We start from the raw sequence: 42,381 nt of genomic DNA, 5'->3' as shown, positions 1-42,381 counted from the left end.
AATTGTACAAATCCTTTATGGTGACTGGACTCTAATGCTTATAGACTTGTGGAAAAGATAGTTGGATATGTGGAGAGATGGCGCTCTTTCCACATTTTAATCAATTGGGGAAAAGGCTGAGGTTTTTAAATGGTTGGGTTTTGCGGCCTTTTCCCCAGTTTTAATAATAATTCGAGCATGATTTCCACAGTCAGATTTTAGATGGTCTATTCGAGATGCTGGTGTTTGCTTGCTCCTTAAAAACCCATGACATGAGCCACAGTGGTTAGATCTGGATTTAGATCTGCATGAAATATTGCATCGTTGTTATTGATGGCACAATCTGGATCTTTTAAACCGTTGCCAGTAAGGACACATACAACTGTTGCCCCTGAAGGGACTTCAGACGCACGTTTTAATAATCCTGCTACAGAAGCAGCACTTGCAGGTTCACAGAAAATGCCTTCCTCGCGACCAAGCAATTTGTAAGCTTCTAGAATTTTTTCATCTGAAACATCAAGAAAGGCTCCATTACTGCTTGACTTTGCGGCAATGGCCTTTTCTTTGTTGACTGGGTTGCCTATTCTAATTGCTGTTGCAATTGTATTTGGATTGTTTACGGTCTTGTTGAAAACTAATGGAGCAGACCCACTTGCTTGGAATCCCATCATTTGTGGTAGAAGTTGACATTTTCCGGCTTGTTTGTATTCTTGAAAACCCATCCAATAAGCAGTGATGTTACCTGCATTACCCATTGGGATGCACAGCCATTCTGGCGCTTCTCCGAGAGCATCAACAATTTCAAAGGCTGCAGTTTTTTGACCTTGAAGCCGGTAGGGGTTAACGGAATTCACCAGAGTTACTGGGTATTTCAAGGCCATTTCTTGAACAATGTCGAGAGCACGATCAAAATTGCCTCGAATTGCTAGCACTTCAGCGCCATAAACTAAAGCTTGAGCTAATTTTCCTTGCGCTACATAACCGTCTGGAATTAATACAAAAGCACGCATACCAGCGCGTTTTGCATATGCAGCAGCAGCAGCAGATGTGTTGCCTGTACTGGCACATATGACTCCTTCACAATTAGCTTCTTTGGCCTTGCTGATCGCCATAGTCATGCCTCTGTCCTTAAAGGACCCTGTGGGGTTGAGGCCGTCGTATTTCACGTAGACCTTGACTCCCCTGCCAATCTGTTCAGCTATGGAGCTGACAGGGATCAATGGCGTCGCTCCTTCTTTGAGGGTCACTACAGGTGTGGTTTCGCTTACCGGTAACCAGGATCTATACGCTTCTATTAGGCCAGGCCAATCCTGCATCACAGGCGTTGTGGAGATAGCTTGAGGGAGGTTTTGGCTGAGGGACACCAATAGAGAGCAAGAGAGCAGTTTTTAGTTGGAATCTAAGCCTTAAGGCTTAGATCCCTTAAGGCCGTCTAGTGGCGAATCGGAAAAGAATTTCACTAGACCAGCGATTGACTCAGCTTTTTGCATGATTCCAAACAGAGCCGGTAGGTTTATTGTCATTGTTTCGTTCGGATAGGCTTTTAGAAAGTGGATGGCATTAAGACCGCCTTTCCCTATTTGCATGCCATTGATGACTCCAGCTCTGAATGCCGGAACGCTTACTGAAGGGTTTGGCACGTTGAGAGGGTAGATGATTTTGGATATGCGGTTGATGATTACGTTGCCAATGCGGGTGGTCATTAATCGACTGGTAAGCCCTATAGGAAGTTCTAGCTTTTTATTGAGGAGCTTGGAAACAGTTTCTGGGTTTTGTCGACCGAATTTCAGGGCATCTTTTAACAGGCCTCTGGCTTTTCCTGTTTTTGCTAGATATTCCAAATCTGACACTGAGATTGAGCGGCGGAAGGCACCACTCACTAAGGCCACTTCTTTGGCTGCTTCTGCTTTCGGCATCGTTGAAAACAGACTTAATCCCAAACCTAGGCAGAGAGCCATCAGAGATCGATAAGAATGTTTTTTTGATTGATTCATTAGTGAACCCTTTAGTCACAGAATTTAGGGTGAAATTCCTGCTGCTACCTTGACAAGACGGACAACACCACGTTCGGCGAGACCCTGCGCAACTTTTATACCCATTTTGTGGGTATCAGGTTCGCGGATCAGTCTTGGTAGGCGGCTGAGGACTAGTTCAGGAGTGAAGTCTGGCAGGTTTTGCAAGATAACGATCAGTTGTCGAATTGGTTCTAAATCAAGCAGTGAGCCATCGTCAGAATTTTCAGACTCCGAACCAATGGCTATAAGTGGAGGTTGCAAGGATCGCGGTAGGTTACGACCCAGACGTTGAAATGTTTGCCAGCCAAAGGCGTCAAGGCGGTTGATTAGTGCTTCAACAAGTTGTTCTCTCAAGAGACCACCGTTGATTGAGAAGAGGAAATCGATGACCTGATCAATTAAGCTTTCCAAGTCGAGCTGGGCTTGGCTTGCAGCACTTGCTACAAGGTTTTCTAGTCGAGTCCAGCGGAAGATTTCTCCGTCAAAAAGCATTTCTTTGAGGCTTTGGCGTAATTGAGGGTCGGGATCTTCCATGAGTCGCCGAGCGAAGTAAGGATAAGCGGCACCAAGAATTTTGAATTCTGAATCTACGCTTAATGCGATGCCTTCAAGGGTTATCAGTGAACGAATAATTAATGCGTAGTATGGAGGTACCTTGAAAGGGAACCTGTACATTACGCCAGATAGGTCATCAGTTACGCTTTTGAAATCAAGGCGACTTACACCCATCTCTAGAGCTTGGCTGAAGACACTTTCAAACGCAGGTACAATTGGTTCGAGATTGACATCTTCTGCTAGAAAACCGAGTTTTACAAAGTCTCGTGAAAGGTTCTTGAAATTACGGTTTACCAGATGTACTACTGCTTCAATTAAGCCTGTACGTGATTCTCGGCTTACCTCACTCATCATTCCGAAATCGAGGTAGCAGAGCCGCCCATCGGCCATAGCCAGAAGGTTTCCAGGATGTGGATCAGCGTGGAAAAACCCGTGTTCCAACAACTGTTGCAAGCTGCAGTTAACTCCGACTTCAACCATATTATTGGGATCGATTCCTAGCTCTCTCACTGCCTTTAGATTAGTGAGTTTTACTCCATCAATCCATTCCATTGTAAGCACTCTACGGCTAGTAGCTTGTCGATAGATTATTGGTACAGCGATGCGTTGATTATGGCTGTGAAGCGTGCGGAAACGCTCTGCATTGGCAGCTTCATTAAGGTAATCCATCTCTTCAAATACTCTTCGGCCTAGCTCATCAATCAGCGCCACAAGATCACTACGTATCAACCTCACATTGCTTTTGAGCCATGCGGCAATGTTCCGTACGATGTAGAGATCAAGGGTGATTTGTTCCCGAAGTCCTGGTCGTTGTACCTTGACGGCCACCTGTTGACCTCCTTTGAGTACGCCTCGGTGGACCTGTCCTAGAGAGGCGGCAGAGATGGGTTCTTTGTCGAGTTGTTCGTAGATCTCTTCGATTGGTGTTTCAAGGTCTTCTTCTATGCAGGCCATAGCCATGACACTGTCGAAGCCTGGTAATTGGTCTTGTAGTTGTGAAAGTTCTTCCAGTAGAACTGGTGGTACTAGGTCTGGTCGACTGGAAAGAGCTTGTCCAGCCTTAATGAAAGCAGGGCCAAGCTCTACTAAGAGTTCCGCGAATTCTCGTGCTCGGGAACGAGCACGATTTGCATCGTTCAGTAAGCCAAAAACTTTGTCCCCTGCTAAGCCAACCAGGAAGAGACCAATTGGTAGAAGTGTTTGCCAGAGTCGGCGCAAAAGGCGCTGTGGATGGCCGGCATAAATTCTGGTAATTGCAGCAGGGTCGTATTCAAGTAGGCCTGCCGCCTCGATGAAATCCCCGAGTTCTGTTTCCATCCTGAGTGGGGTCTTGATCATTCACCCCTTCTAAACGAACCGTGCTGCCGCTACGGTCGGAATCATCACAGGGCTGGACGTGCTCACCGGTCTGCTGCTGCAGAACATAGCTCTGATCGAGAGTCTTGAACTGGAGTTCAGCTCCGGCTTTACGGTGCTCACCGGCGAGACCGGCGCAGGCAAGTCGATTCTTCTCGATGCCCTCGATGCGGTGCTGGGTGGAGCGCAGGGGGCCAGCGGCGTTCGTTTGCTACGCGCTGGTTCTGATCGAGCCAGGATCGAAGCTGCGTTTCAACTCAGCCCTGCGCTTGAACAGTGGTTGATCGGGGCGGAGTTTGACCCTGAAGAGGAGCTCTTGATCAGCCGTGAATGGAAACGGCAGGAGGGTGATCGCTTTTCTAGTCGCTGCCGGCTGAACGGCAGCACGGTGAATCGTCAGCAGTTGCTTGAGCTCAGACCGCTGCTGATTGATCTCACTGTTCAGGGCCAGATCCAGCTGTTGTCGCGTGTGGGGCAGCAACGGTTATGGCTGGACCGTCTCGGTGGTTCTTCGCTGGCAGAGGTCAAGGCACAGGTGGCTGATGCCTGGACGGACTGGCGCGTTGCTGCAGATGCCCTGATGGCTCTCGAGCAGGAACAGCAGCGTTTCGAACAGGAGCGGGCTGAACAGGAGCAGCAGTTGGAGCAGCTTCAAGCTGCTGATCTCGAGGATCCAGACGAGCAGCAGCGGCTGGAGCAGGATCAGGATCGCCTCGTTCATGGCGTGAGGCTTCTCGAGGGTCTGGCCTTGTTGTTTGGGCGTCTCCGCGATGGTGCGGATCAGGGGCCCTCTCTGCAGGATCACTTCTCGGCGTCTATCCAGGAGCTGCAGGCCATGGCCCAGTTGGATGGTTCCCTGGAGCCGCTGCGGGATCAGGCTCTGGATCTCGGGGCCGGTATTGACGCCTTGCTGCGCTCCCTCGATCAATACGGTCTGGCGCTCGAGAGCGATCCAGATCATCTGGAGCGGATCCAAGACCGCCTGTCGGTACTAAAACGCCTGCAGCGCCGCTATGGCCTTGATCTGGCCGGTTTGATTCTGCGTCGCGATGACCTGCTTCACCGTCTGGGTGCTGAAGGATTCGCGGCTGATCTCGCCCGCCTGCATCAGGACGAGAACGATCGACGCCAGAGCCGTGATCAAGCCAATGCGGCGTTGCATCGCGAGCGTTCCAATGCAGCGGAGGCTCTGGAGGCGTCGTTGCTTGAGCTGTTGCCCCCTATGGGCCTTGCCAACATGCGTTTCAAGGTGGATCTCACTCCCTGTGATCCCGCTGACCATGGTGCGGATGCTGTGCAATTCCTGTTTTCCGCCAATCCTGGCCAACCGATGGCACCGTTGACGGAGGTGGCGTCCGGTGGTGAGATGTCCCGTTTTCTGCTGGCGCTTAAGACCACTCTTGCCGCGGTGGATGGGTCTAGCACGCTGTTGTTTGACGAGATTGATGCCGGCGTCAGTGGACGCGTTAGTGGAGCGATGGCGGATCTTCTTCAGACCCTGGCGCGTCAACGCCAGGTGTTTTGCGTCACCCACCAGCCGCTCGTGGCGGCCGTGGCCGATCACCATTTCCGGGTAAGTAAGCATGTGGAGGACGGCGTGACCCATTCGCGAGTGTCCCGACTGCGGGACACTCAGGAACGCCGCCAGGAGCTAGCTGACCTCGCTGGTGGTAATCAGGCTGATGCCTATGCAGCGAGCCTGCTGGACCAGCGCACAGCTTGAAGGCTTCGGTTCTTCCTAAGCTCTTGAGCTTTCCAACGGGTCCTGATGGCGCGAGCTGCTGCCAAGATCGCTGATTCAGCTGGCTCGCTGGCGACTCAGGACGACGTGATTCGCGTGAGGGGTGCCAGGCAGCACAACCTCAATAACGTCGACGTCACCATCCCCCGCAACAAGCTGGTGGTGTTCACCGGAGTCAGTGGCAGCGGCAAGAGTTCGCTGGCCTTCGACACGATCTTTGCGGAGGGACAACGCCGCTATGTCGAAAGTCTGTCGGCCTATGCCAGGCAGTTCTTGGGGCAGGTGGACAAGCCCGATGTCGATGCGATCGAGGGTCTCTCGCCGGCGATCTCGATCGACCAGAAATCCACCAGTCACAACCCGCGGTCGACGGTGGGCACCGTCACGGAGATTCAGGATTACCTTCGTTTGTTGTTCGGTCGCGCTGGCGAACCCCACTGCCCCAAATGTGGCCGCTCGATTAAGCCGCAGAGCATCGACGAGATGGTCGATCAGATCCTTCTTTTGCCGGAGGGGACCCGCTATCAGTTGTTGGCGCCGGTGGTGCGCGGCAAGAAGGGCACCCACACCAAGCTGATCAGTGGCCTGGCAGCAGAGGGTTTCGCCCGGGTTCGCATCAACGGTGAGGTGCGCGAGCTGGCCGACAACATTGAGCTGGACAAGAACCACAGCCACAACATCGAAGTGGTGGTCGATCGTCTTGTTGCCCGTGAGGGGATCCAGGAACGGCTGACCGATTCCCTCCGCACGGCTCTCAAACGCGGCGATGGTTTGGCGTTGGTGGAGGTGGTGCCCAAGAAGGGTGAGGAACTTCCCGACGGCGTTGAGCGGGAGCGTCTCTATTCCGAGAACTTCGCCTGCCCGGTGCACGGCGCTGTGATGGAGGAACTGTCGCCACGGCTGTTTTCCTTCAACAGTCCCTATGGCGCCTGTGAGGCTTGCCATGGCATTGGCCATCTGCGCAAATTCACCGTGGACCGGGTGATTCCGGATCCATCCCAGCCGGTGTACGCCGCTGTTGCTCCCTGGGCGGAAAAAGACAACAGCTATTACTTCTCTCTGCTCTATTCAGTGGGTGAAGCCTTTGGCTTTGAGATCAAGACCCCATGGAATGAGCTCACGGACGAACAGTGGGATGTGTTGCTCAATGGAAGCCGCGAACCGATTCTGATTCAGGCCGATAGCCGGTATCGCAAGGGCAAAGGGGGGTACACCCGCCCGTTTGAGGGCATTCTTCCAATCCTTGAGCGGCAGCTCCGTGATGCCAGCGGAGAAGCCCAGCGCCAGAAGTTGGAGAAGTACCTCGAGCTGGTTCCTTGTGAAGCCTGTGGCGGTCAGCGGCTCCGACCCGAAGCCCTGGCGGTGAAGGTGGGTCCTTATCGGATTACTGAACTCACTTCTATCAGCGTGGCGCTGACTCTTGAACGCATCGAAAAGCTGATGGGCGTTGGAGCAGCTAATGGATCTGAGCCTTTGCTCAATTCACGTCAGATCCAGATCGGTGATTTGGTCTTGCGTGAGATTCATATGCGTCTTCGCTTTCTTCTTGATGTTGGGCTCGAATATCTCAGTTTGGATCGACCCGCGATGACCTTATCTGGCGGTGAGGCTCAGAGGATTCGTTTGGCGACACAGATCGGTGCTGGTCTTACGGGTGTGCTTTATGTGCTTGATGAACCAAGCATTGGTTTGCATCAGCGGGACAATGATCGTCTGTTAGCCACGCTCAGACGTTTAAGGGATCTGGGTAACACTTTATTGGTGGTAGAACACGATGAGGACACCATTCGTGCCGCTGACCATCTTGTCGATATTGGTCCAGGGGCAGGGGTGCATGGGGGTCATATTGTTGTTGAAGGATCTTTGGATCATCTGTTGATGGCTGAAGAATCTTTGACAGGTGCATATCTCAGTGGCCGCCGCTCTATTCCTACACCTAGACAGAGGAGAGAAGGAAGCAGTCGCAGGCTTCGTTTGATTGATTGTGATCGCAATAATCTTAAAAATCTCACCGTAGATTTTCCTTTAGGGCGCCTTGTTGCGGTCACAGGAGTCAGTGGTAGTGGTAAGAGCACTTTGGTGAATGAGTTACTTCATCCTGCCTTAGATCACAGTTTGGGTTTGAAGGTGCCTTTCCCTCAAGGCTTGGGCGAGTTGCGAGGTGTCAATGCGATCGACAAGGTGATCGTGATTGACCAGTCTCCAATCGGCCGTACACCGCGCTCTAATCCAGCCACCTACACCGGTGCGTTTGATCCGATTCGTCAGGTATTTGCTGCTTCCGTTGAGGCAAAGGCTCGTGGTTATCAAGTTGGTCAGTTTAGTTTCAATGTGAAAGGTGGTCGCTGTGAGGCTTGTCGTGGTCAAGGGGTGAATGTGATTGAAATGAACTTTTTGCCAGATGTTTATGTTCAGTGCGATGTCTGCAAAGGTGCTCGATTTAATCGGGAGACCTTACAGGTCACTTACAAGGGCCACACCATTGCAGATGTTTTGCAGATGACGGTTGAGCAGGCTGCAGAGGTTTTTTCTGCTATTCCCCAGGCGGCTGATCGATTGCGCACGTTGGTTGATGTGGGACTGGGATATGTGAAGTTAGGTCAGCCTGCGCCCACGCTTTCAGGTGGTGAAGCTCAACGTGTGAAGCTTGCTACCGAGCTCTCAAAGCGCGCTACTGGCAAAACCCTTTATTTGATTGATGAACCAACCACTGGCCTCAGTTTTTACGACGTGCATAAGTTGATGGATGTTATGCAGCGTCTTGTTGATAAAGGCAATTCAATTATCGTGATAGAACACAACTTGGATGTAATTCGTTGTTCTGATTGGATTATTGATCTTGGCCCTGAAGGAGGAGATTGTGGTGGCGATCTTCTGGTCACGGGGACTCCAGAACAGGTTGCATCCCATCCCACTAGCCATACGGGCCATTATCTCAAGAAGGTGTTAGCGAAGCATCCTCCTGAGACTGTGTCTGTTGCAGCTTGATGATGTTTTTTCGTTCCCGTCTTTGGCTGTTTGCAATCAGTTTTGGAGCGGGGCTTGGACTTTTTCCAAGCTCTGCTCCTGCACTTGAACGCTTGGTGTTTGATCTGCCTGTACTGGAAAGTCAGATTGATTTTGAGCTTGGCGCTGCTCAGAGCGCAGGCGATCTAATTGATGCCAATCCCGATTTTGTGGAGTTGGATCGGGCTACGGATGGTGCTTTTGTGCGACTTCTCAATCAGGTCTTTAACGCTCCCCTGCCAGCGCAGATTGAGAAGGTGATTGAGAAGTCTGTCGGGCAGCCTCTTTTGGAGCAGGCTTTGATCGTAGTAACCAAGTTGGTTCAAGTTGAGGGGTTGCCCCAAGACACCAGTGGAAGGATGTTGCTTGAGGCGCTTTCGCGTGCTTCCAAGAGTGGTCAGCCAACTGTGCTTGGTTTGTTGCGACAAATCCCTGGTCAAGCTGCATCCATCAACTTGTCGAAATTGGCCAGCTATGTCTCACGGCTTCAACGTAATCAGCTAGCAGCAAATCTGCTTGTGGAGAAAGAGGCTCCTGTTCAGATTAAAACTGGATTACGCATGCCGCTTACCGGGTTGTGGTTAAGTCAGCAAGTTGATGTTCAGGCTTCCCATCGCTCGAAACCGATACGGGTGGTGGTGATACAACCGAAGTCTCGTGCAAATGGTCGCTTGGTGGTCATTTCACATGGGCTTTGGGAGTCTCCGAGAGATCTTCAGGGTTGGGCTGAATATCTTTCTGCTAACGGTTATACGGTGTTGCTCCCGGAGCATCAGGGCAGTGATGCTGATCAGCAGAAGGCGATGTTGGCGGGTGATCAACCTCCGCCGGGACCTCAAGAGTTGCGTCTTCGTGCGATGGATGTGACTGCGATGCTTTCTGCTGTGGAGTCAGGTGGTTTGTTGTCAAGACTTTCCCTCAATACAGATGAGGTCGCTGTTGTTGGTCATTCATGGGGGGCGACTACGGCGATTCAATTGGCTGGAGCACGCTCAACGGATGTGAAGCTCGCTGCTCGTTGTCATAACCAGGATGACCCTGAGCGCAATATCAGCTGGATACTGCAGTGCAGTTGGCTTTCCAAAATGAATGAGTCTTCTGTTGAAGACTCACGGGTCAAGGCTGTTGTGGCGGTGAGTCCGCCGTTACGTCTTCTATTTGATCCAAGTAGAACTTCGGTTTTGACAGCCAAGGTTTTGTTGGTTAGTGGCACTCGTGATTGGGTCGTGCCTCCGGTGCCTGAGGCTCTGGTGCCCATGCGTGATAGTGGTGCTTTGGAGTTTGGCCATCGCTTGGTGCTTGCCCAAGATGGTGGTCACTTCAACTTGATGGCACCTGCAAATCAGCTTCAGCCGGCCACTTTGGCGCCCCTCATTCTTGCTTGGATTAATGAACAGCTTGCAAATCCTGGTGTTGTCACCTTTAGTGGCGGCGGTTGGGGTGATGCTGTGCATCCTTTAGTGGATGTGACTGATGCGGCTCTGAACCTGTATCGCTGAGGCTTTTTGGCCTGGCTTGTTGCGAGCAAGAGGCTTCATTATTCTGTTTTTGAGGTTTGTATTTCTCAACGATTCGTTCTAGGATTTTTCTTTTTAAAAGAGAAAACACATAGAGGGAATATATTGTTGTCGTTTCTAGTGAGCTGGGAGGTTTGGTTCTCATCCTTTCTTTAGGCTTATGAGGATGGAAGTTCCTTGATTATTTCTTGATGGCCATCCGCATCTGGATGGTTTCGTTGATCGCCTTGGAGGCATCAGATGGGTTTGAGATTGCTTCATCTGCATCTTCATGGACTGTTTCGATCTCACGACTTGGAATTGGGTCGCGATGCTGATACAGGAGGCCAGGCTCTTTATGTGCTCGAGCTTGTCAGGGGCCTGGCAGCGCGTTCGGAAATTGAGCAGGTTGAGGTGGTTACCCGCTTAATTCATGATCGTCGTGTTTCTACTGACTATGCCAATCCCATTGAGGATATTGCTCCTGGGGCCAAGATCATCAGGCTGCCTTTTGGACCAAGACGATATTTGCGCAAGGAGTTGTTTTGGCCCTATTTGGATGATTTAGCGGATCAGACCGTTAGCCATCTCCAGCAGCAAGAACATCTTCCTGATTGGATTCATGCTCATTACGCCGATGCAGGCTATGTGGGAGCCCTTGTGAGTCGCAGGCTGGGTGTTCCCTTGGTGTTTACAGGTCATTCCTTGGGTAGGGAAAAGTTGCGGCGTCTGTTGGGAGTTGGTGGAGACCATGAACAGATCGAGCAAACATATGCCATTGGTCAACGTATTGATGCTGAAGAGTTCACTCTTGCTCATTGTAGTTTGGTGATTACGAGTACTCGCCAGGAAATTGATCATCAATACGCTCGCTATGGGCGTTTTGTTCCGGAGCAAGCGGAGGTGGTGCCTCCCGGCGTTGATTCCATTCGCTTCCATCCACTCCAATCTTCTAGTGAAACGGATGTTGTTGATGGATTGCTCGCGCCCTTTTTGAGGAAACCTTCTTTACCTCCTCTTTTGGCTATTTCCAGAGCTGTGCGTCGTAAGAATATTCCTTTTTTGGTGGAGGCTTACGGCCGCTCGCCTGTGTTGCGTCAACGGCATAATCTTGTGCTTGTACTCGGCTGTCGGGATGATCCTCGTCAGTTGGAGAAGCAACAGCGGGAGGTGTTCCAGCAGGTTTTTGATCTCGTGGATCGTTACGACCTCTATGGCCGGGTGGCTTATCCCAAACAGCACCGTCGTGATCAGATCCCAGCGATTTACCGATGGGCAGCCTTGCATCGTGGTTTGTTTGTGAATCCAGCGCTTACCGAGCCCTTTGGGCTCACTTTGCTTGAAGCGGCGGCCTGTGGTTTGCCGATGGTGGCGACTGATGACGGTGGTCCACGCGACATCCTTGCTCGTTGTGACAACGGCTTGTTGGTTGACGTTACTGATCTGGAGGCACTTCAGGATGTAATGGAGCAGGCTGGTTCAGACGCAGATCAGTGGCGTCTTTGGAGTGATAACGGGATTGTGGCGGTCAGTCGGCATTTCAGTTGGGATGCTCATGTTTGCCATTACTTGGCATTGATGAAGCAACGTCTTGAATTGTCTCAGCCACGAATCTGGGCCACAGATAAAGAGTGTCTGGGCAGTCCACTGGGGCAGAGTTTGTTGTTGCTTGATCTTGATAGTTCTCTCGAAGAACCCGAGGCAGAGGGTTTGGCTTCGCTGCGGGAGGGATTGGAATCCATTGGCTCTGGCGATGCGCATGGTCTGGGAGTATTGACGGGTCGTTCTGTGCAGGCTGCAAAAAAGCGTTATGCAGAGCTGAATCTTCCTTCTCCTCGGGTTTGGATTAGTCGCGCGGGTACTGAAATCCATTACGGATTGGAGGATCAGTCGGATCGCTTTTGGCAGGCCCATATCGACGTTGATTGGCGGCGACAGGCAGTGGTGTCTGCTTTAGCTGATCTCAAGGACCATTTGACGCTTCAGGACGATCAGGAGCAGGGTCCTCACAAGGTGAGTTATCTATTGAAAGAGCATGGTGAGGCGATTTTGCCACTCGTCCGTCAGCGTTTAAGGCAAAGGAGTCAGGCGGCACGTCCTCATTTGCGTTGTCATTGGTTTTTGGATGTGGTGCCTTTGCGAGCTTCCCGAAGCGAAGCCATTCGCTATCTCTCTCTTCGTTGGGGATTACCTCTTGAGCAGATTTTGGTTGTTGCCAGTCAACAAGGTGATGCTGAATTGGTAAGGGGATTGACTGCTTCAGTAGTCCTTGCAGAGCATGATCCTTGTCTGGAGGGTTTGCGACATCAGCAACGAGTGTTTTTTGCTAACAACCCGCATTTGTTTGGACTTTTAGATGGCTTAAATCACTATCGATTTTTCTTAAAGTCTTAACTGACACCCTTACCCTTTTATTACCTGGATGGATGCGGCGGCTCGATCAGCTTTAGAGCGAACTGCTTCCATAGACTTGCCTTTTGCTAAAGCAACCCCCATGCGACGCCCTGGTCGAGCATTGGGTTTGCCGAACAGCAATATCTGGGTGTCAATTTCTGAGAGGGCTTTCTCCACTCCTTTGTAGGAAATGGATGAGAGATTGTCTTTTGCCAGGATTACCCTGCTTGCTGCTGCATCTGCAGTTTGAATAGTAGGAATAGGTAAGTTCAGCACTGCGCGCAGGTGTAGTTCGAATTCACTAAGGTTTTGGCTGATAAGGGTGACAAGTCCGGTGTCATGTGGTCTTGGTGATAGTTCCGAGAAAATCACTTCATTGCCACAAAGAAAGAACTCCACCCCGAACAATCCCACACCACCAAGATTTTTGGTAATAGTCAGAGCCATTGATTGGGCTTGCTTGAGTTGTTCAGTAGAGAGTTCTGCTGGTTGCCAGCTGCATTGATAATCTCCTCCAATTTGTTCATGGCCGATTGGTTCGCAGAAGAGGGTGGAGCCATCCTCTTGGCGAATTGTGAGCAAGGTAATTTCGAGATCAAAGTGAAGGAACTCTTCCACGATGACTCGCGGTGAGTTACCCCGGGACCCTGCCATAGCGGCTTGCCAGGCTTGCCGTAGGCCTTCAGGATTGCTAACCACACTTTGGCCTTTGCCGGAGGAGCTCATGACTGGTTTGACCACCACTGGCCAGCCCAGGGGCTCAGCTGCATGTTTGAGTTCTTCGGCACTGCCGGCATAAGCAAATTTTGGGGTCAGTAGAGCCAATTCAGCGCTGGCGAGATCTCTGATTCGATCGCGATTCATCGTTATGGCTGTGGCTCGGGCCGTAGGGATCACTGTGATTCCTTCGTTTTCAAGCTCTGCTAGTGCATTGACTGCCAATGCTTCGATCTCTGGGATGACTACATCCGGTTGGTGATGCCTGATGATGGCTGTGAGGGCTTCTGAATTGTTCATGTCCAGAACCTCTGCTTGGTCTGCTACTTGCATGGCCGGGGCCCCGGAGTATCGATCACAGGCGATGACATGGCAGCCCAACCGTTGAGCGGCGATTGTTATTTCTTTGCCGAGTTCTCCGCTGCCAAGTAACAGCAAGGTTTTTGGTAAGACAGTCATCATGAAGGTGTTGATGATGAGTTGATCTTCGCGCTCGGCTGGTTAGGGGAATTGCCTTAAAAGTGGTATTTGAGATCCCTTTACACTTTGAGATCAGGGATCAGCGTGAGCTGTCGAAAGGCTGGTTCTTCGCTGATGAACCCCCAGGCTTCGAATACACCGGGATCAGGATGAGTGATGCGTTGTTTTTTCATGTTCTGTTCCAGCCGAAAGCCTTCTTGGGCCATGCGTCGCATCAGACTTGCAGCCTCTTCGAAACGGGAAGCCATGGCTTCAAGGCTTGCGCAGTCGCTTGTGAGACCAGCCTCTTTCCAAGTGAAGTAACTCATTTTTTAATACACCAGATTGATGGTGATAACGACTGGGTGTGTGAAGCTTCGAGGTTCCATAGACCACATTTGCTATTGGGTTGGTATGGATCTTTCTCGTTGGCAGTTGCTCTGTGTTAACAGTTCAACCATTATCGGCGGACAAAACTGCCCGACGGAGAGAGGCTGTTCTTAATAAGTACGACACAATTGAGAGTTTCTGGCCTTTGTCCCCATTGGCTTTGTTTCCACCAGCAAAACGCTCACTTTGCTTGATAAGACTTGGAGTTTAGTGATTTCAGGGTGCTGCACCATGAGCTGCCTTCGTGGGTGTGTGCTTGATAAGTCTCAAAGGAAGCAAGGCCAATGTGTATACCAGGAACGGGATGTAGAACTTTGGGTCTTCACGAGTGTGTTCAACGTAGGTGAGCAGAAAGACGGTCCAAAGCCAGTGGCTGCCAATCAAATGAAGTCTCTTCCAATGTTTCATACCCATCCATTGCTGGGCTCGATCAGTGGAAGTTAAGGCCATCAGGAAAACAAAAATATAACCAAGACCACCGAAAATCCACTGGCCCATTGATTGATCTTCGAGAAAAGGTTCTGGGAAGAGAAACGAGATCAACACAATCAGGCTGAGGTGAATGAAGTGTGAAGCTGCAAAGCTCAGTCCGATGTAGCGCCTGTTGCGAAGAGTCCAGGTCGTAAAAGGTGTTTTCCAGAGGGAATAGACACTTGATGCGGTAAAGGCAATGGAGAAGAGAAATAGAGAGCTTCTACCGGTGTAATCAATGCCTGCTTTGATCGTTTCGGCACTCCATCCGCTCAAAAAGAAAAAGATGGTAAGCATCAGAAGGATCATGCCAGCGACCCAAGTAGTGATATTCCAGCCCTGCAGTTTCATGACCTTCATTTCGGTATTGATATTCTGGAACTGATACGAGTTGCTTGCAAGAAGTGAGTTTAAAAGTGCATCTTTATTTCTTATAGAAGTAACTCATGCCAGCACTTATGCAGTGGGGCGTAATAGCAGACCCAGCAGCACTAAGCCTCCAGTGCTTAACCAAAATCTTCGCACCACCATTTGCTCGTCGGTACCTCCGATTTCATAGTGGTGGTGAAGCGGGGCCATGCGGAACACGCGTCGTCCAACTCCGTCAGGTCCTTTGGTGGCTTTGAAAACCCATACCTGAATAATCACAGAAAGGGATTCAGCCAAGAACACACCACCCATGACCAATAGCGGCCAGAGGCTGTTGGAGAGGATTGCAACTCCACTCAAGGCGGCCCCCATTGCTAGTGAGCCTGTGTCGCCCATGAACACCTGGGCTGGGTTGCGGTTGTGCATCAGGAAACCGAGCCAGGCCCCTGCCATTGCCATGCAGAAGCCTGCAAGTACAGGATTGCCATCATTACCTCTGAGCATCAGTTGCACCGCTAGTCCAGTGAAGACAAGCGCCCCGCAGCCACTGGCTAGCCCATCGAGTCCGTCGGTGAGATTGGTGGCGTTGCTTTCCGCTAGGAACACGAACAGTGCTAGTGGCCAGATCATGAATCCCATCTGGATGGAGATGCCAAGGGGCAGGGCGATGCTGGAGTCGATCCAGTGTTGCCAGCCCGCCCAAGCGAGAAAGATCAGGCTGGCTGCGGTTTGAAGTAGAAGTTTTCCCCGAGGGGTAAGACCAGTGTTGGTTCCGCGCGTGAGACTGCGCCAGTCGTCGAAGCCACCGATCAACATGTAAGCCAGGGTGATCCATGACAGAGCTAGTAGTTGCTCGCTGCTTTCGCCATTCACACTGACGAAACTTCCGATGATGAGCCCCACTGGCACGACTAGCAGCCCACCCATGGTTGGTGTGCCAGATTTGCGCTGATGAGTCTGTGGTCCGTCTTCTCGAATCACTTGCCCCATTTTTAGGGCCCTTAACTTTGGGATGCCCCAGCTCGCGATCAGCACTGAAATCAGTGTTGAAATCATCAACGGCAAGCTGAGCAGACTGTTGGCTATGAAGCGGTCCGATGTGAAGCTTGCAGCAAAGATAACGATCCCGAGCAAGCTTGCGGACGTTGACCCTTTAGTCCACCAGCTTTGTGTATCCGTATCAGCCAATGGCTTCGGAGAGTTGCTCACGTCAGGGCTTGATTGGCGGTGCGTAATGAAGTGAGCAGGCTTCTTCGGTTTGAGAAAATGGCTATTCTTCCCAGTTTTCTTCTGTTTGCTCGTCGTCGGCTTTGTAATCTTCTTTCTCTCCCATCAAGGCCGAAAGCTCCTCTTCCTCTACTGTGCTGACCTCTGGTGAGGTGGATTCTTCATCGGCGACTAGCCTTCCACTTGTTTCGAGCCAACTCAGCAGGTCTGGTTCTTCCCGTAGGGGCAAAACGGGGGCAGGTTCTGTTCTTCTATAGCGCGTAAGAGCAGGGTTGATGCCGTCGAGTGCGCTCAGGTTGATCGTATCGAGGGCGCTCATTTGTGAAGACATAGACCAATCAGCCAACATAGTTCATTGACTTCCTTTTATAAGGTGTTTTTTTCTTCCAAGCTGATCTTGATGGTTCTTGCCTGGGGCTTGGCCTTACTACTCAGCCTTGGCTTGCGGTTTTGGGGTCTGTTGCATCCTGAGCCTTTTGTAATTCGGCCCTTCCTGGTGGCTTTGTTGCTCTTTGCTCCTGCGGCTGGCCTCGGTATTTGGGTCATGCGGGTGGGATTTTCTACGGCTGATTCCGGGTCTTTGGTCAACGGGAAGGGAGAATCTTTGAATTGTGATTCGGAGTCCAGTTGATGGGGCGTGCGAAGAAGGTAGTGCTTGCTTATTCCGGTGGTGTTGATACCAGCGTTTGCATCCCATACCTCAAGCATGAATGGGGGGTAGAGGAGGTGATCACCTTTGCTGCCGATTTAGGTCAGGGCGATGAGCTTGATCCCATCCGCCTTAAGGCTCTTGATGCTGGTGCTAGTCAGTCTCTGGTGGGAGATTTGATAGAGCCTTTTGTAGAACAGTTTGCTTTGCCGGCGATTCGTGCCAATGCTCTTTACGAAGGTCGTTATCCACTGTCTACGGCTTTAGCTCGCCCCCTGATTGCTCGTCAGTTGGTAGAGGTTGCCAGGGAGGTCGGGGCCGATGCGGTGGCTCATGGCTGTACGGGTAAAGGCAACGATCAGGTGCGTTTTGATTTAGCCATTGCAGCACTAGCACCTGATCTCAAGGTGCTAACTCCCGCTCGGGAATGGAGCATGAGCAGAGAGGAGGCGATCGCCTATGGCGAACGCTGTGGGATCCCTGCCCCCGTGAGTAAGAAATCGCCTTATTCGATAGATCTGAATCTGTTGGGTCGGAGTATTGAAGCCGGTCCTCTTGAAGATCTGATGGTGGCTCCGCCCGAGGAGGTCTTTGCCATGACCTCCTCGATTGACGCTGCACCCTCTCAGGCTCAGGACATTGAGATCAGTTTTGAAGCTGGTAATCCTGTGGCTATTGATGGGGTGCGACTTGATTCGGTGGGTTTGATCAAGGAGGCGAATCGTCTTGCTGGACGGCATGGTTTCGGTCGCCTTGACATCATTGAGAATCGGGTGGTTGGTATCAAGAGTCGGGAGATTTATGAAACTCCAGGGTTACTTTTATTGATTCGTGCTCATCAGGAATTGGAGAGTTTGACACTTGCTGCGGATGTGTTGCGCATGAAGCGTCAATTGGAGATGCAATGGGCTGAGCTGGTCTATCAGGGTCTTTGGTTTTCCCCTTTGAAGGATGCTCTGGATGGATTTATGGATCGCACTCAGACTTATGTGAATGGCTTGGTGCGGATTCGTCTCCAAAAAGGCAATGCCATGGTGATTGGCCGGAGCTCTGACACCAACAGCTTGTATATATCTGAGATGGCTACCTATGGCAGCGAGGATAACTTTGACCACAGGGCTGCTGAAGGATTTATCTACATCTGGGGACTTCCAAGTCGCCTTTGGGCAGCAGCTCGGCGAGGTTAAGTTGTGATCTTTTGATTAGTTTTATTGTGGAGATTGCCCTCTGCCTCCAAGCCATCTTGAGCGAAGCAGGGAAGGTACTTTTAATGGGTGAGGCTCCTCAAGCATGATTGACTCAGTTTGAATAGCAGCGTTTTGAGTATGCGTGATTAGGCGATAGCGCTCTAGTAGGGGGATGAGTCGTTGTTGAAATTTTCGTTCGAAAATGTCAGGTAGTTCTTTTAGGAGTGCTTCGTATTCCTGGACTTGTTCCTTAAGGTCTTTGATTTGACTTTTAAGTAGATCTTGTTGGTCATAAGGATTTTCTTTGCAGTTAGATCTGATCTCAGCCTTGGTTAGCAGCAACTTGCCTGTTGATTGCCGCCATTTTTTGATGGCATCACGTCTGGTTATTGTTTTATTTTCTTGTTGTGTTTCCTGTTTCTTCCAAATTGGAAGAGGGGTCTGATGGTCCTGATGGGCAGTGCGCATGGCAGAAAGCTAACGCCAAGCAGCTTTTTCAACAATGGTGTTGATCAGGCTTCTACTGCTGCGGCTTCCTGCTGTTGTACTGGTTCAGGCTCACTCCCAGGGACGATTCTGGGCGCGGGTAGAGGGCCTTCTTGCTTCACAGTTAGGTAGCGAATCACGTCTTCACTGAGACGCATGGCTTTTTCCAGCACGGCCACTTGTTGTCCATTGCCGTTGTGGCTTAGCTGCACATAGATGCCTTCCTTGTGATTTGAGATTGGATAGGCCAGGCGACGCTTGCCACGCATTTGATTGTCGAGGACCTCTGCCCCAGCTTCAGTCACCATCTCGCGGTACTTGGTGACATGGGTTTCGACTTCCTCTTCCGGGATGTCCGGCCGGAGGATGTACATGGTTTCGTAATAAGGTTGTTGACTCATCAGGTGTTCCGACAGGGACTTAAAGGCTCACGGCAGTGAGCGACGGAACGACCAGCCTATCTCTTTGTGGTCAGTGTTTAGGAGAGTTGCATGCGAACGGCTTGGCTGATACCTGGCAGGTCTGGTTCACGTCCTCTTAGGCATTCGATGAGGGCGAAAATCACGATGGCAAGCATTGCCACGAGCACAGTGCTGGTTAGCGTTCGCAGCATGAAAGCACCACTAAGAGGTTGTAGAAGGATTTGGAAGGCATAGCCCAGCAGTACGACAACAATGTCTACGAGTAGTGCTTGCAGTGTGTTGAAGCGAAGAAAATAGGGAACTTTAGGGTTCCTTACAACGGCAAGAAATAGCAAGAAAAATATTAGAAGACTTCCGAACGGGATCCCTTGTTCCAGGATTATTAAAGGTAGGGCTGGAAGTGCAAGCAATTCAAGCAATGGAAATTGCACAAATAAACTTCGCCCAAATGGAATGGTGTCGCTCCAAGGGAGCATGTAAATCAGCACTCCCAGCAACCGTTGCCAGATAGGGATCAGCATGGGGGTCAGATCACTGCTATGACGCTAAACCGTGAGCCAGCTCAGAGCAGCTTTTCTCATCTCTTCGACAGGCACCTTGTTGTTGCCGCTCCAGAGCCTTAGAGAGGCAGCGCCTTGTTGAACAAGCATTTCGAGGCCATCTATGCAATGGCAGCCATGTTCAGTTCCTAAGGTTAGCCAGGCGGTTGGTTTTGGTGTGTAAATCAGGTCATAGAGAGTTGTCTTTGGGCTTAAGTTTTGCCAAATCTTCTTCCCCAGGGGCATTGGCGCTCTAGGAGTTGATGTTTCCGCACGGTTTTGGGACATGCCTATTGGTGTGGTGTTGACCACCAGATCGGCTTTGGTTAGCTGTTCAATCAGAGCAGGGTCATGTTGGAGAATCCCTTGCAAGAGCACTTGGCAATCAGATTCGGAGCTGGCTGGGTTGGGCTGGAGATCATCGAGAAATCTCTTCAGCGCATCAGATCGGCGGCCAACCACCATGATTTGAGCCAATTTTAAATCTTGCAGACCTGCAACGACTGCTCGGGCGCTACCACCGCAACCGAGCACGACTGCACGACGCCCATGCCACTCGCACTTGCTTTCTTGAAGGGGTGCAATAAAACCGGCCACGTCTGTGTTGGTGCCTGTCCAGCCGCCGTCGGCATGAGGGATCAGAGTGTTGACGGCTTTCAGTCGTTTTGCTAATGGGCTGAGCTCTCGACAGGTTTTGGCCACGTCTTGTTTGTGGGGGATGGTGATGTTCAGTCCAAGGCAGTTGATCGAACGCAGAGCGCAGAGCACATTGGCCAGATCGTTGGTTTCGCATGGCATGGCCATGTAGCACCAGTCGAGATTCATTGCAGCGAGGGCTGCGTTTTGCATCACCGGTGAGAGGGAATGGTGCACTGGTTGGCCGAGCAGGCCTATTAGGGAGGTTGTGCCGCTAATCATTCCCATTGCTTGATCGGTTCTATGCCCAGCCTGCCGGGCGAGCTGTTCGGGAACCACACCTCGCCTCTAAGTGGTCTCACTGCCGAGGATGCACCTGTTCAAGACAGAGATCTTTAGGAGGTCGGCACGAATGGGAAAGGTTGTTGGCATTGACCTTGGAACCACGAACAGTTGTGTCGCTGTAATGGAGGGTGGCAAGCCCGTCGTGATTGCTAACGCTGAAGGGTTTAGAACAACTCCCTCCGTGGTCGCTTATACCAAAAATCAGGATCAGTTGGTTGGCCAGATCGCCAAGCGCCAAGCGGTGATGAACACTGATAACACCTTTTATTCAGCGAAGCGCTTCGTTGGTCGTCGGGTTGATGAGGTGAACGAAGAGTCGAAGGAAGTGAGCTATGAGGTTGAGAAGTCTGGCTCTAATGTGAGGTTGAAGTGCCCGGTTCTTGATAAGCAGTTTTCTCCTGAGGAAGTGAGTGCTCAGGTGTTGCGCAAGTTAGCTGAGGACGCTGGTAAGTATCTCGGTGAGAACGTAACCCAGGCTGTGATCACAGTGCCTGCGTATTTTAATGACTCACAGAGACAGGCCACCAAAGACGCCGGCAAGATAGCTGGCTTAGAGGTGCTACGCATCATTAACGAGCCAACTGCGGCTGCGTTGGCGTATGGCCTCGATAAGAAGAGCAATGAGCGCATTCTGGTGTTTGACCTGGGTGGTGGAACCTTTGATGTTTCTGTGCTCGAGGTAGGTGATGGTGTTTTTGAGGTTCTATCTACCTCTGGTGACACTCATCTAGGCGGAGATGATTTCGATAAAGTGATTGTTGATCATCTGGCTGCAACTTTTAAGGCCAATGAAGGTATTGATCTGCGTCAGGATAAGCAGGCTCTTCAGCGCCTCACTGAGGCGGCAGAGAAAGCCAAGATCGAGCTTTCCAGTGCTACGCAAAGTGAGATCAACCTGCCATTTATTACTGCTACCTCTGAGGGGCCTAAGCATCTCGATCTAACCCTGACACGTGCCAAATTTGAGGAATTGGCTTCAAAGCTGATTGATCGTTGTCGCGTACCTGTGGAGCAGGCTCTTAAGGACGCCAAACTCTCTTCTGGTGAACTTGACGAAATCGTGATGGTGGGCGGCTCCAGCCGCATGCCTGCAGTTCAGGAACTTGTGAAGAGGGTTACGGGTAAAGATCCCAATCAGACTGTCAATCCTGATGAGGTTGTTGCAGTAGGAGCTGCCATACAGGGCGGGGTATTGGCTGGTGAAGTTAAGGACATCTTGCTGCTTGACGTCACACCTCTCTCCTTGGGTGTGGAGACTCTTGGTGGTGTGATGACCAAGATGATTACGCGTAATACGACTGTTCCTACTAAGAAGTCGGAAACCTATTCCACAGCGGTTGATGGACAAACCAATGTGGAGATTCACGTGCTTCAGGGTGAACGTGAGATGGCCTCTGATAATAAGAGCTTGGGAACATTCCGTCTTGATGGAATTCCTCCTGCCCCTCGTGGTGTTCCTCAGATTGAGGTGACCTTTGATATCGATGCTAACGGTATTCTTAGTGTTAATGCCAAGGATAAGGGTAGCGGTAAGGAGCAAAGTATTTCAATTACTGGTGCTTCAACCCTCTCTGAAAATGAGGTTGAGAAGATGGTTAAGGATGCTGAGACCAATGCCTCAGCTGATAAAGAAAAGCGTGAGCGCATTGACATTAAGAACCAGGCTGAGACTCTTGTTTATCAGGCGGAAAAGCAGCTTGGAGAGTTGGCTGACAAGGTTGATGCTGATTCAAAGGCAAAGGTGGAAGATAAGCGCGTGAAGCTTAAGGCTGCCATTGAGAAAGATGACTTTGATGCGATGAAGTCACTATTGGAGGAACTGCAGCAGGAGCTTTATACCGTGGGCGCTTCTGTTTATCAACAGGCGGGTGCCGCCGCCGCAGAATCCGGCGCTGATGCTGGCGCGGCTGGTGCTGGTGATTCCAGTAGTGGCGATGATGTGATTGACGCTGAATTTACTGAGTCGAAGTGATGGGATAGTTTGATTGCTGATGTCATCAAGACTGATATACATGTGTCCCTATAGTTAGCAAGAAGCTTTAAGTTCTTCTTGCTAACATTTATTTTCTATGGTTATGTGAATGCCATATATTTTTAATTTTTTTATTCTTTAATTTGTCAAGTTTGCGTCAAGAAATAAGGGATTTCTTGGATTTTTTTGATCAGAGATTCTGCTCTGCTGAAATTAATCCGAATGCTTGGCAGTCTTGCTTAAACCCATTAGCCTTCCTTTGACAATAGGGAGATCTCGTTTACGTTGTAGCTTGACTGGCACTGGTCAACAGATGCTAATTATGGATGGGCTGGCATGACAAAATATTCTCTGGAGAGACTGAAAATCCAATAGTTGTAAAAAAGACGATTTGATTGAGGGCCTTGTTAACGGACCATATGGATTAAATGATCAATTGAGAGAGCTACCTTGCTTTCATCCAAGAGTTGATCTATGCGCAAAGAGCTGGTTGGAGGTTGCAGGTGTGCTGCCCACAGATCTTTTGTTTGATTGACTTAGTATGTTTAACTGTATCAATATTGAGACACCCGATCATTTTGACGAAAATGATGGATATGTATACTCTGACAAATACATGCCTGATGGCAGGAAGAGGATAATTCTATGAAATGCTGAGGATATTTCTACTTATGTGCCGCTAGATTTGATTAATTTAATCTTTTTTGCTGCTTGTTCTTTAGCATATCAATGATTGCCTGGTAGTACTTGAATCTTGTCATCAGTGCTTGAAGAGTGGAGTAACTCTTTACTCTTATTTTGCACCTATCTACTCATATTTTTTGCAAGTTAACCATGCTTGATCCTGTAGAATTTTAAACTCCCTTAAAATTTTTTGGATTTCATCTTTTGCCTCAGAATGATCAATAAACAAAGTTTATTGATCTAGGAACTAATGATTCAAGGAGACTCAGGTCTTTTGGGTAAATGTTAACTTTAATCGAATTCCCAATCGTTTGATGTGCGAGTATTATGAGAGAAACTTAAATGAGCCATCATTTTATGTTTGCATTAGATCGTTAGTAGGCTTTGAATCTTTCAAGGTATTATGAGAATGTAATTGCAGAAATTAGAAACTTCAATTCTAGCATATGCAACCTCATCACGATTGGATTGAGGGTTCATTCGTAGAATAATGAGTTGTTATCGATGTAGACAGCAATGTCTTAAAAATTAGGATGAGATTAAATTGCTTATGTTTTTCTCTCAGAGTATTTTGGTATGTAAATCTGAATGCTCTGAGTCAAAGACTTGTGGATCAAGCCTGTTGTATGGCAACTTCTAATGAACTTTTTAACGTGTTAATGTTGCATCCACTGTCTATAGGCAGTGATCTGTGTTATAGCTTGCAGGATAGAAAATCCCATTCGCTAAAGTTTATGGAAACCCTTGGAACCATTTTCGCTTGTCTGCTGGCAGTAGTTCCTGTTGGCCTGTTGTTACATTTTTATGCCAGGCACCGAGACAAAGAGATAACTCTGAACTAACGCTTCTTGCTTTATTTCTTCAACATCATGGAGTTTCACCATCTATCAAGCAGCAGCTTCTTACGCATTGAGTAAGTTTGATAGCTTTTTAGGTGCTTGATCAATTTAGATGGCTACTGGCTTTTCGAGGAATTAAGGCAATCAAGTGTGCGTCTACCGGCTCATCGAGATTTCTTTGACGCAGCAAACTGGTTATCTTCGGATGCCTTGCTGTTGGATGATTGAAAATTGATCAAGAGTCAAGTCAAGATCTTGTCTCGTTAGCGAGTTGCTCTTTTACCCATGCAGCACTGGCTGGGGCCAGCAAGACGCCATTTCGGTAATGGCCCGTAGCCACGATTAGCCCGGGCTCTAGTTTTTCTAAAAGAGGCGCTGGACGTTCGACAGGTCGAGCGCGCAATCCATGCCATTGGTTTTTCACAGTCGCGCTCTCTAGCCAATCCGGGGCATCTCCCGCGAGGTGTTGCATCGCCTTGAGGTGGCTAGACATTGGTTGAACGCCTGGCTCGAGAGTGGCACCTATCCAGATCTGATTAGTTCCGTGGGGGATCAAGTTGATGCCATGGCTCACGAGTACTGCAGGCCAGCCGCTCCAATTGTGCTGATCTGAGATCACCTCTAGATCCAGCACTTGTCCAAGCACAGGGGCCATGGGAAGACTGTGGCCTAGAGATTCCAGCAGGGCTTTGCTGCCCAGTGCTGCACAGATCACTACAGCGTCTTGGTTCAAATTTGTTCCTCCCGCAAGTTGAAGGCGCCACTGTTTTTCTTCGACAGATGAATTTCGTTCCAGCGAGATGACTGGCTCTTGGATTTGTTGTACGCCTTGGTCTTGTAGGGCGGTCCGTAGGCATTTTTGTAGGACGATCGGGTCTAGATAACCGTCTTGATGAGAGATCAGCCCCCCATGTTGTGTGTTTGGCCATGATCGGCCGATGTAGGGATTCGAGTTTGGTGAGATCAGCTCAAGGCCGAGATGTTGCCGTTGTTCTGCGAGTTGCTTCATTAGGGTGGCTTCTGCTTCGCTACTCGCAAGTTGAATCAGAGGGGTGTTGAGCTTGAGCGGATGCTCTTGACTGCTCAGTTCTGCAATCCACTCTGGCCAGAGGGTCATGCTGTGTTGTCGGAGTCGCCAGGCTCGTCCACTGCTGCGCCTGAAAACATGCCCCATGAGTACCCCTAGCGAAGCAGTTGTTCCCGGGAGGGCCCCTGATCGGTTAATCGGTTGATCCAGTTTTGGATCAATCAGCATCACTTGGTGGCCATGCTTGGCTAAATACCAGGCTGTGCCAGCGCCAACCGCACCGGCGCCAATGATTGCAACGGTAGAAGCAGTCATTCTTGATATTGACGAGCAATGCATCTCACTTTGAGGTTTTCTTGGTGCTGATGTTCGTCAAGACAGAATGAGTTTTTGCAATCAGGTTGAGTGAGCTCCCCTCTTGGTGCTGTATGGAATCCTTACGGTTACAAGCTTCGTGTGATTCTGCAGCTCATCTGTCCAGATCGGCCTGCTTTGGTGAGTGAGTTGTCGGGATGGGTGGCTGTTAATGGAGGCAATATTCTTCATGCTGATCACCATACGGATGTTGGGGCTGGACTGTTTCTGAGCAGGATCGAATTTGGAATTGAGGGCTTCGGATTGCCTCGAGAGGCGATAGCACCGGCTGTGAATGCTCTGGCAGATCGCCTCGGGGGTCAGGCGCAATTGCATTTTTCGGATGAGATCCCTCGGGTGGCGATCTTCGCCAGCAAGCAGAGTCACTGTCTGTTGGATCTGCTTTGGCGCACTCGCAGTGGGGAGTTGCCGATGCAGGTGCCGCTTGTGATTGCCAACCACTCTCAATTGGAGCCTTTATGCAGGGAGTTTGGTGTTTGTTTTGAGTGTGTTCCTATGACGCCTGCCAGCAAGCCTGAGGCGGAACAAACCATGCTGGATTTGTTGGCTGAGCATCGGATTGAGCTGGTTGTGTTGGCCAAGTACATGCAGGTCCTTAGTGGTGCTTTTCTAGAGCGTTTCTCCACCGTGATTAATATTCACCATTCGTTCCTACCTGCTTTTAAGGGGGCACAGCCCTATCACAGAGCCTGGGATCGAGGGGTGAAAGTTATTGGTGCTACCGCCCATTACGTCACTGAAGATCTGGATGACGGGCCGATTATTGAGCAGACCATCGAGCATGTAAACCATCGTGATGAGGTGGAAGATTTGATTCGTAAAGGACGTGATACGGAACGTCTCGCTTTGGCAAGGGCCTTGAGATTGCATCTTTGTCGCCAGGTGATGGTCTATCGCGGTAGAACCGCTGTTTTTGCATGACGGTGTTGGCTTGGATGGCTCGATGTCGCCCTGCTGCTGCGACCTCCATGGGTTGGTTGGTTTTCCAGTTGGGGCTTTTTTTGTTGCCTTCCAGTGCATTGTTGGCAGGTTTGTTGCTGCTTACGGCTCTGGTGCTTGGTAGTTGTCAGCGACAGCAACCGTTTTGGCGCGATCCTTGGAATTGGCCTTTGCTGATTGCTGCCCTATTGATGCTGTTTGGTTGCTTTCCGGCCTATTCGGGTGGACATGCTTGGGTTGGTCTGGGGAATTGGTTGCCTTTCTTTTGGGCTTTTTGGGGTTTTCAGCCTTATTTAGTTAGTGATGAAGCCCGACGACGTTGTGCTCTTTGGCTTGTCGCTGGCACTTTGCCTGTGGTGATTACCGGTCTCGGGCAGCTCTGGTGGGGATGGCAGGGGCCATGGCAATTGTTCGGTGGCTTAATCGTCTGGTTCATGGCTTCAGGGGGGGAGCCTACTGGCCGTTTATCTGGTCTATTTGATTACGCAAATATTGCTGGAGCCTGGTTGGCCATGGTTTGGCCATTCTGTTTGGCAGCTCTGCTTCAGCCTGCCCTCAGTCGTTTTCAACGCAGTGTGGCTTTGGGGGTCGCTATTGCTGTTGTGGCTGCATTGGTTCTCACTGACTCAAGAAATGCTTGGGGAGGGTTGATGTTGGCGATTCCCTTTGTTTTTGGGCCTGCCAGGTGGCCCTGGTTGTTGCCGTTGATGGTGTTAGCGCTGTTGCCAGTGACCCTTGCAGCATTACCAGGCAGTCCTTCAGGTTTGCAGCAGTGGGCACGCACGTTTGTGCCTGAGGGTATTTGGGCGCGTCTTAATGACATGCGCTATTTCCAGGATCGTGAGTTGATGTCAACTCGCATGAGCCAGTGGGGGGTGGCTCTGCAGTTCATTGATTCTCGTCCTTGGCTGGGTTGGGGGGCTGCTGCTTTTTCAGTGCTTTATCCGCTGCGGACTGGTCAGTGGCATGGCCATGCCCATAACCTTCCTCTTGAACTTGCTGTTAGCCATGGGATACCCGTGGCTCTGCTAGTGGTGGGGACTGTGTTGGCTCTCTTGATCACAGTCTTGCGACGTGGTGTGTTGACTGGTGGAGTCTTGATAAGCCGAGGTTTGAGTAGCACGGTCTTTGACCGTGCTTGGTGGACGGCAAGTTTGATCCTGGTGGTGATGCACGCTACTGATATGCCTTTCTTTGACAGTCGGCTCAACATTGCCGGCTGGATTCTTTTGGCTGGATTGCGTTGCATCATTCTTCCCCAGCAGGCACTCCAGCATGCTCGTTTAGGGCTTGATAATGATGTTGGATGAGTTGCTTTTGGTTGAGGGGCCCTTCTAGATGGGTCCAGGGCAGTGTTCGTGATGGCTCCCATGATTCATGCACCACTTCTTCCCAGGCGGGTGGGCGGGGCAGTGGTATGGCTTGTTCAGTCGTTGTACTGAGATCCCCTTCGCGTGCTGCTTTGTAAGCCTTTTTCCAGCTGCCTAGTTTGTTGTGTGAGCCCCGGACAGATGCAATCACAGGGGCGAGGCGTCGGTCACTGCGTGACAGCAGAGCCTGGATCGTGCTCCATCCGAAGCTTTCTGGTCGCACCTCAATGCCTTTTGGTTTCAGTTGTTTTGCTAGTTGTTTGAGTCGTTTTTCCGCTTTACGGTTGATCCCGTGCCATTGAAAGGGAGTATGAGCCTTAGGGACAAAGGTGCTGACTCCCAGAGTGAGGCGTAAGCCTGGGGTTGTTTTTTTGAGGTTCAGTAACAGATTGCTCGTGTCGTCTATATCGGAGTCTTCTTCGGTAGGCAGTCCAACCATGCCGTAGAGCTTCAGGCCACGGAGGCCGCCTTCAAACGCATATTTGGCAGCCGCAAAAATTTCTTCTTTAGCAAGCTTTTTATTGATCATTGCGCGAATGCGCTCGCTGCCGCTTTCGATGGCAATTGTGAGTGATTTACTGCCGCGGCGGTTCAGGATCCTGGTCAATTCTGAGTTTACTGTGGCTGCCCGTACAGAGCTAACGCTGAGGTGGATGTCGTTGAAGCGATCTTTGTCTAACCATTGCAGTAGCTCACCAAATTGAGGGTGTTGGGTAACAGAAGCGCCTAGTAGTCCAAGTCTCTTGGTGGCGGTGAGTCCTTTCTCAATGGCAGGGATGAGTCCATCGTCTAAGGATGGACTGCGGAAGGGCAGTGTGAGATAGCTGGCAAGACAGAATCGGCAAAGTTCTGGGCAGCTGCGGACCACCTCAACCATATGGATGTTTGGCCAGGCAGCATCTGGCGTGATCACTGTGGAATGAGTGAGGGTGTTGCCGCGCCAGGTTTGCTTCGCGATTGAGTGGGGTAAGTCGGATTCGACGGGCTTTACTGTCAGCAGGCTGTCGTCAGCGTCGTAGATGGGTTCATAGAACCTTGGTACATAGACACCTGGAATCTTTGCCAGAGCTCGCAGGCGATCAGTTCGCGGCAACTGTTTCACTTGTTGGAGCCTATCGATGAAGGCTGGTAAAAGTTCTTCCCCGTCTCCCAACAAAACCACATCGAAAAATGGAGCTAGGGGTTCGGGGTTAGCTGTGAGTACAGGACCACCACCAAAAACAATCGGGTTGTTTTCTCCGCGTTGATGACTCCATAGCGGGATGCGTTGTTGCTCAAGTAGATCCAGTAATACCGGACCATCCAGTTCCCAGCTCAGGGAGAGTCCGAACAGGTCGCATGTGCGATGGGGGATGTCCCCTTGATCGGTAAATAACCGCCTTACATCGATGTCTTCACGTTTAGCGAGGGTGGCCCAGATGACTTGATATCCCAGGCTGGTAATCCCAATGCTGTATGTGCTTGGGAACGCCAGCACGGTTCGGAGCGCTCCAGGTTCGGGAACGGCGGGGGTGAATAGGAGCGTTTCCTTGTTCAGGAGGTCAACCTTGGCAACATCAGTTCATCCTGAAGAGCCTATTGGCATCGGGTGCGAAATGATTTGATGTACGTCAATAAATCAATGGTTAAGGAATCAGCGCCTCATCATTGAGTTGATTGATCTTGCTTGATTATATGTTTTGATCTGTCAGCTGTCTTTGGCAAATTTCTTGCTTCACTTTATATTGATGGAATAATAATTTCGATGACTACCTGCCTCTTAGGGATCTAGGTTATTGTGATATTTGATGACAATATTGACTGACCTCCTAAGTTCAGGAGCGGATATTTGCGGGTCTTATGATGGAGATTATGAGAATTCAAATAATATGGGCTGTCTGCAAATTGTCCAGTTTATTTAGATATTATAAGTAGTAGATTACTTTTTTCGATTGGTTACTCTTTGCATTCCATTGTGATTTGTCTTTCATAAATTGAGTGTTCATTAAAGAGGCGAGCGACGAGAAAGCTCGCTAGGCATGTCACTAGTATTGGTTTGAGGATTAGCAAATCTTTTGTTAGTGCGAAGGCCAAAAACATGGCCGTGATCGGTGTGCGTGAGCAGCTGGCTACGAACGCTCCCATCCCTGCAAAAATGAAGGTACTGGGTGCATGGCCAGTCAGCATTTGTGCCCAGTCTCCACAGGCCAGGCCGATTGCTCCTCCTAGGGTCAGCATCGGAACAAATAAGCCTCCTGGTGCTCCTGAGGCAGCTGCTAGCCCGGTAGTGAAAAACAGCACGACGAAGGTGCTGAGAGCCATCAGAGGACCAGCTTCTCCTCCACCGACCAGATCTTGGAGGTTGTCCAAATTCCTAAAGCTCTCAGGAAGAGCTGCATAAACCCCTCCGAGTACACCACCACTGAGCACCATCCTTAAAACGAGTCGATTGCCGAACCAGGTTTTACCTTTGCGTTGCATCGCTAGGACGTAGCGGCAGTAAAACTCCGCCAAGACTCCAGTGACCAAACCAAGGGCGATTAGGTAGCCCAGGTCGATTGGTAGAAAGTGCACTAGGGGTGTGTATTCACGTTCCAGTTGAAAGCCCACGCCTTTGCTAAGACTTCCAGCTGATGGACTTAGTCCTAGAAATCCGAACACATCTGCCCAAGTATCAGCCCAGAAGGTGGTGACAACCACCAGCAGCAAGACTGCAGGTTTTGCAGAATGAAGTAGCTCTTCAATTACATAAACAAAGCCTCCAATTGGCGCACTGAAAATAGCGGCTAGACCTGCCCCACCTCCAGCAGCGACAATGACTCGGCGAAAGGCGATTGGTGCCTTTAACCACTGAGCAAATTTCCAAGCGACAGAGCCTCCCATTTGCACTGCTGGTCCTTCTGGACCAAGTGGAAAACCACTGCCGATGGCGATAACTCCTGCGACTAGCTTGACCATCCCAACCCTCAAGCCCATTGGTACGGATCGATGGCGTAAAAACGCCATGATGTGGCTCACCCCTGAACCGCTCGCAGAGGGGGCTAGACGGGAAACAAGCAACCCAGAAACCAAGCCTCCTGTGGCACCAAGGGCTGGTAGAACGATCCATGGCGGAAGAAGTTCAAGAAGCTGGAATCGCCACTTGGCGAGGCTATAGATACCAGCTTTGAAAAGCACTCCTGTGAGGGCAGCTCCAAGGCCCGTAAGCATCAGAGCGAGCACAACCACAAACCAGCGCTGCTCTAAGAGTTTGCGGATGCTGCGACTGGACTGGATCAGATTTTGTTGCCGGTTTAGATCATTCGGCATGGCCATTGGTGGGTGAAAACTCTGCAAGAACTTCTGCTTGTATGTCTTTATTTACCACGCGCCCTTGATCTGCAAAGCCATCAATCTGGTTGAAATTTAGATAGCGATAAAGCTCAGATGAGAGGGGATCGATTTTTTCTGTTGCGATCGAAAGATATTCTTTTGGTGTAGGGATTCTGCCTAATAATGCACATACTGCTGCCAACTCAGCACTGCCTAAATAGACCTGGGCTCCTTGGCCTAGTCGATTGTTGAAGTTTCGAGTGCTTGTGGAGAAAACGGTTGTGTTGTCTTCCACGCGTGCTTGATTGCCCATACATAATGAACAACCAGGCATTTCCATTCGGCTCCCTGCCGCTTCGAAGATTTTGTAGTAACCCTCTTCTTGAAGCATGGCTTCATCCATTCTTGTTGGTGGGCAAACCCATAGGCGAGCTTTGCTGGTTCCAGACCCTTCAAGAATTTTTGCCGCAGCTCTGTAGTGGCCGATGTTGGTCATACAGGAGCCGATAAAGACTTCCTGCACTGGATTGTTTGCAACCTCACTGAGTAGTTTTACATTGTCGGGATCGTTGGGACAGGCCAGTACGGGTTCTTTGAGTTCGTCGAGATTGATATTGATGATTTCGGCATACTCTGCGTTTTGATCAGCGCTAATCAATTCTGGCTTTGCCAGCCAAGCTTCCATGGCTTTGATGCGTCTTGCCAGGGTGCGAGCATCCTGATAACCGCGGGCAATCATGTTTTTTAGCAATGCGATATTGCTGCGAAGGTATTCAGCAACCGTTGATTCAGACAGTTTGATCGTGCAGCCAGCGCAGGAACGTTCAGCAGTGGCATCGGTTAGTTCAAAGGCTTGCTCCAGCTTCAGATCAGGTAATCCTTCGATTTCCATGATTTTGCCGCTAAAGACATTGAGCTTTTTGGCTTTTTCCACGCTGAGTAGACCTTCTTGAATCGCGATCAAGGGGATCGCATTGACGACGTCACGCAGTGTGATGCCGCTCTGTAGTGAGCCGCTGAAACGAACCAGTACAGATTCCGGCATGTCTAGGGGCATGGCACCGATGGCTGCGGCAAAAGCCACCACGCCAGAACCTCCGGGGAAAGAAATGCCTAAGGGGAAACGAGTGTGGCTATCGCCGCCTGTTCCCACTGTGTCTGGCAGAAGCATGCGGTTCAGCCAGCTGTGGATGATCCCATCGCCTGGATGAAGTGCTACTCCACCACGTTGGGCGAAGAAATCGGGAAGTTCTTTCTGGGTTTGTAGATCTACAGGCTTCGGGTAGGCAGCGGTGTGGCAGAAGCTTTGCATGACCAGATCTGCTGCAAATCCCAGGCAGGCGAGCTCCTTCATTTCGTCCCGAGTCATTGGTCCAGTTGTGTCTTGGCTGCCTACAGTTGTCATCAGCGGTTCGCAACTGGTCCCAGGTCGTATTCCTTCGAGACCACAAGCAAGACCAACGATTTTTTGGGCCTGGGTATACCCCTTGCCCGTTTCAGGAGTGTCTCCTGGGCGGACGAATAGATCGGATGTTGACAGTCCAAATTGAGAACGCACTTTGTCGGTTAGTGCTCTGCCGATCAGTAGGGAGATACGCCCACCCGCGCGCACTTCGTCGCTGATGGTGATTGGTTTGAGCTTGAAGTGAGCCACGATTTCGCCTGCCTTGTCTTCTCCGAAAGCCCGTTCGATGGTGCCGGCATGTGGACGGATGGTGATCACATCGCCACTTTGCAGCTGACTGACATCACATTCGATTGGTAGGGCACCGGAGTCTTCCGCTGTGTTGAAGAAAATGGGAGCGATTTTGCCGCCAAGGATGACGCCGCCGGATCGCTTGTTGGGTACGTAAGGGATATCGGCTCCTATGTGCCAAAGCACCGAATTGATTGCTGATTTACGAGAACTGCCCGTACCCACTACATCGCCCACGTAGGCAATGGGATGGCCTTTTGCCTTCAGGCTGATGATCGTGGCAAGGGCATTGGGATCCCGTGTTTCCAGCATGGCCAGAGCATGCAGGGGGATGTCTGGTCGGGTGGTGGCATGGGTGGCGGGGGATAGATCGTCGGTATTGGTTTCACCATCAACTTTGAAGACTGTGACTGTGATCTCTTTGGCTAAGATTGGTTTTGAGGTGAACCATTCAGCGGCGGCCCAGCTGTCTACAACTTTTTTGGCGAAGCGATTGGTTTCAGCTAGCTCGATAACGTCATGGACAGCGTCGTAGACGAGCAGGGTGCGACTCAGACCTGTAGCGGCGCATTCAGCTAGCTCGTGGTCATTGTGTTGAAGCAGCTCAATCAGAGCTGCAACGTTGTACCCCCCAATCATCGTGCCTAGCAGTTTTGTGGCTTCTAAGGGAGTAATGAGTGGGCTCTTGCTGTTTCCCTGGGCGATAGCACTCAGCCAGGTTGCTTTCACGTAGGCAGCTTCATCTACTCCTGGGGGGATGCGCTCACGCAGCAGGTAAAGCAGTTCAGAGCTGTCTCCTGCTGGTGGATTCTGTAAAAGTAAGGTGAGTGCTTGGGTTTGCTCGGCAGTGAGGGGCAGGGGGGGGATGCCCTGGGCGTCACGTTCGGCGGCGAGCTGGCGATAAGCACTCAGCATTGGGGTGATTCCTCGGCAGCGGTTATGGCCCTTCTATTGTTATTTGCCGTCGATCCATCCTGGAAGCAGATCGATATTGAAATGCAATTACCGGATGCTGCCACCTTGCTGGTTTCCTAGCCTGGGTTGTCATGAATTCTGGCGAAATGACCACCACTTCCGACTTGCATGTGGTGGATACGCGGCCCTTGGTGTCGCCGCTCTTGCTTCATCAGGAGCTGCCCCTTGATCTAGTGGCTCTCAAAACCGTTGCAGATACTCGTAAGCGCATCCAGGCAATTCTGCGTGGTGAGGATCCCCGCTTGCTGGTGATTGTTGGTCCCTGCTCGGTTCATGACATTGCCTCTGCAAGGGACTATGCCCGTCAGTTGGAGCCATTGCGACAGCGATATGCCGCCCAGTTGGAGGTGGTTTTGCGGGTCTATTTCGAAAAACCTCGCACCACAGTTGGCTGGAAAGGTCTCATCAATGATCCCCATCTCGATGGTTCCTATGACATCAACACTGGCTTGAGGCGTGCGCGGTCGTTGTTGCTCGACCTTGCTCGCGAGGGTATGCCGACGGCCACTGAATTGCTGGATCCGGTTGTGCCTCAATACATCGCTGATTTGATCAGTTGGACGGCGATTGGAGCCAGAACCACTGAGAGTCAGACCCATCGGGAGATGGCTTCTGGATTGTCAATGCCCGTCGGTTACAAAAACGGTACCGATGGCAGTGCCAAGATTGCGATCCATGCGATGCAGGCAGCATCTAGACCGCATCATTTTCTTGGGATCAATCGGCAGGGTCAGGCTTCGATTGTGCATACCACTGGAAACCCTGATGGCCATCTCGTGTTGCGGGGAGGTAATGGCTGTACCAATTACCATCCCGAAGCGGTGGAAGAGGTTGCAAAAGAATTAGTGAAGGCTGGCTTGGTTGATCGGTTGATGGTGGATTGCAGCCATGACAATTCGAAGAAAGATTTTCGGCGACAGTCAGAGGTGCTTCAGGCTGTTGCTACTCAGGTACGCCAAGGATCAACCCATCTCATGGGTGTGATGTTGGAAAGTCATCTTGTCGAGGGCAATCAGAAGTTGCCTGAAGACCTCTCTACTCTTGTCTATGGTCAAAGCATTACGGATGCTTGTATCGATATAGAGACAACGGCAACTCTCCTTGAGGATTTGGCGGCTGCAGTGGCTTCAGTGACGTTGTCACCAATAACTTGATCAGCCTTTAGATTGCTGTCATCCATGACCAGGCGACTGCAACTCCTATCGGCACAGTGAGGTTGTCGATACCCCAGCGACTTAGTTGCTCTAGTCCAACGGCAAGGCCTGTGACGGCGAAGATGCGTAGGGGATGGAAGCTAGCGTCAATGAGCAGGCTTAGAGTGAACAGAATGATGAGGGTTATCACAGCCATGGTAAGAGTGCCTGCGATTGATTTGCGTTGACCCCATATCAACCAATTGGGTGAGCGTACTTTGCGACCGATGAGGCCAGCTAACCCATCGCCGAAAGCCATCACAAGCACTCCGGAGCAGACCGCTGCAGCATTTTCTGGCCAGAAGAAAATTAGCAACAGGGTGATTGTTAGAGCGTATGCCACTGTGCCGTAGCTATGTCGATTGACGTCTTCAATAGCTGGTAGTAAGCGCCAGCGGTGGTTGATGAGGATCCCAATGGTAATGAGAATTGCCATTGGGATCGCCCAATCCGATGGGATCCCGAGCCACCAGGCCAAAGGGATCACTGGGCCAGTACCGATGTGAACGATCTTGCGACTTAGTTCTCGTTGGTTAGGCCAGCGGACCCTGCAAACCACAGCAGCTGAAAGCACAAAAGCTATCCAGCATGCAATGGCAACCAGAGAGTTGATATACCCCAAGACTTATTTCATGCAGCTTGTTGATGGTTGGTCATCATCCGTAGCTTGAGAATGGCTTTGGCCTCCAACTGTCGTACGCGTTCTCGTGAGACGCTGATTTGCCGCCCGATTTCAGCGAGGGTCAGTGGTTCTTCACCATCTAGACCGAAGCGCAAGCGCAGGATTTTCTGTTCACGTTCATTGAGCTGAGATAGCCAACCTCCTAGGTGTTCCTTTTGGATGCTGCGATCTAGGCCTTCCATTGGTTCGGCCCCATCGGGGTCGGGGATCAGTTCACCTAGGGTGCTGCGGTCTTCTTCTCCGCGGGCATGGGCATCGAGGGATGCGCAAGGAGCGCTTTGAGCGATGAGATCCTCAAGGTCTTGGGGTTGAATACCCATGGCATGGGCTAACTCCAATCGATTTGGTTGACGGCCGAAGCGATGGGAAAGCTCTCTTGAGATGCGTCGCATCTTGGAGAGTTTTTCGCTGATGTGGATGGGTAGACGGATGGTGCGGGCACTGTTGTCGATGGCCCTGGTCATCCCTTGACGAATCCACCAATAGGCGTAGGTGGAGAACTTATAACCCATGGCTGGATCGAACTTGTCGACAGCACGTTCGAGACCAATGGCTCCTTCTTGGACTAGGTCAAGGAGTTCAAGGCCCTGATTTTGATATTTTTTGGCAACGCTTACCACGAGCCGGAGGTTGGCTGACATCATGCGGTCACGGGCGCGTTTGCCCATGCGAATTTTGTGGCGTTGTCGTGGCGTTTGGTCTTGCTCTGGTAACTCCAGCAATTCCTTCATCGCTTGCACATGGTGGGCAAGCTCAATTTCCTCAGCTGCGGTCAGCAAAGGCACGCGTCCAATGCTGCTCAGGTAGAACCCGATCGCATCAGTACCCAAACGTCCACCTTGGCGATTTTGATTACGGGATGCTTGCCCGTTACGGCCAGCTCGATTCGCTGTTTCTGAACGTTGCTTAGATGTAGACGGTAATACAACTTCTGACGAAGGCGTGAGTGAAGCACCCTTCGCAGATTCCAGAGGGATCCCCATCACCCTGGCCTCCTAAATTAGATTTGCGCGGAATGTAGCACTCATAGAGCTTAGAAACTTGGTTGAAGCAAAAAGTTTTTGTTAGCCCATGAGAGCGATCAGTTGATTGGTCGCTTCTAAGTAAAAAAACTGTTTTGCATGCTGATTATTCCTTTTTAGGTAGCAAAGAGTACTTTCTCACAGTTATGGTCTCGTGAGGCATCGAGTTTCACGCTGCTGGGATGCCTTGTTGCCAAAGGTTGATCAGCTGTTGCTGTGCACGATGTTCTTCACTATTGGGATTGGGTTGGCGCTGTAAAAAGCTGCCATCGCTCTGCATATCCCATGCTTCGCGGTTGTCGTTTAGGTAGAGGTTCAGCAGTCGCTCTAGGTGTTCCTTTTGCTCTGGTTCTTCAATTGGAGTAATGGCTTCCACGCGTCTGTCTAGGTTTCGAGGCATCAAGTCTGCGCTGCCGATATAAACCTCTGGGTTGTTGTCATTGGCAAACCAGAAGATACGGGAGTGTTCCAGGAACCGGCCGATGATGCTGATCACGCTGATGTTTTCGCTGAATCCTTTTCGTCCTGGGTAGAGACAGCACATACCGCGGATGATCAGTTCGATACGAACTCCAACTTGGGAAGCTTCGTAGAGCAGGCTAATGATGGCTGGATCCACCAGAGCATTCATCTTGGCGCGGATGTGTCCGCCTCTACCTTCGCGGGCGTGTTCGATTTCGCGGAGGATGAGTGATTCCATTCCCTTGCGTAGGGTGACAGGTGCCACCAGCAGTCGACGGAAGCTTTGTTGCTTTGAAAAGCCAGTGAGATAATTGAATAGCTCGACTAGATCTTGGCTGAGTTCCGGTCTTGCAGAGAGCAGACCAAGATCGGTATAGAGACGTGATGTCTTCGAGTTGTAGTTCCCTGTGCCGATGTGCACGTAGCTGCGTAGGCGCTCTTTTTCTTTGCGAACGACCAAGATGGTTTTTGTGTGGGTTTTTAGTCCTAAAACGCCATAGACAACGTGAACGCCAGATCGTTCTAGATGACGGGCCCATTGAATATTGTTGCCTTCATCGAAGCGTGCCTTGAGTTCAACCAGAGCCATGACCTGCTTTCCGTGTTCGGCTGCACGAATCAGGGCCGCAATGATTGGGGAATCCTTAGATGTCCGATAGAGCGTGATCTTGATTCCCATGACTAGGGGATCGTCTGCTGCCTGATTGATGAATTCCTCTACAGAGGTCGCGAACAGTTCGTATGGGTGGTGAAGGAGAATGTCTTTGCGGCGAATCACCGAGAAGATGCTTTTGAATTCTTCTTCTTTGATTGATTCGTCTTCAAGCATTCTGCGCTGGCTGCGGGAGAGAACTTTGGCGGTCAGGCCAATGTGGGGTTGGTCTTTGAGTTGTTCCAGAGGTAAACGCATGAGACCGAATAGATCATCGAGGCCTAGTAGTCCCTCGATGCGATAAAGGTCTTTTTCTTCAACAGCCATACCTTCAATCAGCATCTCAACGACTCTCTGGGGCATTTCGTTTGTCACTTCGAGTCTCACCACTTCTCCGCCCATCCGCCGCTTATGCAGGCCTTGTTCCATGGCGCTCATGAGATCGTCGGCTTCTAGGTCCCTGAGTTCAAGGTCGGCATCGCGGGTGACTCGGAAGAAGTAGTGCTCTTCAATCTTCATCCCGGGGAAGAGCAATTTGAGGTTGAAGGCCACCACTTGCTCCAATGGAACTGCTGTGTGAACTGGTTTGGGATTGATGCCACTTAGATCAGGAGGTATCTCTACAAACCGAGGGATCGTTTTTTGTGGAATCTTGACCCGGGCGAATTGTTGTTGGCCTGTTTCCGGATCGAGGATCAGGGTCGCAATGTTGAGGCTGAGATTGCTAACGAAAGGGAAGGGATGGGCTTGATCCACGGCTAGTGGTGTCAGCACCGGGAAAATGGCTGTTTGGAAATAATTGTCAATCCAGAGGCGTTCTTTTGGATTGAGTTGCTCATAGTCGAGTAGGTGAACACCATGCTCGACTAGCTGGTTTTTGAGGTGTTTACGGTAGTGATCTTGTTGTTGCTCGATGAGAGGAACAAGGTGATCTCGGATCGTGAGGAGCTGCTGAAGAGGGGTTAGACCGTCTGCGCTGGTTTTGGTAATGCCGGCTTCCACTTGTGCTTTGAGGGAGGCCACGCGAACCATGAAGAATTCGTCGAGGTTGTTGCTGAAGATGGCACTGAACTTGGCTTGTTCCAGCAGCGGGGTGCGCGTATCCAGTGCCTGAGCAAGGACCCTTTCGTTGAAGGAGATCCAGCTGAGCTCTCGGTTGATGTAGTGCTCCGAAGCTACTGCTGGATTACTCATTGAATGCCAGTTTGTTGATCCACTATCCAGGCAAAGTAGCAATCATGATTGTTTGATTGTTGTGTTACTTGTGCTTGCAGGTGGGCCTCCTGCAACAAGGGCAACAACTCCCGTTAGTACGAGGATGGCCAGCCAGAAGGGACTGCGAGGGCCTATTTGGTCGTAGGCGAATCCTGCAGCCGCTGCCCCAAGGAAGGTCCCTAGACTCTGCAGGCCTTGAAGGCTACCGAGTACTGCCCCTTGGCCTGCGTTGTCGAGGCGTCTCGAGACGAGGGCTCTCAAGCATGGCACTACTAGACCTGTGCCAAGGGCTAGTACCGATACGGCAGTGAATACAACAGAAATCGAATTCTGCTGACTGGCCATGGGCAATAGCAGACAGCCTGCAATGACGAAGCCAACGCCAGCAATGGTGAGCCGCCATTCGCCGAAGGATTTAACCAGTGGACCGATGAGCAGCCCTTGAACCACCATTGCGATCACGCCTACAACTGCAAAGGTCAGGCCCGCTAAACCGACTGTCCATGAAAAGGCTTGCTTCAGGTAAAGCACCAGCACAGCTGTGAAACCGTTGAATGCCATGAAGAACAGGAAGAAGGCGAAACAAAGGCGGCTTACTAATGGATTGGCAAAGATCTGTGCTAGCTGGGTGATCGGGTTGAGTTGTCTTTTGCTTGGTAGGGAATTGCGAGCTGCTGGCGGGTGTGTTTCGGGAAGGATATAGATCACAAGAAGCAGGTTCGCGACGGCGAAGGCTGTGGCGGCTATCCCGGGTAGAGCAATATTGATCTCTGCTAAGCGGCCACCGATATAAGGGCCCAAGATGAACCCGAGGCCGAATGCAACGCCAATCAGGCCGAATGCCTTTGCTCGGCTCTCAGGTGTTGAGATGTCGGCAAGCACTGCTGTGGCGCTACTTGCTGTTCCACCGCTAACGCCATCGATGATTCTTGCTGAGAAGAGAAGGATCAGGGGAACAATGCCGATCCAAGCGGCTGGAAGTATGTTCCAGTCAATCCATACTGTGATAGCGAATAAGCCAAGGCCTACTACTGAGCCAGCAACGCAAGCGGTTAAAATTGGTTTGCGGCCAAAACGATCACTGAGAGCTCCAATTAGGGGAGCCACGACGAATTGAGCCAATGCATAAGTACCTCCAAGTAGCCCCAGGATTGTGCCGCTGTCTGTGAAGCGTCCTGGGAGGTATGGAAGTAATGGCAGTAAGAGGGTTTCACCTAGGCGATCGTTCAACAGAGTGACAAAGGCACAGAGAAAGATGGGAATCTGTGGTCGGCGCAATTGGGAATGAGTCAGGATGAATGTCACGATCCCATAGAGACTTGACGCCATTGATCTAAATGGCAGGCTCTTGTGACTTGTCGCCGCTTAAGACCCCTTACAAAAACTGATCATTTTGTTGTCAGGGAGATTTATGCCGATGCGATTGAATCTCAAGGGGGAGGCTTGTATTCCCCTGTTCAGATCAGTGCTTGGGCAGCCTTGGCTTGGTTACCAGGAGTTCTGGATCGGCCACTGATTGAAGGACGAGGTTGGTTGAGTCTTGAGAACGACGAGGTTGAGGCTTTCGCTCTTCGTTATCCCTCTGATCGTTTGGCGTTGCTGTATTGCCGGGGCCGGTCTGCTCGTTGTGGCCATGCCACTGCGTTGCTTGAACAGGTAGAAGCTGAAGCCTTGCAGGAAGGAGAGCTAATCTTGGTGACGGAAGCCAGTTTGTGTAGTCACCCTTTGCTGTTGAAGTGGGGCTGGATTGAAATGTCTAAGGAAGTGATTCAGATCGGAGGTGTGAGTTTCGATCGTTATCGCATGGCGAAAAACCTACAGGCTCGCTTCAAATGATGGTTTCTCTCCAAGCAATGAGCTGCTCAAGCGTGGTTTGGGCTAAGCCTGATTGCAGACACTTTTCAGCATGAGCGATACCTTCATCGAGGTTGTCGGCTAGGCCAGCTAACCATAGGTAGGTACCAGCATTCCAGAGGAGGGGCTGACTTAATGGCCCGCGATTGTGCAGAGCTTCCATTGCCTGCTCGCTCCACTCCGTCAGGTTGCTCCACTCAACGTCTTGGCTAAAGCAGCCATGGTTACGGGGGTGGAGGATGAGTCGTTCTGGCTTGCCATTTTGAACTCGGGATGTGATGCAAGCTCGACTGATGGGAAGGTCTGTGCTTCCTTCGAGCCCTTTCACAGTCACGAGATTTGTTTCACCTGCTAGCGCAAGGGCTTTCCAGGCCCGCTCTTCTGTGGGGGGATGCACGAAGCCGCTGACGAGCAAATGCTTTCCTTGATGTGCTGTCCAAAGCAGCTCCAAACTGGCCACAGGCGGTCGCTTGCCGATGTCGTCGCGATAACTGATCAAGCTTTCGGCTAGCGGGAAGTGATCTGGCTGGTAAATCAGTGCCAGACCATGTTGTTGAAAGCCAGCTTCTAGGTTTGCTATTGATAGGCCTTGGAGTTGTAGCCCTAAGGCTTTGAATAACTCTTCTGTGGTGACGCCATATTTGATTGGCATACGCTGCCCCCCTTGCAAGACGACGGGTTGACCAGCGTTGAGTAGGACCAGTGCTGTGAGCGGATAAATCGGGGCTGTTCGCTTGCGGCCGTCGAATGGCATGCCAAAGCAAATGGGTCGTTTCTGGCCATTGGCTGATTTCAGTTTGGGTCCAAGCACTCTGTATGTATCGAGCATGCCGGCGAGTTCCTGGGGCTCGGGTCGACGAATGCGATGGGCGATGAGGAAGGCGCCAATTTGAGCAGGGCTGGCTTGGGCTGTAAGGATGAGATGCAAGGCATCAGCCGATTCTTCACGGCTCATGCCACGACTGGTTTGCTCTCCACTTCCCACCTTCCTGAGGTGGGCTTTGAAGCGTTCACGGCCGGATAATTCGGGGCATGTGGTCACGATTGATTGCCGGAACTCATTGGATCTTTCTGTAGTCATGTAGCTGCGTGGAGTAGCGATTAAGACATCCTTGTGACATGTCTGCTTGGCATAGGTTTAATTGGCTCTGTTGGGCTTTAGGAATCACTTCAACGATAAAGCGAGGCTGTTTGCATTTCAGCGTAGTTATATTTTTAAGTGCAAGGTTCGAATCTGCAAAGTTTTTTACGCTGGGGTATTGATCAACGTTGAGACTAGTTTTATGCTATTTTTTATTTGATTATTGGGCTTTTGATTGCAAGGGTTCGGCATGCATCTTGCATAGAAGATTCATCTAACAGTAAGAGTGCTTTTTGTGGCACCGTAGTTCTGCTTTTCAGTAGTTGATTGGTGTCAATGAAATGAATCATCAGATACGATTGCTTTTGCTTGGATTGCAGTTTTCATTTATTGCCATCATCCTCTTTTTGATTCAATAACCCATATTGGCGTATCAGTTGGCTATGGATTTATTGCCATGATCTGTATTGCTGAGCAAGTTGTTTTTTGGCTAGGTCTCGATGGAGATCAGTCGGCAGACTTTGGCTGAGCTTGAACAGGTTTGATTGACTGCTGGATGTGCCGATGCAGCCCAGGGCTAGTAATGCTGCTCGTGTTGTCGCTTCGGAACCTT

33 protein-coding genes (1 of these 33 running past the window's edge) are annotated in these 42,381 nt (G+C 50.7%); 11 read left to right on the top strand and 22 right to left on the bottom strand.

Annotation, left to right across the window (positions count from 1 at the left end; translation table 11 throughout):
• Positions 1–236 precede the first annotated feature (236 nt).
• The 3 genes from thrC to AKG35_RS12100 form a co-directional block, all read right to left on the bottom strand.
• Positions 237–1,295, bottom strand: coding sequence for a threonine synthase (gene thrC, locus AKG35_RS12110; RefSeq protein ID WP_052646208.1), 1,059 nt, complete (start codon positions 1,293–1,295; stop codon positions 237–239).
• 90 nt (positions 1,296–1,385) lie between these two features.
• A complete protein-coding gene (locus AKG35_RS12105; protein WP_011131637.1) occupies positions 1,386–1,973 on the bottom strand; it encodes an alpha/beta hydrolase in 588 nt (195 codons plus the stop codon).
• Between the two features lie 24 nt (positions 1,974–1,997).
• Entirely contained in the window at positions 1,998–3,887 is a 1,890-nt protein-coding gene (locus AKG35_RS12100) for an ABC1 kinase family protein (RefSeq protein WP_011131636.1), read from the bottom strand.
• A gap of 58 nt (positions 3,888–3,945) precedes the next feature.
• On the opposite strand from AKG35_RS12100, the gene recN reads away from it, so the two are divergent.
• The 4 genes from recN to AKG35_RS12080 all read left to right on the top strand — a co-directional run bounded on the left by recN (position 3,946) and on the right by AKG35_RS12080 (position 12,542).
• Entirely contained in the window at positions 3,946–5,628 is a 1,683-nt protein-coding gene (recN, locus tag AKG35_RS12095) for a DNA repair protein RecN (RefSeq protein ID WP_011131635.1), read from the top strand.
• Between the two features lie 45 nt (positions 5,629–5,673).
• Positions 5,674–8,634, top strand: a complete 2,961-nt coding sequence (gene uvrA, locus AKG35_RS12090) for an excinuclease ABC subunit UvrA (protein ID WP_011131634.1) — start codon at positions 5,674–5,676, stop codon at positions 8,632–8,634.
• Positions 8,634–10,151 carry an alpha/beta hydrolase family protein gene (locus AKG35_RS12085; protein WP_011131633.1) on the top strand — a complete coding sequence of 506 codons (1,518 nt, stop codon included), beginning with the start codon at positions 8,634–8,636 and terminating at the stop codon, positions 10,149–10,151. The genes uvrA and AKG35_RS12085 overlap by 1 nt, the downstream gene beginning before the upstream one ends.
• Positions 10,152–10,409: 258 nt before the next feature.
• Positions 10,410–12,542, top strand: a complete 2,133-nt coding sequence (locus AKG35_RS12080; protein ID WP_011131632.1) for an HAD family hydrolase — start codon at positions 10,410–10,412, stop codon at positions 12,540–12,542.
• Positions 12,543–12,551: 9 nt separating this feature from the next.
• Here the strand turns inward: AKG35_RS12080 and purT are convergent, their stop codons facing one another.
• The 5 genes from purT to AKG35_RS12055 all read right to left on the bottom strand — a co-directional run bounded on the left by purT (position 12,552) and on the right by AKG35_RS12055 (position 16,494).
• The gene (gene purT / locus AKG35_RS12075; RefSeq protein WP_011131631.1) at positions 12,552–13,718 is read right to left on the bottom strand and encodes a formate-dependent phosphoribosylglycinamide formyltransferase; all 1,167 of its coding nucleotides are present in this window, start codon (positions 13,716–13,718) and stop codon (positions 12,552–12,554) included.
• Positions 13,719–13,798: 80 nt separating this feature from the next.
• Complete coding sequence (locus tag AKG35_RS12070) at positions 13,799–14,047, bottom strand: hypothetical protein (RefSeq protein ID WP_011131630.1); 249 nt, start codon at positions 14,045–14,047, stop codon at positions 13,799–13,801.
• Positions 14,048–14,324: 277 nt separating this feature from the next.
• Positions 14,325–14,930, bottom strand: a complete 606-nt coding sequence (locus AKG35_RS12065) for a hypothetical protein (protein WP_236069603.1) — start codon at positions 14,928–14,930, stop codon at positions 14,325–14,327.
• A 105-nt stretch (positions 14,931–15,035) separates the two neighbouring features.
• A complete protein-coding gene (gene mraY / locus AKG35_RS12060) occupies positions 15,036–16,157 on the bottom strand; it encodes a phospho-N-acetylmuramoyl-pentapeptide-transferase (RefSeq protein ID WP_011131628.1) in 1,122 nt (373 codons plus the stop codon).
• Between the two features lie 61 nt (positions 16,158–16,218).
• Positions 16,219–16,494, bottom strand: a complete 276-nt coding sequence (locus tag AKG35_RS12055) for a DUF3134 domain-containing protein (RefSeq protein WP_041384810.1) — start codon at positions 16,492–16,494, stop codon at positions 16,219–16,221.
• A gap of 81 nt (positions 16,495–16,575) precedes the next feature.
• Between AKG35_RS12055 and AKG35_RS12050 the strand changes: the two genes are divergently transcribed.
• Together AKG35_RS12050 and AKG35_RS12045 are read left to right on the top strand one after the other, a co-directional pair.
• On the top strand, positions 16,576–16,806 hold the full coding sequence (locus tag AKG35_RS12050; RefSeq protein WP_236069602.1) for a hypothetical protein: 231 nt from the start codon (positions 16,576–16,578) through the stop codon (positions 16,804–16,806).
• On the top strand, positions 16,806–18,011 hold the full coding sequence (locus AKG35_RS12045) for an argininosuccinate synthase (RefSeq protein WP_011131625.1): 1,206 nt from the start codon (positions 16,806–16,808) through the stop codon (positions 18,009–18,011). The genes AKG35_RS12050 and AKG35_RS12045 overlap by 1 nt, the downstream gene beginning before the upstream one ends.
• A 21-nt stretch (positions 18,012–18,032) precedes the next feature.
• Here AKG35_RS12045 and AKG35_RS12040 read toward each other — a convergent pair whose 3' ends face one another.
• From AKG35_RS12040 to AKG35_RS12025, 4 genes are all read right to left on the bottom strand, one after another.
• Complete coding sequence (locus tag AKG35_RS12040) at positions 18,033–18,479, bottom strand: hypothetical protein (protein WP_011131624.1); 447 nt, start codon at positions 18,477–18,479, stop codon at positions 18,033–18,035.
• Between the two features lie 44 nt (positions 18,480–18,523).
• Positions 18,524–18,898 carry a 30S ribosomal protein S6 gene (gene rpsF / locus AKG35_RS12035; RefSeq protein WP_011131623.1) on the bottom strand — a complete coding sequence of 125 codons (375 nt, stop codon included), beginning with the start codon at positions 18,896–18,898 and terminating at the stop codon, positions 18,524–18,526.
• A 77-nt stretch (positions 18,899–18,975) separates the two neighbouring features.
• Positions 18,976–19,440: a Tic20 family protein gene (locus tag AKG35_RS12030; protein WP_011131622.1), complete on the bottom strand. Its 465-nt coding sequence runs from the start codon at positions 19,438–19,440 to the stop codon at positions 18,976–18,978.
• A gap of 24 nt (positions 19,441–19,464) precedes the next feature.
• Entirely contained in the window at positions 19,465–20,376 is a 912-nt protein-coding gene (locus AKG35_RS12025; RefSeq protein ID WP_011131621.1) for a shikimate dehydrogenase, read from the bottom strand.
• Positions 20,377–20,506: 130 nt separating this feature from the next.
• Here AKG35_RS12025 and dnaK point away from each other — a divergent pair, with 130 nt between their 5' ends.
• Positions 20,507–22,411, top strand: coding sequence for a molecular chaperone DnaK (gene dnaK, locus AKG35_RS12020; RefSeq protein WP_011131619.1), 1,905 nt, complete (start codon positions 20,507–20,509; stop codon positions 22,409–22,411).
• Positions 22,412–24,181: 1,770 nt separating this feature from the next.
• Here dnaK and AKG35_RS12015 read toward each other — a convergent pair.
• Positions 24,182–25,300 carry an NAD(P)/FAD-dependent oxidoreductase gene (locus AKG35_RS12015; protein ID WP_011131618.1) on the bottom strand — a complete coding sequence of 373 codons (1,119 nt, stop codon included), beginning with the start codon at positions 25,298–25,300 and terminating at the stop codon, positions 24,182–24,184.
• 66 nt (positions 25,301–25,366) lie between these two features.
• Between AKG35_RS12015 and purU the strand changes: the two genes are divergently transcribed.
• A complete protein-coding gene (gene purU / locus AKG35_RS12010) occupies positions 25,367–26,257 on the top strand; it encodes a formyltetrahydrofolate deformylase (RefSeq protein ID WP_197524589.1) in 891 nt (296 codons plus the stop codon).
• 14 nt (positions 26,258–26,271) lie between these two features.
• The gene (locus AKG35_RS12005; RefSeq protein WP_011131616.1) at positions 26,272–27,585 is read left to right on the top strand and encodes an O-antigen ligase family protein; all 1,314 of its coding nucleotides are present in this window, start codon (positions 26,272–26,274) and stop codon (positions 27,583–27,585) included.
• Here the strand turns inward: AKG35_RS12005 and AKG35_RS12000 are convergent.
• The 3 genes from AKG35_RS12000 to acnB form a co-directional block, all read right to left on the bottom strand.
• Positions 27,524–29,122: a B12-binding domain-containing radical SAM protein gene (locus AKG35_RS12000; protein WP_011131615.1), complete on the bottom strand. Its 1,599-nt coding sequence runs from the start codon at positions 29,120–29,122 to the stop codon at positions 27,524–27,526. The genes AKG35_RS12005 and AKG35_RS12000 overlap by 62 nt on opposite strands.
• Before the next feature lie 458 nt (positions 29,123–29,580).
• Positions 29,581–30,939, bottom strand: a complete 1,359-nt coding sequence (locus tag AKG35_RS11995; protein ID WP_011131614.1) for a ClC family H(+)/Cl(-) exchange transporter — start codon at positions 30,937–30,939, stop codon at positions 29,581–29,583.
• On the bottom strand, positions 30,923–33,547 hold the full coding sequence (acnB, locus tag AKG35_RS11990; protein ID WP_011131613.1) for a bifunctional aconitate hydratase 2/2-methylisocitrate dehydratase: 2,625 nt from the start codon (positions 33,545–33,547) through the stop codon (positions 30,923–30,925). The genes AKG35_RS11995 and acnB overlap by 17 nt, the downstream gene beginning before the upstream one ends.
• Before the next feature lie 146 nt (positions 33,548–33,693).
• On the opposite strand from acnB, the gene AKG35_RS11985 reads away from it, so the two are divergent.
• Entirely contained in the window at positions 33,694–34,761 is a 1,068-nt protein-coding gene (locus AKG35_RS11985) for a 3-deoxy-7-phosphoheptulonate synthase (protein ID WP_041385306.1), read from the top strand.
• A gap of 7 nt (positions 34,762–34,768) precedes the next feature.
• Here the strand turns inward: AKG35_RS11985 and AKG35_RS11980 are convergent, their stop codons facing one another.
• The 4 genes from AKG35_RS11980 to AKG35_RS11965 all read right to left on the bottom strand — a co-directional run bounded on the left by AKG35_RS11980 (position 34,769) and on the right by AKG35_RS11965 (position 40,162).
• A complete protein-coding gene (locus AKG35_RS11980) occupies positions 34,769–35,374 on the bottom strand; it encodes a diacylglycerol/polyprenol kinase family protein (protein ID WP_157859907.1) in 606 nt (201 codons plus the stop codon).
• Positions 35,375–35,430: 56 nt separating this feature from the next.
• Positions 35,431–36,465 (bottom strand): RpoD/SigA family RNA polymerase sigma factor, encoded by a 1,035-nt coding sequence (locus AKG35_RS11975; protein ID WP_011131610.1) that lies wholly within the window; start codon positions 36,463–36,465, stop codon positions 35,431–35,433.
• Between the two features lie 208 nt (positions 36,466–36,673).
• Positions 36,674–38,812 (bottom strand): polyphosphate kinase 1, encoded by a 2,139-nt coding sequence (gene ppk1 / locus AKG35_RS11970; RefSeq protein ID WP_011131609.1) that lies wholly within the window; start codon positions 38,810–38,812, stop codon positions 36,674–36,676.
• Positions 38,813–38,854: 42 nt separating this feature from the next.
• Positions 38,855–40,162, bottom strand: coding sequence for a tetracycline resistance MFS efflux pump (locus AKG35_RS11965; protein ID WP_011131608.1), 1,308 nt, complete (start codon positions 40,160–40,162; stop codon positions 38,855–38,857).
• Between the two features lie 21 nt (positions 40,163–40,183).
• Here AKG35_RS11965 and AKG35_RS11960 point away from each other — a divergent pair, with 21 nt between their 5' ends.
• Positions 40,184–40,669 (top strand): GNAT family N-acetyltransferase, encoded by a 486-nt coding sequence (locus tag AKG35_RS11960; protein ID WP_011131607.1) that lies wholly within the window; start codon positions 40,184–40,186, stop codon positions 40,667–40,669.
• Here the strand turns inward: AKG35_RS11960 and AKG35_RS11955 are convergent.
• Together AKG35_RS11955 and AKG35_RS11950 are read right to left on the bottom strand one after the other, a co-directional pair.
• Positions 40,662–41,768: an anthranilate phosphoribosyltransferase family protein gene (locus AKG35_RS11955; protein ID WP_011131606.1), complete on the bottom strand. Its 1,107-nt coding sequence runs from the start codon at positions 41,766–41,768 to the stop codon at positions 40,662–40,664. The two genes, AKG35_RS11960 and AKG35_RS11955, sit on opposite strands and share 8 nt — an antisense overlap.
• A 449-nt stretch (positions 41,769–42,217) precedes the next feature.
• Positions 42,218–42,381, bottom strand: the end of a protein-coding gene (locus AKG35_RS11950; RefSeq protein ID WP_011131605.1) for a hypothetical protein. 559 nt of this gene lie beyond the right edge of the window; 164 of the gene's 723 nt are visible here — the last part of the coding sequence; its start codon lies off the right edge, out of view — the gene reads right to left on this strand; its stop codon occupies positions 42,218–42,220.

The organism is Prochlorococcus marinus str. MIT 9313, assembly GCF_000011485.1.
Taxonomy (GTDB): domain Bacteria; phylum Cyanobacteriota; class Cyanobacteriia; order PCC-6307; family Cyanobiaceae; genus Prochlorococcus; species Prochlorococcus marinus_D.
This window is presented reverse-complemented; position numbering and strand designations above follow the sequence as displayed.

Bases quoted from the DNA above. Each gene is read 5' to 3' on its own strand.
- AKG35_RS12040 (WP_011131624.1), bottom strand. From the start codon at position 18,479: ATGCGCACTGCCCATCAGGACCATCAGACCCCTCTTCCAATTTGGAAG.
- AKG35_RS12005 (WP_011131616.1), top strand. From the start codon at position 26,272: ATGGCTCGATGTCGCCCTGCTGCTGCGACCTCCATGGGTTGGTTGGTT.
- AKG35_RS12105 (WP_011131637.1), bottom strand. From the start codon at position 1,973: ATGAATCAATCAAAAAAACATTCTTATCGATCTCTGATGGCTCTCTGC.
- AKG35_RS11995 (WP_011131614.1), bottom strand. From the start codon at position 30,939: ATGGCCATGCCGAATGATCTAAACCGGCAACAAAATCTGATCCAGTCC.
- AKG35_RS11965 (WP_011131608.1), bottom strand. From the start codon at position 40,162: ATGGCGTCAAGTCTCTATGGGATCGTGACATTCATCCTGACTCATTCC.
- AKG35_RS12015 (WP_011131618.1), bottom strand. From the start codon at position 25,300: ATGCATTGCTCGTCAATATCAAGAATGACTGCTTCTACCGTTGCAATC.
- AKG35_RS11985 (WP_041385306.1), top strand. From the start codon at position 33,694: ATGACCACCACTTCCGACTTGCATGTGGTGGATACGCGGCCCTTGGTG.
- thrC (WP_052646208.1), bottom strand. From the start codon at position 1,295: ATGCAGGATTGGCCTGGCCTAATAGAAGCGTATAGATCCTGGTTACCG.
- dnaK (WP_011131619.1), top strand. From the start codon at position 20,507: ATGGGAAAGGTTGTTGGCATTGACCTTGGAACCACGAACAGTTGTGTC.
- AKG35_RS12080 (WP_011131632.1), top strand. From the start codon at position 10,410: ATGGGTTTGAGATTGCTTCATCTGCATCTTCATGGACTGTTTCGATCT.
- acnB (WP_011131613.1), bottom strand. From the start codon at position 33,547: ATGCTGAGTGCTTATCGCCAGCTCGCCGCCGAACGTGACGCCCAGGGC.
- AKG35_RS11975 (WP_011131610.1), bottom strand. From the start codon at position 36,465: ATGGGGATCCCTCTGGAATCTGCGAAGGGTGCTTCACTCACGCCTTCG.
- purT (WP_011131631.1), bottom strand. From the start codon at position 13,718: ATGACTGTCTTACCAAAAACCTTGCTGTTACTTGGCAGCGGAGAACTC.
- AKG35_RS12050 (WP_236069602.1), top strand. From the start codon at position 16,576: ATGGTTCTTGCCTGGGGCTTGGCCTTACTACTCAGCCTTGGCTTGCGG.
- AKG35_RS12025 (WP_011131621.1), bottom strand. From the start codon at position 20,376: ATGATTAGCGGCACAACCTCCCTAATAGGCCTGCTCGGCCAACCAGTG.
- AKG35_RS12030 (WP_011131622.1), bottom strand. From the start codon at position 19,440: ATGCTGATCCCTATCTGGCAACGGTTGCTGGGAGTGCTGATTTACATG.
- AKG35_RS12070 (WP_011131630.1), bottom strand. From the start codon at position 14,047: ATGAGTTACTTCACTTGGAAAGAGGCTGGTCTCACAAGCGACTGCGCA.
- AKG35_RS12045 (WP_011131625.1), top strand. From the start codon at position 16,806: ATGGGGCGTGCGAAGAAGGTAGTGCTTGCTTATTCCGGTGGTGTTGAT.
- AKG35_RS12055 (WP_041384810.1), bottom strand. From the start codon at position 16,494: ATGAGCGCCCTCGATACGATCAACCTGAGCGCACTCGACGGCATCAAC.
- AKG35_RS12085 (WP_011131633.1), top strand. From the start codon at position 8,634: ATGATGTTTTTTCGTTCCCGTCTTTGGCTGTTTGCAATCAGTTTTGGA.
- AKG35_RS12065 (WP_236069603.1), bottom strand. From the start codon at position 14,930: ATGAAACTGCAGGGCTGGAATATCACTACTTGGGTCGCTGGCATGATC.
- AKG35_RS11955 (WP_011131606.1), bottom strand. From the start codon at position 41,768: ATGACTACAGAAAGATCCAATGAGTTCCGGCAATCAATCGTGACCACA.
- uvrA (WP_011131634.1), top strand. From the start codon at position 5,674: ATGGCGCGAGCTGCTGCCAAGATCGCTGATTCAGCTGGCTCGCTGGCG.
- AKG35_RS12100 (WP_011131636.1), bottom strand. From the start codon at position 3,887: ATGATCAAGACCCCACTCAGGATGGAAACAGAACTCGGGGATTTCATC.
- ppk1 (WP_011131609.1), bottom strand. From the start codon at position 38,812: ATGAGTAATCCAGCAGTAGCTTCGGAGCACTACATCAACCGAGAGCTC.
- rpsF (WP_011131623.1), bottom strand. From the start codon at position 18,898: ATGAGTCAACAACCTTATTACGAAACCATGTACATCCTCCGGCCGGAC.